The organism is Blautia sp. NSJ-140 (assembly GCF_022868965.1).
Classification (GTDB): Bacteria; Bacillota; Clostridia; order Lachnospirales; family Lachnospiraceae; genus Blautia_A.
Genome location: NZ_JALIFS010000007.1, coordinates 115,344 through 173,014, shown reverse-complemented (window position 1 = coordinate 173,014; position 57,671 = coordinate 115,344). Strand labels below are relative to the sequence as shown.

Genomic DNA, 57,671 nt, shown 5'->3' with positions numbered 1-57,671 from the left:
GAGAAATATGACCGGAAACAGCTCCGAAGCGAGGTTGGTCTGGTGTTCCAGTACCCGGAGCATCAGCTGTTTGAAAATGATGTGATCTCTGATGTATGCTTTGGCCCCATGAATCAGGGACTTTCCAGGGAAGAAGCAGAGAAAGAAGCGAAGCAGGCTCTGATTCAGGTTGGGGTAAAAGAATCCAATTTCAAGAAATCACCCTTTGAGCTTTCCGGAGGCCAGAAAAAAAGGGTAGCTATTGCAGGGGTTCTTGCAATGAATCCGAAGATCCTGATTCTGGACGAGCCCACAGCAGGGCTTGATCCGAAGGGCAGGGATGATATCCTGGATCAGATCGCAGAGCTTCATAAGGTGCGAGGGATAACCATTGTTCTGGTTTCTCACAGCATGGAGGATATTGCGAAATATGTGGAGCGTCTCATTGTTATGAACCACGGAGAAGCTGTATTTGATGATGAACCGAAGAAGGTTTTTTCACATTATAAGGAACTGGAAACCATGGGACTTGCCGCACCGCAGATCACTTATATCATGCATGCGCTGAAGGAACATGGGCTGCATGTGGATGCAAATGCCACAACGGTGGAGGAAGCCAGAGACAGCATCCTTGCCGCACTTGCGCAGGCAAACTCTCCATTACTGAACAAAGGAGGGGCGGAAAAATGATCAGAGATATTACTATCGGTCAGTATTATCCGGCCAAATCCGTTCTTCACAGACTGGACCCACGGACCAAATTTCTGGGAACTCTGGGATTTTTGATCTCTGTGTTCCTGTTCCATACATTTCTCGGATATGCGGTGGCAACAGTATTTCTGGTTGCTATGATCGCAATATCCAAGGTTCCGGTGAAATTCATGTTCAAGGGTCTGAAGGCTATCGTTATGATCCTTCTGATCACGGTTGTGTTCAATATCATCCTGACGCCTGGCGAAGTGCTGTGGCGTTTCGGGATCATCAAGGTCACAAGGGAAGGCCTTGTTCTTGCAGGAAGAATGGCGATCCGTCTTGTTTACCTTGTGATCGGTTCTTCCATCATGACATTGACTACCACGCCGAATCAGCTGACAGATGGTCTGGAGAGACTGCTCCGTCCGCTGAACAAGATCCGGGTGCCGGTACATGAGATCGCCATGATGATGTCTATTGCTCTTCGCTTTATTCCAATCCTTCTGGAGGAGACGGATAAGATCATGAAAGCCCAGATCGCCAGAGGTGCAGATTTCGAAAACGGAAACCTGATCCAGAAGGCGAAAAACATGGTTCCTCTTCTTGTTCCGTTATTTATTTCTGCTTTTCGCCGTGCCAATGATCTGGCCATGGCAATGGAAGCCAGATGTTATCATGGTGGTGACAACAGAACCCAGATGAAGCCTCTGCATTACGAAAAAAGAGATTATGCGGCCTATGGGATCCTTGTGGTATATCTTGCTGTGGGGGTTGCATTCCGCGTGGCAGGACTGTAACCGAATCCTGCAGGTACTTAGACATGGAACGGTCCGAAGCGTTGCATTTTGCATAGCGGAACTGTAACCGAATCAGGCAGGCATTTTGCAGGACGGTATGTCTGTTTTGGGATGGGAAGTACTGCAGGGATGTCTGTATCAGGAGGGAATATATTATATGAAACGAGTAGGACTTGTTGTAGCTTATGATGGAACCAAGTACTCAGGCTGGCAGACACAGCCAAATGGAATCACCATTCAGGGCGTTTTAAACGATACCTTAAGTGAGCTTCTGGGAGAAAAGATCGAGACGATCGGCGCAAGCCGCACAGACGCAGGGGTTCATGCACTTGGAAATGTGGCGGTTTTTGACACCGAATCCAGAATACCCGGAGAAAAATTTTCTTATGCATTGAACCAGAGACTTCCGGAGGATATCCGTATTCAGCTGTCTGAGGAGGTGGAGCCGGATTTTCATCCCCGTTACTGTGACAGTGAAAAAACATATGAATATCGTATCCTGAACCGGAAGTTTCCGGTGCCAACGGAGCGTTTGTACTCTTATTTTTACCATTACAAGCTGGATGTGGATAAGATGAAGGAGGCTACCTCATATCTGATCGGACGCCATGATTTTGCCAGCTTCTGCGGCTCCGGCGCACAGGTGAAGACCACCATCCGTACCGTGACCTCCATGGATGTGTGGAGAGATGGTGATATGGTGACCATCCGCATTTCAGGAACAGGTTTCCTTTACAATATGGTGCGTATTATTTCAGGAACTCTGATCGAGATCGGGAACGGACAGTATCCGCCGGAACGTATGGATAAGATTTTAAAAGCCTGTGACCGCGGGGCAGCAGGTCCCACAGCACCGGCGCAGGGGCTGACATTGATGGGAATCGAGTTTTTCTGAAAACAGGAATTTTGTTGAAAATTACAAGAAAAAACAGTTGACAGGCAAGGTGCCTTATAATATAATAACTCAATGTGACGTAGTGCGAAGATGCTTGAGCCAATAGCCCCGGCGACGGCATTTTATCAGCGGTTTCGGACATTTCCGCGATTTATTTTGCACCCGCGTTTCCATTTACTTTTTTTCGCGGAAGTACCGCGGTTTGAGAAACATTATCGTTGATAAATAACAGGAGGTAGGACCATGCAGACTTATATGGCTAATCCGGATAAAATCGAAAGAAAATGGTATGTAGTTGACGCAGAGGGTTGCACTCTGGGACGTCTGGCATCCGGTGTTGCAAGTGTTTTAAGAGGAAAGAACAAACCTCAGTTTACACCGCACGTTGACACAGGAGATTATGTAATCGTTGTAAACGCTGATAAGATCAAAGTTACAGGCAAGAAGCTTGAGCAGAAGATTTATTATAACCACTCCGACTATGTTGGTGGAATGAAAGAAACCACATTAAAAGAAATGTTAGCAAAGAAACCTGAGAAGGTTATCGAGCTCGCAGTTAAGGGAATGCTTCCGAAAGGACCTCTTGGAAGAGCTATGAACAAGAAACTTTTCGTATACGCAGGACCAGAGCACAAACATGAGGCTCAGAAGCCTGAAGTTTTAACATTTTAATAGGAGGTAGAAAACATTGGCTAGCGCAAAATTCTACGGAACAGGAAGAAGAAAGAAATCAATCGCAAGAGTTTACCTGGTACCTGGAACAGGTAAAATCACTATCAATAAAAGAGACATCGATGAGTACTTCGGACTTGAGACTCTGAAAGTTATCGTTCGTCAGCCACTGGCTTTAACAGAGACAGAGGGCAAATTCGACGTGATCGTTAACGTTCACGGCGGTGGATACACAGGACAGGCTGGAGCAATCCGTCATGGTCTTTCCAGAGCACTCCTTGAGGCAGACAAAGACTACAGACCGGCTCTTAAAGCTGCTGGATTCCTTACACGTGATCCACGTATGAAAGAGCGTAAGAAATACGGTCTCAAAGCAGCTCGTCGCGCTCCGCAGTTCAGCAAACGATAATTCCAATCGAATACGGAAATTTATTAAAACCTCGGAAAGCCTTGATTTTCCGGGGTTTTTTATATCTGAAATTTCTAAAATTTTCTAAAAAGGGGTCGATTTTGAAGTGTAGAACACACGTAGCGCACAAAACACTTTAAAAAATATATTGAGTATATTGCAAAGAAAAATTGTGTATGATATAATGCCAGTAGGCAAAAGAAATAATAAGTCCATGAGGACAAAAAGAATGAAGCCCCCAGTACCGCGAATACTGAGGGCTTCTTCTTATTTTTTATAGTGGACAAGAAACCACTAGGTCAGTGCTGTCCTTACTTGTCGCCGTCTAACCATTTGATGATGTAGTGGCAGGCTACACCAGCCATGCAGGAGACAAAGAAAGAAATAATAAATTCCATGAGGTTCACCTCCTCCCGTTGCCGGGTTTCGGTTGGACAACAATAGTATTATAGCATAGAACAATACGGACGGGAAGCAAATATATTTGCCCTTTATGGCAGTGTATTTGCAGGAACGGTGTAGCGCCGAAAAAATTGAAAGCAATGTATGAGACACTTTAATAGATATTTGATCAGACAAGGACTCTGATCGGACGAATGGGAGGTATGCTTCATGCCGTTACAGATTATCAGAAACGATATTACAAAAATGCGCGTTGACGCAATCGTCAATGCTGCCAACACTTCTCTTTTGGGCGGCGGTGGTGTGGACGGCTGCATTCATCGTGCCGCTGGACCGGAACTGCTTGCAGAATGCAGTACGCTGCATGGCTGCGAGACTGGCAGCGCAAAAATCACAAAGGGATATCGCCTGCCCTGCAAATATGTGATTCATGCAGTCGGCCCGCGCTGGCGAGATGGCAAGCATCAGGAACAACAGCTTCTGGAATCCTGTTATCGGACATCTTTGAACCTGGCAAAAGAAAATGGCTGTCAGGCGGTGGCTTTTCCGCTGATTTCCTCCGGCATCTACGGCTATCCAAAAGACCAGGCTCTGAAGGTTGCAGTCGATACCATCAGTGCATTCTTACTGGAAAATGAGATGATGGTCTACATCGTTATCTTTGATAAGAAGGCATATCAGATTAGCGGAAAACTGTTTGCTGATATCGCGGCGTACATAGATGACTGGTATGTGGATGAACATACCGACAGTCGAGTAGAACAGAGACGGCGGCTTGAAGCGTTGTCAGAGGAATCCTGCTTTGAAGCTGCATCTGCCCCGCTGCCGTCCGAAGCAATCTGTAAATCTTGCAGCAGTCAATCTCTGGAGGAGGCACTGGGGCAGATTGATGAGAGCTTTTCGGAAATGCTGCTGCGGAAGATTGACGAAAGCGGCATGACGGATGTTCAGTGCTACAAGAAGGCAAACATTGACCGGAAGCTCTTTTCCAAAATTCGCTCTGATAAATTCTATAAGCCATCCAAACCAACAGTGCTGGCATTTGCTCTCGCTTTGGAGCTGCCGCTTGCCCAGATGCAGGAGATGCTCGGCAAGGCAGGATTTACCCTTTCCCATTCGAGCAAATTCGATATCATTGTAGAATATTTTGTCGAACGGGGAAACTACAATGTGTATGAAATTAACGAGGCATTGTTTGCTTTTGACCAGAGCCTGATCGGGGCATAAGGACAAAGAAATGTCGTTTTCTATGCGACCACTTCACAAAAGAAAATCGCTATATTATGGCTGTAAGGTACGAAACCGAGTAGCCATAATCTTTTGGGAGGACAAGCATATGAGAAAAAATTTAACAGAGATCGTTTTTATCTTAGACCGCAGCGGTTCCATGAGCGGATTGGAACGGGATACCATCGGCGGATTCAATTCCATGATTGAGCAGCAGAAAAAAGCAGAGGGCGAAGCACTGATCTCAACGGTGCTGTTTGACAATGTGAGCGAAGTCCTGCACGACCGTGTAAATGTAAAGGATATCCGACCGATGACTGACCGTGACTACATAGTTCGCGGATGCACAGCACTCTTAGATGCCATCGGCGGTGCGATTCATCACATTGGAAATGTTCATAAGTACGCACGACCGGAAGATGTCCCAGAGCACACCATGTTCGTAATCACTACGGACGGAATGGAAAATGCCAGCCGCCGGTACAACAGCGAAAAAGTGAAGCAGATGATCGAGCGGCAGAAAGCGAAATACGGTTGGGAGTTTTTGTTCCTTGGTGCCAATATTGACGCAGTAGAGACTGCAAGCCAGTTCGGAATCGGTGCAGATCGTGCAGTCAACTATCAGTGCGATAGTGAAGGAACCGCGTTGAATTATGAGGTGGTCAGCGAAGCAATCAGCTCTGTCCGGTGCAGTGCCCCGCTGAGCGCAGACTGGAAAAAGCGTATAGACGAGGACTACAAAAAGCGTGGAGGCCGCAAGCACAAGTAAATGTTTTTTGAAGCCGGGGTGATGATTCACTCCGGCGTTTTCTTTGGCAGGAACTGCCGTTAAAGCATCCGGAACGGGCGCAAGACGTCCGGTGGACGTCTGCTTTGCGCGGACCGGAGTGGAACGGAGACGTGCAGCTCGATGCCACAGGCAGCGTTCTATGGGGATTGGGGGCGCACGAGGTCCGGTGGACCTCGGTTTTGCGCGGACCGGAACGGAGTGGAGACTTCCCCAACAAGCAGAAAATCGCTTTCGTGTCACGAAAGCCCTGCTTGCAGAAGAGCGAGGTGCACAAAATATTGAGCACGAGGAAGGGTCTTTGACTTGATTTTCCGCGAGGTTTGGAGTAAAATTATTGTGATTACTTGTGGAAATTGCTCGAATTAGATCGGAGAATTGCATGGGCTATTTATCAATCAGACAGACAGCGGAAAAATGGAACCTTTCGGCAAGATGGATCAGTGATCTTTGTAAAGCCGGACGAATTCCCGGAGCAACAAAAATCGGTTCATACTGGGCGATTCCAGCGGATGCGGAAAAGCCAGCTGACGCAAGAATCAAGAGTGGTCGCTACGTGAAGAAAAAAGAAAACGAAGAAAGGGGTCGTACCAATGGCTGCAATCAATGATTTAATTAGTCAGATCCAAGATGAGACTCTTCGAAATAGAATTCAGGAAGAAGTGAGTAAAATGGCCAAGCAGAAGAAATTCGGCTTGGTCTTTGAAGAACATATGCCGGAAAGCACGCCTCTCTATGATATGCCTATCAAAAGAGGCTGTAATGTTATGCTCCGGGACAGCAAGGATGACAAAGCTATCTATGTTGTGCTGAAGGTTGAAGGCGATACTGCTGTTTGCGTTAAACCGGAACAGAAAGATGAAGCGGTCACCTTTGAGCTGAAGGATATCGTTCGTGTTGCGGAATTTGGAGAATCCATCTATCCCTATCTGAAACCGTTGGATTCAGTTTGCAATGCACCGGATAGCAATCTTTGGCACACGCTGATTGAAGCGGACAACTATCATGCCCTGCAACTGTTGGAATACCTGTACGCAGGCAAGGTGGACTGCATCTACATCGATCCGCCCTACAATACCGGAGCAAAAGACTGGAAATACAACAACGACTATGTGGACGGCAATGACGCTTATCGCCACAGCAAATGGCTTTCTTTCATGGAGCGCCGCCTGAAACTCGCTAAGAAGCTGTTGAATCCGGCAGATTCTGTTTTGATTGTCACTATTGATGAAAAAGAATATCTGCACCTTGGTTGCCTGCTAGAGGAAATGTTCCCAGAGGCAGAAATTCAAATGATATCATCTGTAATCAATCCTAAAGGGTCTGCTAGAACAGGTCGATTTTCAAGAGTTGATGAATATCTATTCTTTGTATTTATTGGAACGGCTGAAGTATATCCTTGCGCATCAGATATGCTACGAGAAGTCGAATCTAATAACCGAAGTGTCAGATGGGCTGGGCTTATGAGGAACGGCGAGGGATCAACTAGAACCAGAATTCCTAGTCTTTTTTATCCGATTTTTATAGATAAGGATACTGGAAAATATCATTCCGTAGGAGAGCCACTCGCACCAGACGCCAATAGAACCGAAGTCATTTGCCCAGAAAATACTATTGCAATGTTTCCTGTTAGTGGGTCAGGGCAGGAATTGCAATGGAGATTGTATCCACCTTCTTTCAGAAAGTATCTCGAAAAAGGTTATATCAAATTTGGAAAAAGAAACGTAGATGGAAAAAGATCAGTTTCTTATTTGCAAGACGGAATGATCAAAAAGATCGAAAATGGACAGATTGCAATCACAGGCAAAACGGACGAAGGCACACTAGAACTGGAATATGCTGATTCCATCGGAACAAGAAAACCAGTAACTATATGGAATACGGTATCTCATTCGGCAAGTGAACATGGAAGCACTTTCATCAAAAATATACTCGCAGCTCGAAAATTTGCATATCCAAAATCGGTATATGCGGTTCACGATTCCATACGTTTTGTGACAAAGGATAAGCTCAATGCCCTAATCGTTGACTTTTTCGCAGGTAGCGGCACGACTATGCACGCCGTAAATCTGCTCAACGCCGAGGATGGCGGGCACAGACGCTGCATTATGGTGACCAACAATGAGGTCTCCGCAGATGAAGCGAAGATGTTGAAAGACAAAGGCTATCAGCCCGGCGATGCGGAATGGGAAAAACTCGGCATCGCCCACTATGTTACTTGGCCGCGCACGGTCTGCTCCATTAAGGGACAAGATGTAAATGGCAATCCCCTCAAGGGCGATTATCTTGGTAGCGAGCCTCCGATGCATATGGCAGACGGTTTCAAGGCAAATGCAGCATTCTTCAAACTTGGCTTCCTAGATCCGACGGCGGTTTCTCTCGGTATGCGTTTTTCGGAAATGCTGCCTACGTTGTGGTTGAAAACTGGTGCAAAAGGAAAATGCCCGGAATTAACCGGAGAGCAAGTTCCGGACATGCTGATCTTGCCGGAGAATCAATTTGCGGTCTTGATTAACGAGAATTCATTTGCCGATTTTGCAGAAAAGCTTGCAGAACATCCTGAAATCCAAACCGTATTCTTGGCAACCGATTATGAAGTGAATTATCAATCGATGGTAAAAAATCTGAATGTCACAGAGGCGTATCAGCTTTACCGGGATTACTTGGATCACTTCCGCATGAACAGAGGGAGAAACTAAGAATGATTTGTGAATTATTTCCATTTCAAAAACAGGCGGTCAATGAAATGCGCCTCCGCGTGGCGATGGCGCTGAATAACTATCGCATGCTGAAGATCCCTCAGGTGGTTTCGCTCCAGGCACCAACGGGTTCTGGCAAAACGATTATCATGTCTGCTCTGATTGAAGATATCTTTTACGGTTCAGAGCAGTTTACTGAACAGCCGGAGGCTATTTTTGTATGGCTTTCGGATTCTCCACAGCTGAATGAGCAGTCTAAACAGAAGATCGAGCTGAAGGCGGATAAGATCCGTATGGATCAGTGTGTAGTGATTTCGGATGAATCTTTCGACCGAGAGATTCTGGAGGACGGTCATATCTATTTTCTGAATACGCAGAAGCTTGGCAAGGCCGGTAATCTGAGCCGTCATTCGGATACGCGACAGTATACGATTTGGGAGACCATTGAAAATACTGCAAGAGAAAAAGCTGATCGTCTGTATTTCATTATTGATGAGGCACACCGCGGTATGCAGGGACGCCAGGCGGGAACGGCAACTACCATCATGCAGCGATTTATCAAGGGAAGTAGCGAACAGAATCTGTCGCCCATTCCGGTCGTCATCGGAATGAGCGCGACCGCCGAACGTTTTAATTCCCTTGTAGGACAGGCAACAAATTCTACATTGCATAAGGTTATTATTTCCCCGGCTCAAGTTCGCCAATCTGGATTGCTCAAAGATCGTATTGTAATCACTTATCCGGAAGATCCAATTAAACACGGTGACATGGCCGTTCTCCAGGCTGCAACAGACGAATGGCAGGATAAGTGCAAGCACTGGTATCAGTATACCTATGAGCAGCACTACACCAATGTAAATCCGGTGTTTGTTATCCAAGTCTGCGCTGGTTCCGGTACGAAAGTATCTGACACCGATCTGGACGATGTAATTGCGAAAATCGAAGAACGTATGGGCGATAGCTTCAAGGAAAATGAAGTTGTGCATACTTTCGGTTCAACAGGCACATTGTCGATTCACGGATTGACCGTGCCGCATATCGAGCCATCCGAGATCGCAGAAGATCGCCGCATTCGTGTTGTCTTATTTAAGGAAAATCTGTCCACTGGCTGGGACTGCCCTCGTGCAGAAACTATGATGTCCTTCCGGCGAGCGGAAGACGCAACCTATATTGCGCAGCTGCTCGGACGTATGGTTCGTACACCGCTTCAGTGTCATGTTCTCGTGGATGACTCCTTAAATGATGTGCGGCTATTCCTTCCGTATTTCAACCAGGATACCGTCCAAAAGGTTATTGATGAATTGCAGGCAACCGAAGGTGGAGAGATTCCGACAGTTGTCGATGGTGAATCTCTTGAGGAGCAGAACTATGATACATGGTCGGTTCACAACCAGCGAAAGAAAACGCAAAAACTGACGGTGGGGCAGTTGAGCATATTTGATTATCCGAATGGCTTCCAAGAAGAGCCTGCTGTGGCATCTTCCACAGCAGTTGGCGATATGCCAAATTCTGGAGTTGTGGCAGTGAACCAAGGTAGAGTAGATTCAGAACTTCCCGCAGAAGGACAACACCAGACGATTCCACTGGAAACAGTGCCTAGAAACGATGTGCATGCAGGTCAAGAAATTGAGAGAACCAGTGAAGGTGACCAATCTGAGAAAAAAGAGCAGCCAGTGCTAACACCGGCTGTATCGCAGATGTCGATGCTTCCAACAATAGATCGTGAAGGAATTACAAAGTTCATCAATGAACAGGGATATCTGACTTATATCGTCCGTGCGGTAAAAATCAATAGTTATTTGAAGTCTTTGATGAGCTTGGCAGGGCTGTTATCGCAGTTCAATATCTGTATTACGGCGGCTGAGGATGTGAAAAACGATGTTGCTGAACTTATCCGCAACTATGTGAACGGTTTGCATGATGCTGGAAAATATGACGAGCTTACAAAGCAAGTCATGGAGATGAAACTGTCTGTTCAGATATTCGATGTTTTCGGTGAGAAAATACAAAGCGATAACCAGATAGATATGTTTACTGCATCCGAGTCTGACCTTGATCGTCAGCTAAGAGTAGCAGACGCAAAAATGGGTGGATGTGGTTTCCACTTGGCATATGGGCGTAAATATATCGACTTCGACAATCCGAACGCCTTTAAGGTGGATTGTATTCTGTTCGCATTCGACAGCGAGTGTATTGCGGAATTAAATAAATACGCTGAGAAGAAGTTCCATGAATTGAACGACCAGTATCGTAAATATATTGTAGCTAAACCGGAGAAGTGTCAAAAGCAGTATAGCGATATTGTTGCTAACGGCGATGAAATCAGTAAGCACAACTTTACTCTTCCGGAGACAATCAGTGCCAAGGTTGAAGCAGATGGAATAAAGTACACGGATCATCTTTTTGCCAATGCAGATGGAATAGCAAAAATTAAGTTGAATGGCTGGGAACAGGCTGTTTTGGCAGAAGAGCAAAAACGAGAGGATTATGTTTGCTGGCTGCGTAATCCGTCCCGACAGTCTTGGTCACTGCGGATGCCTTATGAAATGGACGGGAAATGTAAGGAGCTTTATCCGGATTTCATCATTGTTCGCCAAGATCCAATTCTCAAGTACATCGTTGATATTTTGGAACCTCACAATCCGGATTTCAAGGATAACTTGGGCAAAGCTAAGGGACTTGCAAACTATGCTGCAAATGAACCAAGAATTGGCAGAGTGCAGCTGATACGTATTGGAAAAGACGCAGCAGGAGAAAATCGCTTTAAGCGGTTAGATCTTGCAAAAGGCAGTATCCGCAATAAGGTGCTTGCCGCAATCAGTACGGATGAGTTAGACCATATTTTTGACACAGACGGTGTGTTTGAAGACTAAATTAATTACACAGATAGGGGTTCATCATGGAACGTATCAACGCCACAACAGGCTCTTACAATTTTATAGATTTATTTGCAGGAGCTGGTGGATTGTCCGAAGGCTTCATCCAAGCGGGCTTTTCACCTGTAGCGCATGTGGAGATGAACCCATATGCTGCTCAAACATTGGAAACACGAACGGGATACTATTATCTCAAAGCACAAGGAAAACTTGATATCTACAAGGATTATATTAGCGGAAAAATCACCCGCGACGAATTTCTGCAACATATTCCCGAGGAGCAGCTACAATCCGTATTTTGTGAAACGATGTCAAATGAAACTCTTCCAAGGTTATTTGAAAATATAGATAGGATCCTTACGCAAAGAGGCATCAAGCAAGTAGATGTCATTATTGGTGGACCGCCTTGCCAGGCATATTCTTTGGTGGGAAGGGCGCAAAGCAAGCATATGGAAACACCGATGTCAGCGGATCCTAGAAATGATCTCTATAAGTTGTATGCGAGATTCCTTCAGAAATATCATCCAAAGATGTTCGTTTTTGAGAATGTTATGGGAATCAAGTCAGCAAACAGTGGTGCAACCTGGCTGAAAGTCCAGGAAGCGCTGCGTTCCGTTGGCTATGAGATTGAATGCCATGAGCAAAATTCAAAGAATTTTGGTGTGCTGCAAAACCGAAGAAGAATGATCATTGTCGGGTGGCTGAAGAATAGCGGGCTTTCTTATCCGCAGTTTGAGCAGACAATAGCGGATGCTACGGTTAACGATATTCTCAGTGATCTGCCAGCGTTGCAGCCAGGAGGGAAATCGGGTGAATACAGATCAGATGATTTCAGCGATTATTTAAGAAGCACTGGAATCCGCAAGGATTCTGACATTCTGACGCATCATTGCGCAAGACCCAATAAAGACAGGGACATTGAGATTTATCGGCGTACAATTGAACTCTGGAATGATGGGCACAAACGTCTGAACTATAATGATTTGCCGGATGAACTGAAGACACACAAAAACCGAAAATCGTTTCTGGATCGATTTAAAGTTGTAGAGGGAGACGAGGCGTACTGCCACACCATGTTGGCTCATATCTCAAAAGATGGACATTACTTTATTCATCCGGATATTGAGCAACACCGTTCGATTACTGTCCGGGAGGCCGCTCGCATCCAATCGTTTCCGGATGATTATTTCTTTGAAGGCCCGAGAACGGCTCAATTTGTACAGATAGGCAATGCCGTTCCTACGTTAATGGCTAAAGGCATCGCAGAAGGAATCGCCAATGAATTAAGTAAGGAGGGTATCGATGGAAAGCAATCTCCTACTTGAACAATATAGCTGGTATAAGAAGCAACAATTGGCCAAGGCTCCATTTGAATGTCTACTGAATGCGGATATTGAGCCAAATCCCCATCAGGTCAATGCCTTTTGTGCGGCCATTCAAGCATTAAAGACAGGTGGCATCATTCTGGCAGATGAGGTTGGTCTGGGAAAAACAATCGAGGCTGGGTTGGTGCTTAATTATATTCTGGACAACGGAGCAAAAAAAGTGCTGATTTCGCTTCCTGCTACTTTGAGAAAACAATGGGAAGTAGAGCTTTTGGAGAAGTTTGGACGCCAAGCTGTTATTCTGGATCGGTACACGGTTGAGCATGATCTTGCCAATGTGCAAACTCACCTTGGAAACGCAGATGAGGTTAGTATTGTCATTGCTTCTTATGATTATTCATCGAAACTAATTAAGCGTTTTCCCCATGTCAAATGGGACTTCCTGATTATTGATGAGGCTCATAATCTGCGGAATGTTTTTCATGGCACAAAGCGGGCAAAAAATCTATATGATTTGACACATGGGATTCCTAAAATTCTTTTGACTGCTACGCCATTACAGAATTCCCTTACAGATCTTCATGGACTGGTTTCCTTTATCGATCCACGTATTTTCGGGTCAGAAAAGGTTTTCAACCGTCGATTTGTGGATGGCTGTGATTATGAGGAATTGAAACAGGAACTTCTTCCAGTGTTATATCGCACCCTTCGACGCGATGTCGGAAAATACATGGCCTTCAGCAAGAGAACCTGTATTACGGTCGATTTCCATTTGAGTGCAGAAGAAAAAGAACTCTATGATGTGACCAATGATTTTCTGCGTCGTGATCCGCTGTATTCTATTCCGAATGCGAATCGTGGGCTGATTATTCTTGTTATTCGAAAGTTGCTTGCATCTTCTAGCTTTGCTTTGATAGAGACCTTTGAAGTATTAGAAAAACGTCTTGAAAAACTCTATGAAGGTACTAAATCTGCTTATGCCCAGGAGGGCTTCGATTTGTTCTGGGGGTTTGTAGAAGATGAAATCGATGAGGATGGTTTCAACGAATACGATGATGAAGAAACAGCAGAGAAGAAACAGGCTATTCAGGCTGAGCTCAAGATTGTAAGACATATTCTTGAAATGGCAAGGGCTATAAAGACGAATGCAAAGATCGCCGCGTTGAGGGAAGCACTGAAATCTGCATTTGACCACCAGATTTCTGAGGGATTGAATCAGAAGGCTGTTGTCTTTACAGAGTCTAAGCGAACACAGAAATATATAGCCGCAGAACTAAGAAGATCTGGCTATAGCGAGGAAGATATCCTTCTCTTTAATGGTGACTTTGATGATGCTATGACGAAGGAAATCTTTCGAACATGGCAGGTCAAGAATTTTGGTAAAACAAACTATGGCAGAAGTGTGGAATATAAGCACGCAATTGTCGATTATTTCAAGAGTCATGCCAAGATTTTGATTGTTACAGATGCTGGTTCAGAAGGTCTAAATCTACAGTTTTGTAACACAATTATCAACTATGACTTGCCTTGGAATCCGCAGAAAATTGAGCAGAGAATTGGACGTTGGTCTCATTCCCTTATATGCATGTTTGTTCCAATGTGAAATGTGGGAGAATATTTGATTTAAGAGAGAATTTTGACCTAGATCGATATCTGAAGTTTGGTGTAACTTGTCCGGAATGTCATAGACAGGCTTATCCTTCTCGTTTTATTACTATTTGTGAGAACGGCCATATGGATGATTTCCCTTGGAGCTGGTGGGTTCACGGTGGCAATACAACCTGCAAAGGTACGATGAGGATGTATTCAACTGGCAATACATCAACGCTTGCAGATATGTGGGTTGAATGTTCCTGTGGGGCACGACGGAGTATGAGCGGCGCAACGCAGCATGAGAATTTTGAAGGTATGAAATGTTCCGGACATCATCCGTTCCGGCTAAATCATAAAAATGAAAAATGCGATAAGGAAATGATTCCTTCTCAGCGTGGCGCGTCGAATGTGTATTTTCCAGTAATGAGAAGTGCCATATCCATTCCACCTTGGATCAATCCGCTTTCAGTTTGCGGTATTGAAATATATGCCTGCCTACGCGATGAAAGTGGATATCAAACCAAAAAAATCAGAGCAACAGATAAGTTGCTTTCTAGCACAAAAGATAAGGTGGCAGGTTTTATCAATTGTACCTATCTTGCAGATGATGCCGAATTTGATACATCAGAAAATATTGCAGACAATAAGAAAGAATTTTATGAGATTAGTCTGATAGAGAACTATAGACCCTTTACTTTTCTTGATGATGCTGAAAAGCGTACGGAGTACTACTCGGAAAGCGATAGAAATAAACTGTCTGGATTTCTTTTTAGAATCAATTTGAATGACAAGTACTTTTGGGTTTATCAACATATATACTCTGTATCAAGAATTGATCGAAGTAAAAATATTATAGCCCTATTTGTTGGTGATACATACGATGAAATTGATAGCGATATTGTGCAGATAGATTCACGAGCAGATGTAATTATCTTTTCTTCAAGTGTTGTTACGGCAAAAATGGATCTTATGCAGAGATTTTTTGGATTTGAGCAATACATACGAGCGGGGGCACAGAAGACGATTGAGATTATTCGCGATCTGGATATTGTAGATAGCCTTGAAAAGTTTGTTGCGTTTGAAAATAAAAGTAAGTTGACAAATGCAAAGAAGTTATTAAAGGCAAAAAATTCGCCTGTTTTGCAGATGAAAAAGAACGATTTGTTAGAGAATCTGAAAAAGCATTCTCGCTACAAAACTATGTTCAAGTTTGAAGAAGATCATATTGTGATTTCTTCACAAAAAGAGGCAGCGGCATTTATTAAAATGTTGAATGATGATATTGTTCGGTCTGAACTCACTGGAAAAGAATATGACAGCTCCAGCAAAATGCTTTTGGGCCCAGTGGGAGCAAGTCACTGACTGACCAATGATAGGAAAATATAGATGAGTGATAGAAGAAAAAAAGGATTCTATGTCACAGGTACTGTCAGATATAAAGCCCCATATGACGAAAAAGTTCATGACGGCTCATTGTATTAATGAGCAAGATATTCAGTCTATCAGTCAAATCTTCCTGCCCAGATATAAGAATGTGTAGCTCATGCAGGGATTGACCAACAACAAGCTGGATTTCAGAATTCAGGTAAAAGGTGTGTTCGGGACAGAAAGAAACTAACGAAGGCTAAGTGGAAAGAAACACAGCTCTGGATTTTTTCTTCACCGTCATGAGGCTCTTTTTCGGAGCTGTCTACGATTGCGAAGAAAATCTAAAAGGCATTCGCTTTTGGACGAGTTGGAAATGAGATGGGAAGATGAACAAAAGCTAAACGGCCTGAGTTCTGTGCATAGCATGGGATTCAGACCGTTTATTTTTTACCTAGCTCATAAAGTTGATTTCATTGTCGAGATATTCCTTTGTACAATGATTTTATTTGGAAATGTAGGTGCTCAACCTGCCGCTTCCTTTTTGCTCAAGTTTGCCAGCTTTGCAAAGTTCCTTAAGCAACCGGAAAGCCTTTGTTGTTTCTGCACCAATCAAATCTTCAACTTCTTTTCTTGTAACACTGCCGTTTTCCAGTGTATATTGAAGAATGAGTAATTTCTGTTCATTCAGTGAAATATCTTTGTCCGCTTTATCAGATATCCGGACATTCGTTTCCGGCTGCTCATTCCTGTTGGGAAGTGTTACGCGGAAAACACCTTTTGCCGTTTCAAACTCTGGCGGGGATGGTCAATTCTTATATGCACATTCAATTTTTTCGATTTCTGTGCCATAACTTTCAATCAATCTCATCCTGGAGAAGACAGCCGCAAGGTTCGGATTTCTCGATTATGAAACACCCAAGAAAATGGATTCCAGTTCCAGACCGGATACAAGACCTCCAAGAGAGACAAATTCGATTCTATCCTCATAGACATTGACCAGATTGCTTCCGCTGAAAGAGTAATCACGGTGAACAATGCTGTTCAGTAAAGATTCTCTGATTGCATCCTCTGGATAATCTCTTCTGTCAGTTCGATCCAGATTTGAAAAGGTTGCCTTTCCTTTCTTTTTCTTTCTTTCTCATTATAAACAAGAAAGAAAGGTCAAGGGGTGTAGAAACAAGCATTTTGTTGACTTGCAATAGTCACAAGCCTCGTTGGAAAATCAAAGGGGTGTTTTTTAACCAGTTTTTGGCTTATTCGTTTCGAGAGCAACTTTGAAATCACATTCTGTTGCTTCGGCAATGAGCTGTTCTATCATGGAAATCTCTCCGTTGAGGTTGCAGAAGGTCTTTTTTGTTATATCCAGCGGAGAAAGTTATTGCAATGATAGAAGCAAAGAGTTCAGTAAAAGCAGAAACACCTTAAAAAGTATACAGAGTATATTGCGAAGAAAAATCGCATATGATATAATGCTCGCAGGCAAAAAAGAATTAAAGTGTTTATAACAAAAAAAGCAAAAGCCCTCGAAGTTGCAGCTTCCAGGGCTTTCTTCATATTTCATTTTTTATTACAGTGGACAAAGAATCAGCAGGTCAGAGCTGCGCTGTTTGCAGTATAGAAGATAATTGCTGATTTTATTACGCAACAGGAATATTCAGTTAGGCTTACGCACAACAGGAAATTCCCATTCAATGCAGAAAGGGGCGGTTTTATGAAGCAGGATACATTGGAGGGCAGAGCAAAAACGAAAAACGGTGTCATTCGATTATGCTTTTCGGTGCTTTGTATTTTATTGGAAGCAGCTTTTATCATTATCATGATCACAAGGCTGAATGAGTATGCGGAGATCGTTAATCTGCTGACCAGAGTCTTTGCAGGAATTCTGGTTCTGGCACTATATGCATCCGATCAGACCTCTTCCATGAAAATGCCATGGATCATTCTGATACTTGTGTTTCCGATCATGGGTGTAGCATTATATCTGCTCATCGGATTAAATGGCGGAACCCATAAAATGCGAGAACGATATGCGGACATCGACAGAAAGCTTCTGCCGTTTCTGCCGGACAATCGGGAAAAACTGGAAAATATCAAAAACAAAATCCCCAAAGCAGGAAATATCAGTGAGTATATTTGGAAAAACGCAGGTTATCCCGTATACCAGAACACGGATATTGTTTATTATGATGAGGCGGTAAAGGGATTAGAAGCACAATTATTGGCATTGTCAAAGGCTGAAAAGTTTATTTTTATGGAATATCATGCGATAGAAGATGCAGAGGCCTGGAAAAAGATCCAGAAAGTACTGGAGGAGCGTGTGCAGGCAGGCGTGGAAGTGCGAGTATTTTATGATGATATGGGATCTATTGGATTTATTAATACGGATTTCGTAAAAAAGATGGAGCAGATCGGAATCCACTGCCGGGTATTTAATCCATTTATGCCGGGGCTGAATGTATTTCTGAACAACCGTGATCATCGAAAAATAACAGTGATCGATGGAAAAGTAGCTTTCACAGGCGGCTATAATCTGGCAAATGAATATTTTAATTACACCAATCCTTACGGACAATGGAAGGATACCGGGATCCGTCTTGAAGGCGATGCAGTTCAGTCGCTGACAGCAACATTCCTTGAAATGTGGAATGCAGCCAATGACAGGAATAATAATGAGGATTTCAGCAAATATTTTATAAGATCAGAATATAAGGCAGCTCAGACCGGATTTGTACAGCCTTATGCAGATAGTCCAATGGATGATGAACAGGTAGGAGAGGAAGTTTATATCAGCATGGTCAACAAAGCAGAAAAATACTGCTGGTTTATGACGCCATATCTGATCATTACGGATGAAATGACACATGCTCTGTGCCTTGCTGCAAAGAGGGGAGTTGATGTAAGGATCATTACACCGGGAATCCCGGATAAAAAAATGATTTACAGTGTCACACGTTCTTTTTATCATGGACTGGTTAAAAATGGAGTGCGGATCTATGAGTGGACACCTGGCTTCTGCCACGCCAAGATGAGTGTGGCAGATGACTGTATGGCAACCTGCGGAACCATAAATCTGGATTACAGAAGTCTTTATCATCATTTTGAAAACGGATGCTTTATGGCAGACAGTCCGGCTGTGTTATCCATAAGAAATGATCTGGAAGAAACAATGCAGGAATGTCGGGAAGTAACAGAACAATACCGGACAGGACGTAGTGCATATCTTCGTCTTGGACAGCTTTTCATGAGATTATTTGCAGGATTATTGTAAGAAAGAGGTGTAGATCTATGTGTACAGCAGCAACTTATCAGACAAAGGATTTTTATATGGGAAGAACTCTTGACTATGAGTTTTCCTATGGGGAAGAGGTGACCATAACTCCAAGAAATTATGAGTTCGATTTTCGATATGCAGGAAAATCAAAAACACATTATGCTCTCATAGGAATGGCATTTGTAGCAGGAGATTATCCGCTTTATTATGATGCGGCTAATGAAAAGGGACTGGGTATGGCAGGACTTAACTTTGTGGGGAATGCGGCATATGCAGATGAAGTGACAGAGGCAGATAAGGATCTTATCCAGGTGGCGCAATATGAATTTATTCCATGGATCCTTACCCAATGTGCTTCGGTGGCTGAAGCAAGGAGGATGCTTTCCAATATGAAGCTTATGGGAACACCCTTCAGTGAACAGCTTCCAACTGCACAGCTTCACTGGATGATCGCAGACAAGGAGGAATGCATCGTTGTAGAATCCATGAAAGACGGAATGCACATCTATGATGATCCTGTTGGCGTACTTACAAATAATCCTCCATTCCCCGGTCAGATGTTTGCACTTAACAATTTTGCAGGTGTATCCAGAAAGCAGCCGGAAAGTACATTTGCAGGAGTGCTGGAGCTGGATCCATACAGCAGAGGAATGGGCGGAATGGGAATTCCGGGAGATCTTTCAAGCCAGTCAAGATTTGTAAAGGTTGCATTTACAAAACTAAATGCAATATCCGGAGATGGGGAAAACGAAAGTGTCAGCCAGTTTTTCCATATTTTAGGCTCTGTTGATCAGCAGCGGGGATGCTGTGAGGTATCAGATGGCGCATATGAGATCACGATCTATACTTCATGCTGCAACACGACAAAGGGAATCTATTATTACACCACATATGATAATCATCAGATAACAGCAGTAGATATGTATGCGGAAAACCTTGATTCAGACAAGCTGATCCGTTATCCGATCATATTAAATGGTGAGATCAGATGGCATAATAAATGAGATCAGGATTTTTACAGAAGATAATGAGGTAGGAAGATGGAAAATTATTCAATAGTATTCAGCAGCTTAACCGGTAATACAAAAAAGTTGGCTGAGGCGATCTATGAAGTGCTGCCAAAAGATAAGTGTGATCACTTTGGGGAGACCGGATCACAGGTACCTGGATCCGATCTGCTGTATATCGGATTTTGGACGGACAAAGGGAATGCAGATAAGAAGACCCTGGAATTGTTATCCAAATTAAAAGGGAAGAAGATTTTTCTGTTTGGAACAGCCGGTTTTGGTGCAAGTGCGGCATATTTTGAAAAGGTTCTCGGTCAGGTCAGACAGTCTGTTGCTCCGGGTAATGTTGTTATCGGAGAGTATATGTGTCAGGGAAAGATGCCCCAGTCTGTGCGTGAACGATATATAAAAATGAAAGAAAATCCGGAACACCCTGCGAATCTTGATCTGTTGATCAAAAATTTTGACTGTGCTTTGTCTCATCCTGATACGGACGACCTGGAAAAACTGAAGAAGATCATTATGAAATAAAAACGGTGTACCAGCAACTGCCAGTCAGCCGATCGCAGTGTATACAGAGATTTGACTTTACAGCAGAGAAAAATATCAAGTATAATACTATAGCATTATTAAAAATCCCTTCCGGGAAAACACAAAAACCACAATGATAAAGGAATATAACAAATGAGTATTTTAAATGTAGAACACCTGACCCACGGGTTTGGAGACAGAGCAATTTTCGAAGATGTATCTTTCCGGCTTCTTAAGGGAGAACATATCGGACTTGTAGGCGCCAATGGCGAAGGAAAGTCCACATTTATGAGCATCGTGACCGGAAAACTGATGCCGGATGAGGGAAAGGTAGAGTGGGCAAAAAATGTCCACGCAGGCTATCTGGATCAGCATGCGGTTCTGGAAAAGGGGATGACCATCGGCCAGGTGCTGAAATCCGCTTTTGATCCTCTTCTTAAAAAAGAGGAACGGATGAACGAGATCTGCGACAGGCTGGGAACCGCAGATCCTGACGAGATGGATGGGCTGATGGAAGAGCTTGGAACGATCCAGGACGAACTGACACTTCACGATTTTTATGCGATCGATGCCAAGGTGGAGGAGGTTGCCAGAGCTCTGGGCCTTCTGGATCTGGGGCTTGACCGTGATGTTACGGATCTAAGCGGCGGACAGCGAACCAAGGTACTTCTTGCGAAGCTTCTTCTTGAGAAGCCAGATATCCTGCTTCTGGATGAGCCTACCAACTATCTGGATGAGGAGCATATTGCATGGCTGAAAAGATATCTTCTGGATTATGAGAATGCCTTTATCCTTATTTCACATGATATTCCGTTCCTGAATTCTGTAGTTAACATTATCTATCACATGGAAAATCAGGAACTGAACCGTTACGTGGGAGATTACGATCATTTCCAGGAGGTCTATGCAGTCAAGAAGGCACAGCTGGAGGCTGCTTACCGCAAACAGCAGCAGGAGATCAGTGAGCTGAAGGATTTCGTGGCAAGGAATAAGGCACGTGTTTCCACAAGAAATATGGCTATGTCCCGTCAGAAAAAGCTGGACAAGATGGATGTGATCGAGCTGGCAGCAGAGAAGCCGAAGCCGGAGTTCAAATTCCGTTATGGCCGAACACCGGGAAAGATGCTTTTTGAGACCCATGATCTTGTGATCGGTTATGATGAGCCGCTTTCCAAGCCGCTGAATTTTACTATGGAGCGAGGACAGAAGATCGCACTGGTGGGAACCAATGGAATAGGAAAAACAACACTTCTTCGGAGTCTTCTCGGACTGATCAAGCCTCTTTCCGGAAGTGTGGAGCAGGGCGAGAACCTTGAGATCGGATATTTTGAGCAGGAAGTTAAAGGTGAGAATCGAACTACCTGTATCGAAGAACTCTGGCAGGAATTTCCGGCATTTTCCCAGTATGAAGTGCGTTCCGCGCTGGCAAAATGCGGACTGACGACCAAGCATATTGAGAGCCAGGTACGGGTTTTAAGCGGTGGTGAGCAGGCAAAAGTGCGTCTTTGCAAGCTGGTGAACCGTGACACCAACATTCTTCTTCTGGACGAGCCTACCAATCATCTGGATGTAGATGCAAAAGATGAGCTGAAAAAAGCTCTCAGGGAATACCGCGGAAGTATCCTTCTCATCTGCCATGAGCCGGAATTTTACCAGGATGTGGTAAATGAAGTCTGGGATATGAGCAGGTGGACAACCAAGATATTCTGATAATGGATATAGATATATGTCAGAAAAGACAGATATAATTCAAGAAGTACAATAAATGGGACATAAAAGATGACAGCATAAGGGCAGCAGAGTCTGCCAGACAGAATACAGAGGACAAATAAATGGAAGAAACACAATTGAAAAAATTCAGTATCGTTATGGAGGGCGGCGGTATGCGAGGCTTGTATACAGCCGGTGTGATCGATGTTCTGATGGAAAATGAGATTTACGCGGACAGTGCAGTGGGCGTATCGGCTGGAGCTGTTTTTGGATGCAATTATAAGTCCAGGCAGATCGGAAGAGTTCTTCGCTATAATAAAAAGTACTGCAAGGATAAAAGACTTGCAAGCATCCGGAACTGGATCACCACAGGAGATGTATACAGCCGGGAATTCGGATATTATGAACTGCCCTGGAAACTGGATATTTTTGACCGTCAGACCTACGCGGAAAATCCCATGAAATTTACAGTGGTGTGTACGGACCTGGATACAGGAAAACCGGTGTATCATGAATGTCCCAACGGAGATGTGGAGGATATTGAATGGATGCGTGCATCTGCATCGATCCCGGTAGCCTCCCGGCCGGTGATGCTTGGGGGAAAGAGACTTCTGGACGGTGGTGTGTCTGATCCGATCCCGGTCAAATGGATGCTTTCCCGGGGATACGAAAAAAACGTAGTGGTGCTTACCAGAGATGTGAAGTACCGAAAAAAAGCAAACCCGAAGATGCAGCTTTTTCTGAAAGCAGTATTACATAAATATCCGGCTTTTCTGAAGGATCTGGAGGAACGGCATATCCATTATAATGAAACACTGGAAGAACTGGCTTCTCTGGAAAAAGAGGGGCGTATCCATATCATCCGTCCGAGCAGTCCCATCCAGGCGGCGATGATCGAGCGTGATGAGAGCAATCTGGAGCGGATCTACCAGACAGGAAGAGCAGATATGAAAAAGGATTTGGAGAAGCTGAAAGCCTACCTGGATTCCTGAATCACAGACCGAAACAAAATTCGACTTATACCCCTTTCTATGTTATGATATTGGATATCATTACAACAGAAAGGGGTATTTTCAATGGGAGAAAAACCTCAGAATATAAAACACAGACATATAAGCCTGGGCGTGCTTGCCCACGTGGATGCAGGAAAGACGACATTATCGGAAGGCCTGCTTTTTAAATGCGGAAGGATCCGGAAAATCGGAAGAGTCGATCACAAGGATGCGTATCTGGATACCTATGAGCTTGAGAGGGAGAGAGGAATCACCATTTTTTCAAAGCAGGCAGTTTTTTACATGGGGGATATGGAAGTGACACTTCTGGATACGCCGGGGCATGTGGATTTTTCTGCTGAGATGGAGCGTACCCTGCAGGTGCTGGATTATGCGATCCTGGTGATCAACGGAGCAGATGGGGTGCAAGGGCATACACAGACATTGTGGAGACTGCTGACGCAGTACAAGATTCCAACATTTCTTTTTGTAAATAAAATGGACCAGGAAGGAACGGACAGAGAAAGACTTCTTGAGGAGCTGAAGAAGAAATTAAGCGGATGCTGTGTGGATTTTAGTGGAGAACTGGAATGCTCCGGTGCAGAAGCAGCAGGGAAAAAGGAGAATCCTGTGGATAACTCCGGGAAATCTCCGTCAGCTGAAGGAATGCAGCTGAAAGACAACGCCAGTGAAGCAGAAAAAGAGAATATATCCGGAATGCAGGGTGCTTCTGATAAAATAAATGGTACGGATGATTTTCTGGAAAATATTGCCATGTGCGAGGAGAACCTTCTGGAAAGTTTCCTGGAAACAGGAACGATCGCAAAAAAGGACGTGGCAGAGCTGATCCTGGAGCGAAAGCTTTTTCCCTGCTTCTTTGGATCTGCCCTGAAGATGGAAGGAGTAGATGCTTTTATCCATGGAATGGAGACCTACATGGCAGCACCGTCCTATCCCACAGAATTCGGAGCCAGGATATTTAAGATCGCCAGAGATGATCAGGGAAACCGTCTCACTTATATGAAGATCACCGGCGGCAGACTGAAGGTCAAGGAGACGCTGACCAATGCAGGAAAAAATGGTATTTCGGCAGAGGAGATCTGGGAGGAAAAGGCAGATCAGATCCGTATCTATTCCGGTGCAAAATTTGAAATGCTCAAAGAGGCAGAGGCAGGAACCGTCTGTGCAGTCACAGGTCTTACCGAAACATATCCGGGAGAGGGACTTGGCATTGAGGCGGATTCTGCCATGCCGGTGCTGGAACCGGTACTGAATTATCAGATCATCCTTCCGGAGGGCTGTGACGCCCACAGGATGCTGAAAAGCCTGAAGGAGCTGGAGGAGGAAGAACCGCAGCTTCATATCATGTGGGATGAGCAGCTGGGAGAGATCCACGCCATGCTGATGGGCGAGGTACAGATCGAGATCCTGAAGCATCTGATCTGGGAGCGTTTTCATGTGGCAGTAGAATTTGGAACCGGCAATATCGTATACAAAGAAACCATTGCCGCACCGGTGGAAGGCGTGGGACATTTTGAACCGCTTCGTCATTATGCGGAGGTGCATCTTCTTCTGGAACCGGGAGAGAGAGGAAGCGGGCTGCAGTTTTTTACTGCGGCAAATGAAGATCAGCTGGATCGGAACTGGCAGCGGCTGATCCTGACACATCTGGAGGAAAAAGAGCATCTGGGAGTCCTTACCGGATCACCCATCACCGATATGCAGATCACACTTCTCACCGGGCGGGCACATCAGAAGCATACGGAAGGCGGAGATTTCCGGCAGGCGACCTACCGTGCTGTGCGCCAGGGCCTCAAGAAAGCAGAGACAGTTCTTCTGGAACCCTATTACAGCTTCAGGCTTGAGATTCCGGCAGAAAATGTAGGACGTGCCATGACGGATATCCAGAGGATGCAGGGAACCTTTCAGGGACCGGAAACCCAGGGAGAGCTATCGGTGATCACAGGAAGTGCGCCGGTGGCAAAAATGAGGGATTATCAGAGTCAGGTAGTTTCCTACACAAGAGGCAGAGGTCATCTGACCTGTACTCTGAAGGGCTATGAACCCTGCCAGGATCAGGAGCAGATCGCAGAGGAGATCGGATATGATTCCGAGAGAGATCTTGAGAATCCTACAGGTTCTGTATTCTGTGCCCATGGAGCAGGCTTCGTGGTTCCCTGGTATGAGGTAGAAAAATATATGCATCTGGAAGGAACTCAGCTTCCGGACAGTAATGATGCCTATGAGGATTCCGACAACAGTTCTGCAGGAGTGCGTGCAGGTCAGGGAACAGCCAAAAACAGTCCTGATCACAGAACAGCCAATGCCGGCCGTGGAAAATATACCTCCATGTATGGAAGCTACGAAGAGGAAAAAGAACTGAAGGCAATCTTTGAGAAAACCTTTGGTCCGGTGAGCTCAAAGAAATACAGCAGTAACAGCCGAAGCTTCGGAAATCCGGAAAGCGGAAGCAGCTTTTCCGGAAAGGGAGACAAAGGTGCAGCAGATTCCGGCCATACGGCAAAAACCGGTCACGGCGCCTGGAGAAATAGCAGTCCGGCCATCCACAGAGAGGACTATCTGCTGGTGGACGGCTGCAATATCATATTTGCCTGGGAGGATTTAAGAGATCTGGCACAGGCAGACTTTCATGCAGCACAGTCCAGGTTAATGGACATATTGAGCGATTATCAGGGGATCAAGGGATGCATCCTGATCCTGGTATTTGATGCCTACCGTGTGGAGGGCCATCCGGAGGAAACCTTCCAGTATCATAACATTCATGTTGTCTACACAAAAGAAGCGGAAACAGCAGACCAGTACATTGAACGTACTGTCCATAAAATCGGACGGAAGCATAATGTGACAGTTGCCACATCAGACGGACTGGAGCAGATCATCATTATGGGACAGGGAGCCGCCAGGATCTCAGCGCGCGGATTCAAAGATGAGATCGCTTCCGCAAAACAGCAGATGAGAGAAGAATGGCAGGAGCGCAGGGACAACAGCAAAACCTATCTCTTTGACAGTATGACACCGGAACTGAAATCTCATATGGAAGACATCCGTCTGGGAAGAAAGAAAAAAGAAGAATTATAACAAAAAATATATGCCCTCATTGTGGGCATATTTCACAAAAATAAAAAAGCTTTTTGAATTCTTTTGCAAATAAATGGGAAAAGTAGTAAAATAAGGATAGAATCCTCAGTGAGAAGCTCCTTGTCTGGATATATAACCTGGCAGGGAGCTTTCATTAGAGCACAATAAGCGCCAGGATAACAAAAGAAAAGTAAAAAATGAAAGGAAGTGGCAAAATGTTTGAAACAGGCGAATATGTTGTGTATGGTCGTACCGGCATCTGCCAGGTAACAGGAGTTACCACAATGAGGGTGGATGGTTCCTCCGGCGAGAAGCTTTATTATGTACTGAGACCCGGAGGAGAGACAGATGGGAAGATATTTACACCGGTGAAAGGTGGAAAGCAGGTGCTTCGCGGAATCATTACGAGGGAAGAAGCGGAGAGGCTTATCGATGAGATCCCATCTATTGAGACACTGAGTATTGAGAATGAGAAATTCCGGGAGGATAGCTACAAGAAATGCATCCGTACCTGTGAATGCAGAGATCTTCTTCGAATCATCAAGACGATCTACGTCAGAAAACAGGCCAGATTATCTCATGGCAAAAAAACAACCGCTACAGACGAACGGTATCTGAAGCTTGCAGAGGATCATCTCTATTCTGAATTGTCCATGTTACTGGATATCCCCAAAGAACGTATGGCAGATTATATTGAACAGCGAGTAAACCAGAAGAAGGAAGCCGAAGAACAGGTATGTGCTGTTTGACAAAGCAGAGCGTATCTGCTATGGTATTTCCGGTAACCTTCCAGAATTCTGTATCTGTGACAGAAGCTTCATGGGAAGTGGAGAACAGATTCAGAATCAGTCTGAATGTTATAAAGAAAAGGAGATGCCAGAGAAATGAGAGAACAGCTTACCCGCAAGGATGTTGAAAAAATAGAGCAGGAGATCGAACACCGTAAACTGGTAGTACGTAAGGAAGCCATTGAGGCGGTCAAGGAGGCACGTGCCCAGGGAGACTTAAGTGAGAACTTTGAGTATTATGCAGCCAAGAAGCATAAGAATCAGAATGAGAGCCGCATCCGTTATCTGGAGAGGATGCTGAAGACCGCTTCCATTGTATCCGATGCTTCCAGATCAGACGAAGTGGGAATGGACGATATCGTGGAAGTTCTTTTTGAAGAAGATAATGAGGTGGAGAAGTACAAGCTGGTTACTTCCATCCGTGGAAATTCCATGGAAAACCGTATCAGTATCGAATCGCCTATCGGCAAGGCACTGCGCGGTCATCGTGTAGGAGACCGGGTGGAAGTAAAGGTCAATGATGATTACAGCTATTACCTTGTAATAAAATCCATCGACAAGACCGGATCTGAGGATGAGGAGATCCGCGGATTCTGAACGATATATAGGACAGAGTGATTCTGATGGGAAATCTGTTTCCCGTATCAGGATCCTCTGTTTTATTTTTTTACACAGATTTTACATTCCGGTGGGGAAAATTTTACAATAGGCCGCTATTATGAAAATCGTTGAAATGAGAAAAAGGAAATCAAACATATCAAAAAGAGAAAGTGAAGGAGAGTATTATGGACTTTTTCAGCGTACTGGCATTGCTTGGCGGCCTTGCTATTTTCCTTTATGGAATGAACTTAATGGGAGACGGGCTTGCGAAGGTTGCAGGCGGAAAGCTTGAGCGGATCCTGGAGACACTTACCTCCAATCCCATCAGAGCCGTTCTTCTTGGACTGGGTGTGACTGCAGTGATCCAGTCATCCTCGGCAACTACCGTTATGGTCGTTGGTTTTGTAAACTCGGGAATCATGAAGCTGTCCCAGGTTGTGGGAATCATCATGGGTGCCAATATCGGTACTACCGTAACCTCATGGATCTTAAGTCTTACAGGTATCCAGAGTGATAACTTTATTATCCAGCTTTTTAAGCCGACGTCATTTTCACCGATTCTGGCACTGATCGGCGTGGTTCTGATCATGTTTACAAAAAGCCAGAAGAAAAAGGACGTGGGAGCGATCTTAGTAGGCTTTGCGATCCTGATGTATGGAATGAATGCCATGAGCGGAGCTGTGGAACCTCTTGCAGAGGTACCGGAGTTTACCGGAATGCTGGTGAAATTTTCCAACCCGATCCTGGGAGTTGTGGCTGGAGCAGTGCTGACAGCGATCATCCAGTCGTCCTCCGCATCGGTTGGTATCCTCCAGGCATTGTGTCTTACCGGAATGGTACCGTTCAGTGCAGCACTTCCTATTATCATGGGACAGAATATCGGTACCTGTATCACTGCGATCCTTTCAGCCATCGGAGCCAGCAAAAACGCAAAACGTGCGGCTATGGTCCATCTGTATTTCAATCTGATCGGAACCATGCTGTTCATGGCAGTATTTTATGCGATAAATGCAGCAGTACATTTTTCATTTATGACGCAGGCAGCGACTCCGGCCGGGATCGCGATTCTGCACAGTACCTTCAATATTACGGCAACTCTTGTCCTTCTTCCGTTCGGAAAGGCTCTGGAGAAGCTTGCCTGTCTTACTATCCGCGACAGGAAGGAAGAGCAGGAGAAGGTGGCAGCAGATCCGGATTTCATGATCCTGGAAAGCCGTTTTCTGGAGAAACCTGCATTTGCAGTTGAGCAGAGCAGGAATGCAGCGAAAAAAATGGCAGAGGATTCTCACAGAACTCTGTTTACCGCCCTGGATCTTCTGAAGAATTTCAGCGCAGAAGGAAAGGTTCTGGTGGAAGAAGCAGAGAAAAAGGTAGATCGTTATGAGGATGAGCTTGGAACCTATCTTGTAAAGCTGAACCAGAAGGATCTTTCCGTTCATGACAGTCACAGTGTTTCCATCATGCTCCACTGTATCGGTGATTTCGAGAGGATTTCCGATCACGGTGTGAACATCATGGAATCCGCACAGGAGCTTTATGAAAAAGGCCTGAAGTTTTCGGATAAGGCGCTGGAAGAGTTACGTGTCATGGAGCATGCGGTGGAAGATATTGTAGATATTGCTTACAAGGTTTACGAAAATCAGGACGTGCAGCTTGCGAGAGAGATCGAGCCACTGGAGGAAGTGATCGATGAACTCAGCAAGGAACTGAAGTACCGGCATATCCAGAGACTTCGCGCCGGGGAATGTACCATTGAAATGGGATTCATCCTGTCCGATGTGACTACCAGCCTGGAGCGTGTGGCAGATCACTGTTCCAATATCGGTGTCTGTGTGACACAGGTTCATGAAGATGCTTTTGATACACATCAGCACCTGAAGCAGATCAAACATGGGCCGGACGAAACCTTCTACCGTGAGCTGGAGGTGATCCGGAGTCAGTATCAGCTTCCGGAAATAAAGGATGAGCCGGCTGCAGCCCAGATGGCAGCGGCAGGCAGCCAATAAAAAGATATCGAAATAATGCTATGCCCTGGTTATCTGTATCAGCAGACGGCCAGGGCTTGTGCAGTAAAAAGAAAGCAGTTATACTGAAGGCATGGAACAAAAAAGACCAGACGATTATGAAGTGCCAACGGCAAAAAAACGAACAGAGAGGATATAGAATGATCTACTGTGTGGAAGATGAGAGAAATATCAGAGAGCTTCTTGTCTATACCCTGGAGACAACAGGCTTTGAGGCAGAAGGTTTTGAAACCGGGGCAGAACTTGACACAGCCATGAAAAAAAATCTACCGGAGCTGATCCTGCTGGACATCATGCTCCCGGGTGAAGACGGGTATAATATTTTGAAACGACTGAAAAGTGATACCAGGACCCGGGATATCCCGGTGATCATGGTCACAGCCAAAGAAGCGGAGTTTGACAAGGTAAAAGGTCTGGAGAGCGGCGCAGATGATTATATCACCAAGCCCTTCGGGATGATGGAATTTGTAGCCAGGGTCAAAGCGGTCCTTCGGCGCTGCGCAAGGCAGAGTGAAGAGAGGGAGCTGCACTGCAAGGGCCTTCGTGTCAATGTGTCCCGTCACGAAGTCTGCTATCAGGGTGAGGTGAAAGAGCTGACCAGAAAGGAATTTGAACTTCTGGAATATCTTATGGAGAACAAAGGACTGGTCATGTCCAGAAACCAGATCCTGTGCCATGTGTGGGGCTATGATTTTGACGGAGAAACGAGGACTGTAGATGTTCATGTACGGACTCTCCGACAGAAGCTTGGGGAAGCCGGAAATCTGATTGAGACAGTGCGTGGTGTGGGATACCGGATCGGAGATCATGTATGAAAAAGAAAATTCTGCATCATACAAGCATTATGATCATTTTTGCTGTTCTTGTCACGTTTCTGGCAGCAAGTGTGGTCACCTACAATAAATTAAACACATACATGCAGCGGGGAGTCCGTGAGGAAGCTCAGTATATCTGCCTTGCCATGGATGAGTATGGAGATTCCTTTCTCACAAAAAAGCTCCAGACAGTATCATCAAGTCGTGTGACTCTCATCCGTAAAGACGGAACCGTTCTCTACGATTCTGAGACATCTCCGAAAAAACTGGCAAATCACAGTGATCGTCCGGAATTTATACAGGCAGAAAAAAACGGAAAAAGCGAAAGTATCCGTTATTCGGAAACCTTTGCAAAAAAGACCTTTTATTATGCGGTGAAGCTGGATGACGGAAACGTGCTCCGGGTGGGAAAAACCGTAGATTCCATATATTCCACATGGACCTCAAGTCTTGCAGTGCTGGGACTTCTGATGCTCCTGGTACTGATCCTGGAGTTTGTTTTTGCACAGAGACAGACCAGAGAGCTGATCCGTCCGGTCAACGATCTGGATCTGGAGCATCCACTGAACAACGTGTGCTATGAGGAGCTGCGTCCCCTTCTTGTGCGGGTGGATGAACAGAATCGGCAGATCCGGCAGCAGGTAAAAGAACTGAAGGAGGCAGAGGAAATCCGGAAGGAATTTTCTGCAAATGTTTCCCATGAGCTGAAGACCCCGCTGATGTCCATTTCCGGTTATGCGGAGCTTATGATGAACGGCATGGTTCCGGCAGATCATATACAGGAATTTTCCGGAAGGATCTACCATGAATCAATAAGACTTTCCAATCTGGTAGCGGATATCATCCAGCTTTCCAGACTGGATGAAAGCAACAGTGAGGTTCCTTTTGAAGAGGTGGATCTTTATGAGCTTGCAGAAGACGTAAGAAATAATCTCAGACATCCTGCCGGAAAGAAAAATATTTCCCTTGAGCTTGCCGGAAGTACAGAGAAGATCCAGGGCGTCCGCCATGTACTCTATGAGATGCTTTTTAATATTGCAGACAATGCAGTTCGCTATACAGAACAGAATGGTCATGTGCGGATCATGGTAGGCAACCGGAAAGGGCATCCGTTCTACTGTGTGGCAGATGACGGGATCGGAATCCCGAAAAGTGAACAGGGAAGGATCTTTGAGCGCTTTTACCGGGTAGACAAAAGCCATTCCAGACAGACCGGCGGAACAGGTCTGGGTCTTTCCATTGTGAAGCATGGAGCAACGCTTCATCATGCACAGATCAACGTGGAAAGTGAACAGGGAGTTGGAACCAGGATGGAGATCGTTTTCCCGGAGAATACTTCTGACCGAAAATAAACTGAAAATAATCAGTAGGATTTCACGGTGAAGTGTAGTATAATAAAAAAAGGTTCAAAGGCCGGTCGGATGAGAATCTGACCGGCTTAAACTATGTATGGGAAAAAATCCCTGTATTTCTAAAAATCAGGAGGAACAAGATTATGAAAGAGCCGGTTCTGGTAGTAATGGCAGCAGGAATGGGAAGCCGCTACGGCGGACTGAAACAGATCGATCCTGTAGATCAGGAAGGTCATATCATTATGGATTTTTCCATTTATGATGCCGTACGTGCAGGCTTTAAGAAAGTGATATTCATCATAAAAAAAGAGAATGAACAGGATTTCCGCGATGCCATCGGCGACCGCTTAAGTGACAAGGTGGAGATCGTTTATGTGCATCAGGATCTCAACAACATCCCGGAAGGCTTCCAGGTTCCGGAAGGCCGTGTGAAGCCATGGGGAACCGGACATGCGGTATTAAGCTGTGCCGGAGAGATCGACGGACCGTTTGTGGTGATCAATGCAGATGATTATTATGGAACCCATGCCTTTAAGATGGCGTATGATTTCCTGATCCAGGCCCAGGAGGACACCGTACCTGCCCAGTATATGATGGTAGGCTACCGTCTTGAGAACACCCTGACAGACAACGGCTACGTTTCCAGAGGTGTCTGTGAGACAGATGAAAATGGATATCTTGCAGATATCAATGAGCGAACACACATTGAGAAACGTGACGGCGGAGCAGCCTACACAGAGGACGATGGAAAAACCTGGACAAGTCTCCCGGGAGAGACTCCGGTATCCATGAACATGTGGGGATTCACCGGTGGATTTATGAAAGAGCTGGTAAAACGCTTCCCGGTATTCCTTGAAAAGAGCATCCCGGAAAATCCTCTGAAATGCGAATATTTTCTTCCGTTTGTAGTTGACGAGCTCCTTCAGGAAAAAAAGGCAGCAGTCAAAGTCCTTACCACACAGGATAAATGGTACGGAGTGACCTATAAAGAGGACAAACCGGTAGTGGTAGCCGCGATCCAGAATCTGAAGGATCAGGGACTTTATCCGCAAGGACTCTGGGATTAAGTAGTAAACCTGGTTTTCGGCTATTGTGGAAACAAAGGAACAGTGCTAAAATAAACAGGAACAGTTAGATCCAATAGAGGAGGAGAAAAACTATGGCAATTTTAGTAACAGGCGGAGCAGGATACATTGGAAGTCATACCGTTGTAGAGCTGCAGAGCGCAGGATATGATGTTGTAGTAGTTGACAATTTATGCAATTCCAGTGAGAAGGCTCTGGACAGAGTATCCAAGATCACAGGCAAACCGGTGAAATTCTATAAAGCAGATATCCTGGACCGCGATGCATTAAATGAGGTTTTTGACAAGGAAGAGATCGATTCCTGTATTCATTTTGCAGGACTGAAGGCAGTTGGTGAATCTGTTGCCAAGCCGTGGGAGTATTATGAGAACAATATCGCAGGAACCCTTACCCTTGTAGACGTGATGAGAAAGCATAATGTTAAAAATATTATTTTCTCTTCCTCAGCAACCGTATACGGAGATCCGGCAATGATCCCGATCACCGAGGAGTGCCCGAAGGGACAGTGTACCAACCCATATGGCTGGACCAAATCCATGCTGGAGCAGATCCTTACAGACATCCAGAAGGCAGACCCGGAGTGGAATGTAGTTCTTCTTCGTTACTTCAACCCGATCGGTGCTCATAAGAGTGGAACCATCGGTGAGAATCCAAATGGTATCCCGAACAACCTGATGCCATATATCACACAGGTAGCAGTAGGCAAGCTGAAAGAGCTTGGCGTATTCGGAAACGATTACGATACACCGGATGGAACAGGTGTCCGTGACTACATCCACGTAGTAGATCTTGCCAAGGGCCATGTAAAAGCCCTTAAGAAGCTGGAAGACAATTCCGGATTAAGCATCTACAACCTTGGAACCGGAAAAGGCTATAGTGTTCTTGATATCGTTAAGAACTTTGAGGCAGCTACCGGCGTCAAGATCCCATATGTGATCAAACCACGCCGCCCAGGCGACATCGCAACCTGCTACTCCGATGCAACCAAAGCAGAGAAAGAGCTTGGCTGGAAGGCAGAGAACGGAATCCGCGAGATGTGTGCAGACTCCTGGAGATGGCAGAGCCAGAACCCTAATGGATATGAGGCTTAAGGAACAGAAAGCCTAATTACATAAAATTGATATAAAATACGGCAGACAGCCCCGGAGGGACGTCTGCCGTGTTGTTTTTTTTGAGGGAAAAAAAGTCGCTTATCATTTCCATAAGCGACAGGTGATTTTCTCTCAAATTGCATAGTTTTTGAATCTTAATCAATGATAGCATTGCACCCTGTCACTGTCAAGATGCGAAAAATGCACCACTTTCGACCAAAAATGCAGTTTTTTTCGGTTAAATATTTTTATATACGACAAATTTTTCTTTTTTTCGCTTATTAGTGGTCACAAAAATGGTCAGACTTTTGCTATAATAGTGCGAAAAGGAGACTACGATTATGCCTAGAAAAGGGGAAAATATCAGAAAAAGGAAAGACGGAAGATGGGAGGCGCGCTATGAAAAATGCCGTGACCAGAATGGACGGATCCAGTACGGATATCTGTATGGTCGTACATATGAAGCTGTAAAACAGAAAAAACTGGACATCCTGTGTCAGAACGATCCTCGGAAATTTTGCGGAAAACGCTACGTATTTCGAAATCTCAGTGAAGAATGGATGCTTTCCATGCGTTATGCAGTGAAACTTAGCACCTATGCATGCTATGAGACACTGCTCGATACACATATCCTTCCGGAATTTGGAGATACACCTCTGAAATATATCTCTTCTGCTTCTGTATACGCTTTCTCCGAAAAGCTGAAACGTCAAGGGCTTTCACCACGTACGATCAAAAATCTTCTGATCCTGTTCCACAGTATTTTACGCTATGGTGAGAAGCAGGGTTATCTGAATCTTTCACAACTGGATTTTCGGTATCCAAAAATAAATACCAGTCCTTTCGAGCTTATTTCTTCTGAAAATCTTACAAAACTGATCACGACTCTCTCCGCTGAGGATTCTGAGTTTTCCATCGGCATCCTGTTATGCATTTACACAGGGATCCGTGTTGGAGAGCTCAGCGGCATTCGCTGGGAAGATATTGATTTTGATGAAAAACTGCTACATATAAGACGAACGATCTCACGAATAAAAAATCTTGATTATTCTGGTGCATCTGATGACGAACCCAAAACCGTTTTAATGATAGGTCCTCCTAAATCAGTCTCATCCATCAGGGATATTCCAATCCCTGATTTTTTATTGAAAAAAATGGAACGGATTGCTGCTGAACCTGATTCATACCTGCTGACGAGTACGAATCGTAAATGCATGGAACCCAGAAATATCCAGCGAAAATTCCAGCGGGTTCTTCAGCAATGCGAAATCCCCAGCATCAACATCCATTCTCTCAGGCATGCATTTGCCACCAGATGTACAGAGATGGGATTTGACAGCAAGACACTTTCTGAAATTCTCGGGCATTCGTCCGTCAAGATTACCATGGATATTTATGTGCACAGCAGTATAAAACAAAAGCAGAAGTGCATGGAGAAGCTGAGCTATTAGCAGTCAGAATTATGGTCAAAGCAGGCCGGAAGTCCGCTTTTATACGGGTTTCCGGCCTGTTTGTCGCTTATGGAAATGATAAGCGACAGGAAATAATAATTTAGATAAGTTATATTATAATGATTTTTCTTTACAAAAAACGGAGAACCAAAATGAAAGAACCGGAAACCGGCAAAAAAGAAAACACCGGAAAAAGCGGCTACAGCATCACAACCTGGCGACTGCATCTCTGGTGCAGACATCCGGAATGGCTGCGGACCACGCAGGAATTTTATAACCGGATCGCTGAATTTTATTACAACCTGCTTCTGGATCATACGGAACTCTGGGAACTGGGAAGCCAGCAGACTTTACGCGAGCTGGAGATCATGAGTATTCCGGGACGAGGCGGACGCATACCATCAGATCCCCTCCCCTGGCAAAAGGTTCCGCTGTATTTTCGAAGAGCAGCAGCCAATGAGGGAATTGCTTCAGCCAAAAGCTATCTCAGCCGTTTTACCCAGGATGAGAAGATCGGCAGAGCAGAGAAACTAAATGCAGCAGTTACCTATTACAAAGGAATGTATCAGGATTTTTCCGCTAAAGAGATCACACTGCGTGTTTGGACAGGAGACACATGGACCTGGATGCATTGCCGGCTGTCAGGCAGAGACTTTCCGGAAAACGCCAGACTCATGTCACCATCCGTAGTTTTTGAATACAAATATGATATGCTGCATGAAGAAGGCTTTGAATATCCACAGATTGATGAAAGTAAGTGTGTTCGATGCTACCAGTGTTTGAAAGTCTGTCCATTCAAGGTAGCGAAAGCAAGTGAAATGTGATATACTGGGAGCGGTAGCTCCCTACGCTGCTCTATAAATAACCACACACCTCTCCGTGGTGAGCAGCAGGCAACGATCTTATGATCGGCGAAGATGTGAGAGAAACAATTGAAAATGTAAGGAGGTGTGATGTATGGCACGAAAAGAATTCTTACAACATTATTGGCGTTATTATCTTGTGTTAGAAGAAAAATTTAAAAACACATTGAATTACATTGAGTTGGATTGGCAGAATGCAGGAACCTTTTCTAATGAATATGCTCTTTTGCTGCAATCAATTGGAGCAGAATTGGATAATTTCTTTAAGGTGTATTGTGGGTTTGCCGCTGAAGATCGAAAAAACATGAATGATTATTGCACCTTTGTGTTAAATGATTATTCTGATATTGTAAATCAAAAAGTTCTAATTCCAGAGCGAGATATGGAATTTCAGCCATATCAGGGGTGGAATACAGCAAATCCGGCGCAGTCACTGACATTTTGGGATGGATTTTGTAAGATTAAACATAGTCGCTATGCGAATATACAGATGGCCAATCAAAAGAATGTTCTTTATGCATTAGGCGCTTTATATTTGCTTGAGATGAAATACTTAAGCAAGATTGCAACCTCTAATGAGCCAGATGTGCCGAACAAAAAATCGGAATTGTTTGAGCTTGACAACTGGACGTATCACTTTACTCCAATGGGAGAAATGTTTGCTTGCATAGATGGTGAAGTATGCCAAATAATCGATGATGAAAACTAATATTCCCCACTACCCCAAACACAGTGATATACTTAAACAACTATAAAAGAAAAGAGGTTATCACCTATGCCCAGAACGAAAGGCAGCAAAAACCGTCCCAAAATCAATATTACTAAAGACTACGCATCTCAGATCGCAGAGAAGCAGGAATCTATCACTTCCCTAACTGCTGAGATCGCATCCATCACCGCCAACATTGACACTTTGAAGGCTGATCTGAAAGAGAAGAAGACTGCTTTGAAGAAGGCCGAAAAAGAAGTGGCAACGCTGGAAGCGAAGAAGGCAAAGGCGGAGGCTAAAGCCGCTGAAGAAGCAAAAAAATCGGAAGCCGAGAATGTACTGAAGAAGCTGCTGGCAAGCGGCATGAGCGCGGATGAGATCCTCGAAAAACTGAAATAAACAAGAACCCAAGAAAAAATAAATGCCGTGTGGACAAACTGAACTCCAGGAGTTCACACGGTATTATTTGAAGGTTGTTATATAGCTTGGAACGAAAATAAAAATGAGATAGAAGAAATGGAGTGTGAAACAAAATGAACTTATCAAAAATACACCACATTGCAATCATAGTATCTGACTACGAAGCCGCAAAGGATTTCTATGCAAACAAGCTGGGATTCTCTGTCATCAGAGAAAACTACCGCCCAGAGCGTAAAGACTGGAAGCTGGATCTGCGTGTCAATGAAAACACAGAGCTGGAGATTTTCGCTGAGGAAAACCCACCGAAGCGTGTGAACCGACCGGAGGCCTGTGGCCTACGACATCTAGCGTTCTGCGTTGATAGCGTGGAACAGACAGTGAATGAGCTGGCAGAGGTAGGCATTGAGTGTGAGCCGATCCGTGTGGATGATTATACCGGCAAGAAAATGACTTTCTTCCAGGACCCGGACGGACTGCCGCTGGAACTGCATGAGTAAAATGAAGAAAACGAGAAAACCCGGTGGAGGCCGGAAGAAGTTGAAGCCGGAGTACGATGCCGGGAAGAATCTGAAAGAGCAGATGGATGCTGCTGCGACACTTTATGGGGAGGACTGCTCCCTCCAATCCATCGGCGATGCTCTGAACCTAAACCCTATCAAAGTAAGAAAGTTGCTCATCACAGCTGGTGTGTATGAATCGGAAGTGGCGGAAAAAGTAAAAAAAACTTTTGAAGAATACCGTGAAATACAAGACTACAAAACATCCATACTTTCAACCGCAAATACTCTTCAACTCTCCAAAGCCTCCGTCACCTCGTACCTGCCATATAAAAAAGGTGTGTACTTCCCAAGCACAGCAGAAAAAGAAAAAATCAGTGTTGGGGCAGAGCGGCAGCGGAGATACAGAGTAATGAAACGGTGGAAGGCTGATCCGACAGAGGAAAACTTATGGGGTGTGGTTGTGGCTTATGCTGGTGTGAAATTCAAAACCTACTCTGGGTTGCCATTCTCTTACGAAATTAAAAAAGGCAGGAATGGCGAGTACACGAAGGAGCTGTGGATCGACCGCCGGGAGAAGAGCAAAAGTCTGGCATGGAGTTCTATAGTTTTGGCACTGGGAAATATAAAAGATGAAGTAGTAGAGAGACCCAAAGCTTTGGGGGATATCCGGGGAGTGGCTTACATATATGGAATGTTCTACCGGTTTGGGTTGATCGATGTGCCGGATGAAGTGAAGGAAAAGATGGGGCATCCAAAAGACCGCAAAAAATAGGTTGCTATGTGCAAAAGTCTACGGTAATATGTACCGTAACTGAGGAAATGAATCTCAGTTTGGAAGGACGGTAGCATTATAGAAAAATTGAAGGAAATGCTGGAGGAGTATTTGAAGAAAACAGAGCCGGAGTATTATCCACCGGTGGAGAACCTGCTGGGTCTGATCTGCGAGCATTACACAGAGAACACCCCAGTAGAGAAAAACACAGTTGCAGGGAAGGCAGCAAAGGCCAAGGAAAAGGAACTGGAAGAGTGGCTGCGTGGGCTAGATGGTATGGATAGGTTGGTAGATGATTATGTCGGAGATAAGATTCCACTTTGGGAAAAGATCATGGACCGGCAGGGGACGGTGTGCTGTGCATGGGAGAAGACCGCTTTTGAGGAAGGCCTGAAAGTCGGGATACGGCTTATGATGGAAATTTATAGTGTGTGATATATAGTTTGTGACTAAAATAAAATGAACTTCTGGAGTTAAAAAAACCTCGCTGTGTGTGATCTCTATTAACTGGACAGCTAGTCAGGGCTAAACAAAACGGAGTAAACAATAATTTGCTGGTTATTGTTCACTCCGTTTTGTTTAGCCCTGACTCTGGGGCCACGGGGAGACTGTGGCTCTCAGTTTATCTTCTCTTCATCCTCATCCAGTCCTTGGACTTGCTCCACTCTATGTATGTCTTTTGGGCATACTCAAATTTACTCCAATCCAACCGTTGGCTGCATAATAATTGGTGTTCGTACTCGATGATTCCTTTACGACGTGGACGCTGTGCGCTTGCGATATTATTCCGGTAAATGTGCACCTCGGTTACTCGCATAAGATAACGGCAGGCAGGGGAATAGAAGTAAGTCGCGGAGAGTTGGTTGTCCAGAATGAATAAAAGGAAACTATCAAATTGTGACTTGGATTCAAGAAGAAGTGTTCTGTGATATAAAGTAATATTGGTATTATAAAATAGCAAAATGCTCAGATTCCCCACAAAGGATCTGAGCATTTCCAATACGAACTATTTTTTCTGTAATTTCAGCACTTCCTCAAGAGAAAGGCCAGAAAATCTGGATATGTCTTCAGGGGAGAATCTTGGATCCTGAAGCATACGCTGTGCTGTCAGTATAGCTTGTTCCTGAAGGCCCTCTGCGAGCCCAGCAGTACGCCCTTCTGCCAATCCGGCCTGACGGCCTTCGGCACGTGCATCATCGCACATTTCCTGAACAGCCTGACACATATTAACACTCCCTTCTGTTTCTGTGAAACGTAAGTTGATACCTGTTATGGAGTCGATGACCCGGGCTGCTTTGAGCTCGAGTGAGCGGAAACCGGGGCTCTGTGTGGTGAGCTCCTGGAGCTTCCGTTTATCTTTGGAATATTTGATGAAGAGCATGACTTCTTTGAGATTGCTCTGGAGTTTATCAAGTTCTTCATCCTTTATCTCGGCAGGTGAGAAGAGATTGATCCGGTAATCCGGGACCAGAGAAAGGATCTCAGGGTCCTGGACAGAGAGCATTTCGTGGAGGCTTCTGGGAGCGTTCCAGGTGTCGGAACCGAAGTACACGACTGTGGTTATGACCGGGATCAGCCGGTCATCCTTGTAGAAGCCGGTGAGATATTCTCCGGATGTGGAAGGCCATTGCTTTGCTTCTCTGTGGGATCTGGCGGAATTTTCTACCTGCCCTGCGTATTCTAATGCATCATAGACCATGTTCTTGACCGGCAAAAAAGCGGACGTTCGCATTCCGCTTTGCTACATGCTCATGAACGCAATTGCTTTGCACTTGCGTTACATAGTGTGCTTCCGACTGGTTCTCAATCCCCAGGAGAAGGTAGATCCTGGAATCATCATGCATAACATTAAGAGATTTGAATTCGTCCCGGAATTTCTGGACGGGCACTTCTGAAGTGCCAGATCCGTAGGGGACAGCGAGAGCTGTGGTATCCAGTGGATGAAGAGTGTCAGGGTCTATGACGTTTTTTCCTTTGTACAGCATATGGTTGAACACGTCCGCAAAAACGCGGTTGTCAGCCATGTAATCTTTGGTGATGGTATCCTTTGTACCCATAGGTTTCACCACCTTCGATCTGTTTATGTGATCAGAATAGTTTTATCATCTGATCCAGTTATAGGGTATCATACATCAGGGCGTTTGAGAAGCGGATCTCTGATATTTTATAAAAAGATCATAAATGACAGATATGCTGATCGCATAAATTCGCGCGGTATGTCTCGGGTTTTCTGTGACCTTCGCTCACAAAAAACACCTCGCGGGACATTACCAGTGAATAGTAATAATTGCTGGTCCGGGACTGTGGATTTATGTGGTTGTAAACTTTACGGAAAAACGGTTTCATGGTATCATTGTTCCATCAACAGAAAAGTGGGGAAATGACAAAAATGGATCAGAAGATAGCAAATCTGGAGGGGAAGCTGATCGTATCCTGTCAGGCGCTGCCGGAGGAGCCGCTGCATTCTTCATTTATTATGGGAAGAATGGCTTTGGCAGCAAAAATCGGCGGAGCATGCGGGATACGGGCAAATACCAAAGAGGATATCAGGGAGATACAGTCGCAGGTGGATCTTCCGGTCATCGGGATCGTGAAGAGGGATTATGCGGACAGTGAGGTTTACATTACGCCAACTATGAAAGAGATCGAGGAACTGATGGAGGTAAGGCCGGAGATCATAGCAATGGATGCAACGATCTCAAAAAGACCCGGAAATAAAACCCTGGAGGAGTTTTTCCATGAGGTAAAAGAAAGATACCCGGATCAGCTATGGATGGCGGACTGTTCTACAGTAGAAGAGGCACTTCATGCAGATGAGCTGGGATTTGATTTTATAGGAACGACGATGGTTGGTTATACGGAGCAGAGCAAGGGCGCTAAGATCGAAGAGGATGATTTCGCAATTTTAAGAGAAATCGTGGCGAAAGCAAAACATAAGGTGATCGCAGAGGGGAATATCAATACACCGGAAAAAGCGAAGCATGTGATCGAGCTGGGAGCTTACAGCGTTGTGGTGGGCTCGATCATCACAAGGCCACAGCTGATCACGAAATCATTTGTTGAAGTAATGGAACGAAAATGACGGATGAGAGTGTAAATGAGGATCACAGGATGAAAATGTATGTCAGTCTTGATATTGGCGGTACAGCCATCAAGTATGGCCTGATCAGTGACAGCGCTGAGATTATTTTTAAGGGATCGACAAAAACGGAAGCAGAAAAGGGTGGCCCGGAAATTCTTAAAAAGGTTATTGGAATAGTGGAAGATCTGCTCACACGGACACAGGATACAGTTTCCGGCATCTGTATTTCAACAGCCGGTATGGTGGATACAAAAGAGGGATCTATTTTTTATGCGTCTCCGTTGATACCAAACTATGCAGGGATCCAGTACAAAAAAATTCTGGAAGAAAGGTTTCACATTCCGTGTGAGGTAGAAAATGATGTAAACTGTGCGGGTCTTGCGGAATACAGCTCCGGTGCGGCAAAGGGAAGCCGCATTGCCCTGATCCTTACGGTGGGAACAGGAATCGGCGGCTGTATTGTGATCGACGGAAAGGTTTTTCGCGGGTTTGGGAACAGTGCATGTGAGGTTGGCTATATGCATATGGGAGACAGTGATTTCCAGACCCGGGGAGCGGCCAGTACGCTGACCAAAAAGGTCGCACAGTGGAAGGGTGAGCCGCAGGAAAAATGGGATGGCCGCCATGTTTTTGAGGAGGCCGGAAGAGGAGATTGGCTCTGTATTCAGGCAATTGATGAGATGACGGATGTTCTGGGCAAGGGGATCGCAAATATTTGCTATGTGATCGATCCTGAGGTCGTTGTGCTTGGCGGCGGGATCATGGCACAGGAGGATTTTCTGAAGGAAAAAATAGAAAATGCCCTGAAAAAATATCTTGTTCCCAGTATGGCGGAGCATACAAGGATCGCATTTGCACGACATCGGAATGATGCGGGTATGCTTGGCGCCTTTTATCATTTCTGCAGCTTGGGGTAATCTGTTTGGCAACATTCTTACATAAGATTTACCGGGATTTTACAGTGGCTTCTTGCCAGCTGCCCTTTTTCGGTGTTAAAATAACAGCATCAATGAAAGAACAGGGAGAATGAAATCAATGTACGATTATCTTATCGTAGGTGCAGGTCTTTACGGTGCGGTTTTTGCACAGGAGGCGAAGCGTGCCGGGAAGTCAGTGCTTGTGATCGACAAGCGTCCGCATATTGCGGGAAATGTATATACAGAGAAGGTGGAAGGGATCAACGTGCATAAATACGGTGCACATATTTTCCATACTAATAATAAGAAGGTCTGGGATTATATCACCCGGTTTGCCACCTTCAATCGTTTTACCAACAGTCCGGTTGCCAATTATCACGGGGAGCTGTACAGTCTTCCGTTTAATATGTATACCTTTAACAGGATGTGGGGCGTGGTGACTCCGGAGGAGGCTGCGGCAAAGATTGAGGAGCAGCGTCAGGCAGCAGGTATCACGGAACCCTCAAATTTGGAGGAACAGGCTATCAGCCTTGTAGGTACGGATATTTATGAGAAGCTGATCAAGGGCTACACGGAGAAGCAGTGGGGACGTCCATGTACGGAGCTTCCTGCTTTTATCATCAAGAGGCTTCCGGTGCGTCTGACCTTTGACAACAACTATTTCAATGCGCTGTATCAGGGAATACCAGTGGGTGGTTATACGAAGATGGTTGCCAATCTGCTGGACGGTATCGAGGTACGGCTGAATGAGGATTATCTGAAGAAAAAAGAGAAGTACGATGCAATGGCGGAGAAAGTGATCTACACAGGTGCCATTGATGCGTATTTTGACTATAAGCTGGGAACTCTGGAGTATCGTTCCGTGCGTTTTGAGAACGAGACACTGAATAAACCTAATTTCCAGGGAAATGCAGCAGTGAATTATACGGATGTGGAGACTCCTTGGACACGTATCATTGAGCATAAATGGTTTGAGTTCGGAAAAGATGAGGCGGGCAATGATCTTCCGAAAACGGTGATCAGCCGGGAATACAGTTCCGAGTGGAAACCGGGGGATGAGCCCTATTATCCGGTCAATGATGAGAAGAACGGAGCGCTTTACGCACAGTATAAGGCGCTTGCAGAGAAGGAACCGAAGGTGATCTTCGGCGGCCGTCTTGGCGAATATAAATATTATGACATGGATGCGGTGATCGCTTCTGCGCTGGATATGTGTGAGCGGGAGCTTGCATAAAAAAGATACTGGATATAACAAATGATAAGATCCTCTTATATTTCGGAGCCAAGGCAAAAGAGAAATATAGGGGGATTTTATGCATATAGAATGGCAGTAAGATTTTTTGAAGGAGGAAAGAGCAATGAGAAGGTGCAAAGGTGTGCTTCTGGCAGGAATGCTGGTGCTGAGTATGAGTGTTCCGGTGTATGCGGACAAGTCGGTTGTAGTGAAGGTGGAGGCTCCGGCAGATACCACAGATTATTATATGACTGTGGATTCCGGCGGAGTTGGTGTGGATATCTATCCTTCCACCGATGAAAAAGGTGAAAAGCTCAATGATAAGACGGTAAAGGATGGTACTGTCCTGCATATCGAAGGGGAGACAGAGAAGAATGGTGAAACCTGGGGATATACAGAGTATAATGGCAGATACGGTTATGTGCCGCTGGAGGAGCTGCGGCCCTCAAGGGATGCGGAGCTGGTGAAGGCCGGAATCGCAGGGAGCACGGAGAAAGAGACTTCCGGAGTGAAGCAGGGAGGAACATCCGATACACAGAACTTTTCAGCCGGCGAGACTCAGGGGGAAGCAGCAGGGACGGACAGCACAGGCAGCGCTCAGGCTCAGAATGGCGAAAGACCGGGAACGTCTGCAGGGACGGACAGCACAGGCAGCTCACAGGCTCAGAATGGCGAAGGACAGGGAGCGTCTGCAGGGACGGACAGCACGGGGAGTTTGCAGTCTCAGAATGGCGAAGGACAGGGAACGTCTGCAGGGACGGACAGCACAGACAGCTCGCAGGCTCAGAGAGGCGAGGTCCAGGGACCACCTGCGGCGTCGGACAGAACAGGCAGCTCACAGGCTCAGAGCGGTGAGGTCCAGGGACCGCCTGCAGCGGAGGGAACAACAGAAGATGGAGATTATGCGGAAGAAGCTGTCACCAAGCCGGTCAATGGCACGGCTGCTACATCCTTTAAAGAAGAAAATTCCTGGTATAAAAGTCCGTTTATCTGGATCGGGATCGCAACAGTACTTGCAGTAATCGGAATTCTGGGTTATCATTTGAAGAAACGTTAACAGATAGACCAGATCAATATAAGAAAAATGGAGAGTTTTGTGAAGAGATTACAGCTTGTCAGGAAGAAATTATTGCCGCTTCTTCTGTGCATGGCAGTTGCGGGCAGCCAGGTTCCGGTCATGGCAGCCGATGTGGGAGGCTTCAGTAATTCTGCGGAAGGCTTCGATGAAGAATGGGCAGAAGATACACAGACGCAGTCAGCGGAAGCAGAGGATACGACGGAGATCGCAGAAGAAAATACCACAGAGAATACCGGTATCCCGGATGAACAGACAGAGGATATTGCAGAGGCAGCCGATGGGGATACCGAGGATATAGCCTTGCAGAGCTCCGTGGAGGATACAGGGGATCCCGAAATATCAGAAGGATCGTCTTCTGATTCCCAGGAGGATATCTTTGGTGACGGCGAGGAGAGCTTTGGGGATGACTCAGACAGTGATGAGTCCGGCATCGAATATATCAAGGGCCGCCCGCTTACGGAGGAAGAGGAGCAGGAACAGCTGGCACCCTTTGATAATCTGACCTCTTATTCCACCGCCGTGGAGATCGGAAATGATGTGGATGAGGTACCTATGGGAAGAGCTGCGGCCTATCCGTCCTATTATAATGCAGCGGATCAGGGATATGTTACTTCCGTAAAGAATCAGGAGCCCTACGGTATGTGCTGGGCATTTGGAATGGCCTCTCTTCTGGAAACTTCGTTTCTGACCCAGGGCCTTGGAACTTATGATCTGTCGGAAGAGCATCTGACGTATTTTTTTGCAAACAGAAAGAATGACCCGCTTGGAAATACCTACGGGGATGTCAATAAGCATATGGGGACAGATGATAAAGGAAACGTAGATTATCATGAGGGCGGAAATGATCTTCTGGCTTCCATGTTTCTGAGCACCTGGTCCGGAATGACAACAGAAACGGATGTGCCTCTGGCTACAGATTCCACACATACACAGAAAACCGGTGTGACTCCGGCGGCATCCAAGGCGTACAATGCAGCTGCTTATCTGAAAAATGCCTATTTTTCCGATTATTCCGTAAATGCCATGAAGAAGCTTCTGGTTGCAAATAATTCAGTTACTGTGATGTATAATGCACAGAATGCCTATTACAATGCAAGTACAGCGGCCTATTCCTATCCTACCAGCACCAAGAACGTGAATCATGTAGTTACAGTGGTGGGTTGGGATGACAATTATTCTGCGAAGAATTTCCGGGCATCTTCCAAGGTAAAGGGAGACGGAGCCTGGATCGTTAAGAACAGCTGGGGTACAGGCTGGGGAAAATCCGGATATTTTTATATGTCCTATGAGGATAAGTCTGTCAGTGAGCTGGTTGCGGCTACGGCTGTCAATACACCGAAATATAGCAACAATTATTTTTATGACGGAACGTCAGGGCTTGGCTCCATCCGCATGTATGCGGGAGAACAGCTGTCCACGGTTTTTCGTGCCAGTGCAGGAAACGGAAAAGCGGAATCGCTTGGTGAGGTGACTCTTAGCTCCATGTCTGCCAATAATTCCTATACTGTGCAGGTATACACAAATCTGAAGGATGCCAGTGAGCCTACCAGTGGAACACCGGCATATTCCACACCGATTTCCTGCAGTCAGCCGATGGCTGGGGTTATGACTTTTCAGATCCCGGAGGTTCTGCTCAGCCAGAACAGTCTGTATTCTATTGTGGTGACAAATGCAGGAAGCACATATATAAAATACTGTGTGGAGGCAGAGGTCAGTTATGGCTGGTGCAGCTTTTCTCCGTCTATCGTATCCGGTCAGAGCTTTCTGCGATATAACGCGGAGGATACCTGGATGGATGCGGTTGAATTTAATCCATCGGTAACGCCGAGGATCAAGGCGCATACCAGGACTCTGAGCAGTGCGGCCAGGATGCAGCTTTCTTCCTCTGAGATAAGTCTGTATTCCAGAGATCAGAAAACACTGAATGCTTCAGCTACCAGATCCGAGATGGATGCTTCCGGCATTGTCTGGGAAAGCTCAGATACCAGTGTGGCTGCTGTAAATGGAAGCGGCGTTGTTACTGCAAAAAATCCGGGAACAGCAACCATAACCTGCTACGGAAAAAATGCCAGGGGAATCCGGGCTGCCTGTAAGGTTACGGTGAAGCTTCGTCAGACCACAGGTGTAAAGCTGGTTTCCGGCGCATTTAACAGGATTCGGATTTCCTGGAAAGTAGTTCCCGGCTGCAATCGTTATGATATCTATCGCAGGGATGAAAGCGGAAATTCAAAAAAAATGGCAACCGTGGCAGCAGATGTAGTGACCTGGCAGGATACTGCAGTGAAAACAGGAAGCACTTATACGTACAGGATCAGGGCTTCTTATGTACGTTCCGGAAAGAATACTGTTTATGGAGCTGCATCTTCACCGTTAGCAGCAAAAGCGGAGCTGGGGAAGGCCCGTGCAGTGGCTGAGGCTGTCAGCGGACCATGTAACAGGGTATCCTGGAAGAAGGTTTCCGGAGCCAGTGGCTATCATATCTACCGGAAGCTCCAGGGGAAAAGCTGGGTTCGGATCGGAACCGTTAACAACAAAGTATTGTCCTGGAAGGATACGGAGATTGCGGGAATCACCTCCTACGCTTATGCTGTGAGGCCATATAAGAAGGTAGACGGGAAAAAAGTTTTAGGAGGATATCAGGCAAGCAGCTATATCCTGTCCTATCCGGAACTCCAGAAGATATCCTGTGTCAGGAAGACCTCCAGGGGGCTGAAAATCTGCTGGAAAGCGCAGAAAAAAGCAGATTGCTATCAGATCTACCGTAAGACTGGAAAGGGGTCATGGAAAAAGATCAGTACAGTTTCCGGAGGCAGCAGTTCTTCCTTTGAGGATAAGACCGCAAAAAAGGGAACAACGTATTACTATGCGGTGCGTGCAGGGATAAAAACCTCCGGTGGAAAAGTACTCTGCGGAGGATATGCCGCAAAAGCAGCAAAGAGATAAAAGTGTCAAAATATAAAACGCCCGGATCTGGAATGTTTCAAGCCAGATCCGGGCGTTTTATGTTTTGGTTGAATAAGTGTATTATATATGATTATATCAGGCAGTTCAAAAGAAAGATCAGTCGTTGTTGATCACAACGCCTTTCTGAAGCATGATGTTGGCATAAAGTGCTTTCTCACTTGTGGAGATGATGCAGTATGCAGTTTTTGCTTCGTCATAGAATGCGAAACGCTCGATGTTTCCGACAGCTTTTTCGCCACGCTCGTCATGCTTGGAAACGATTTCTTTATATGTATCCCAGATCGGTGTCTCTACAGTATCACCAGGCATTACTTCCATCAGGTTTACCGGATGCTCTACATAGGTATCCAGCGGGAAGAGCTTCAGGATGGCATCCAGGATCTCCGGAACACCATGTCCGTCACAGCGGATGGTGATGGCATTTTTTCCCATGGATTCTACAGGGAAGTTTCCGTCAGCGATAACAAGACGGTCACTGTGTCCCATCTCACATAAAACCTTCAGTAATTCTGGTGATAAGATTTCTGGAATTCCTTTTAACATAGTTCATATCCTCCTAAGATCATTGTGTACTTACAGCATTTCGGAAATTACAGCATCAGGCTCAGGTGATCAGAACAGGATACATGGATTTCCGAAACTGTTATGACGCCGGTAGTATCAGACAGACCTGCCCGGCCACAGGCTTTAGAACTCATACTAATTAATCTAACGGTATTTGGTCTTCTTTTCAAGGGAATATTTTCCTGTAAATGATGAAAATTTTATGGTTGACAGAAAACGTATGGAGCGCTATGATGAACTCAAACGGAAACGTTTCGGTTTCTGGACCAAATGAGGAAATAATACAAAACAAACACAATGATTCCAAGGAGGAGAAGATTATGCCACTGGTTACATCGAAGGAAATGCTGTTAAAGGCACAGAAGGGCGGATATGCAGTAGGAGCATTCAACGCAGAGAATATGGAGATGGTGAAGGCGATCATCCAGGCAGCTGAGGAACTGAAAGCACCGGTTATGATCCAGACAACACCTTCTACTGTTAAATATGGTACGGTTGAGACTTACGCTGCGATCGTAGCAGCAGAGGCAGCCAAGGCTTCCGTTCCGGTATGCCTTCATCTTGACCACGGCAGCAGTTTTGCGCTTGCGATGCAGGCAATGCATGCAGGTTATACCTCTGTGATGATCGATGGTTCCAAGCTGGATTTTGAGGATAATATCAGAGAGACCAGGAGAGTTGCGGATGTGGCAGCAGCCCTGGATATCCCATGTGAGGCTGAGCTCGGTAAGGTCGGTGGTAAAGAGGATGATCTTGAGGCTGAGGCAGACACTAACACCGACCCGCAGGAGGCGAAGGAATTCGTGGAGCGTACAGGTGTTACTTCCCTGGCAGTTGCCATCGGAACCGCACATGGTTTTTACGTGGGAACACCGGTTCTTGACAAGGAACGCTTAAGCGAGATCCGCAAAGTCGTAGATATCCCCCTTGTTCTTCACGGGGCATCCGGACTCAGTGATGAGGATGTCAGAGACTGTGTAAAACGTGGTATCTGCAAGGTTAACTTTGCAACAGAGCTTCGTGCCGCATATTCCAGGGCGGTGAAGGAGACCTTTGCAGAGAATGAGAATACCATCGATCCGAAGGCATACGGAAAGAAAGCGATCCAGGCAGTGAAGGAGCTGGTTGAGGCGCGTATGAAGGTTTGCGGCTGTGATGGAAAGGCAGAATGATCTTCTGTAAAAAAACAGAAACGGAGTGATCAGTATGGCAGCAACCATGAAAGATATTGCCAGGCGGACGGGACTTGGGCTCGCAACGATTTCTTCTTATTTCAATGGCGGAAACGTAAGAGAAAAAAACAGAATAAAGATCGAGGAGGCCATTCGGGAGCTGCATTATGAGGTCAATGAGGTGGCCAGAGGGCTTAAGACCAATGCTACCAAAACCATCGGTGTGGTGATTCCGGAGCTTAACAATACCTTTTGTGCGGAGATCATCACAGGGATGGAGGATGTCTTAAGAAGTCACGGATATGCGACCATTGTCTGTGACTGCCGTACCGATAAGAGGCTGGAGCGGGATGCAGTGGAGTTTTTAAGCCGTAAGCGTGTGGACGGGATCATCAGCATGCCGGTGGATGCTGAAGGCAATCATCTGAAAAAATTCCAGAAAACCGGAAAGCCCATCGTACTCATTGACCGCAGGATCAGGGAGCTTTCCTGTGACAGTGTTCTTGTAGACAACGAGAAGGCGGCTGAGGACGCAATGAGAGTTTTTTTTCAGGCAGGACACCGTAAGATCGGGATCATTGGCGGACCGGAGGAAATTTCCACAGCCCAGGAACGTCTCCAGGGGTACCGTAATGCATACGAAAAAGAAAATATACCGGTACGGGAATCTCTGATCTATCACGGTGATTATACCATTCAGGGTGGTGTGCAGGGAATCGAGAAGCTTGTTGCGGACAATCCGGATATGACGGCTGTGTTTGTTACCAACTATGAGATGACTATGGGGGCGGTGATCGGGATGAATGAGCTGGGTCTTAAGATCCCGGAACAGCTGTCTGTGATCGGCTTTGACAATCTGCAGTTTGCCAGAGCATGTAATCCCAAGCTTACCATTGTGGCACAGCCTACACAGGGGATTGCCGGAGAAGTGGCGGGAATCATGCTGAAACGACTGGAAGGGGTTGTAAGTGAAGAAACAGAACCGATCACGGAGAAGCTTGGCGCAGAGATCATCATGGGAAAATCCGTCCGTGTGCCGGACGAGAAGGAGAATCTATAATGAAACCATATTTATTAGGTATTGATATCGGCACCAGTGCCTGTAAGGTTGCGGTTTTTGAAAAATCGGGAACGGTTGTGGCTGCGGCCAACGGCGATTATCCGGTTTACTATCCGAAGGAGGGCTGGGCAGAACAGGATCCGGAAGAATGGTGGAGTGCTGTCTGTCAGGCGGTAAAGAAGGCCATCCAAAAAGCGGGGATAGCACCTGAGGAGATCGCAGGTATCGGTATTGATGGACAGAGCTGGTCAGCCATTGCCATGGATAAGGACGGAAATGTACTGACAAACACTCCGATCTGGATGGATACCAGAGCACAGTCTATCTGTGACAGACTGAATGAAGAGATCGGGGCAGAGCAGATTTTTGAAGTATCTGGTAATTCCCTTCAGCCGTCCTACACAACTGCAAAGATCCTCTGGTATAAAGAAAATCTCCCGGAGGTGTACCAAAAGATCCACAAGATCCTGCAGTCCAACAGCTACATTGCATATAAGCTGACAGGTGTGATGAGCCAGGATGTTTCCCAGGGCTATGGCCTGCATTGCTTTGACATGAGAAAGGCAGCCTGGGATGAGGATATGTGCAGAAAGCTTGGGATTCCCATGGAATTTCTTCCTGAGATCTGTGCCTGTGATCATGTTGTGGGAACTGTTACAGAGAAGGCGGCGGAGGAATCCGGCCTTGCTGTGGGAATACCGGTTGTTGCCGGTGGTCTGGATGCGGCATGCGGAACACTGGGGGCCGGAGTGATCCATCCGGGTGAGACACAGGAGCAAGGCGGACAGGCCGGCGGAATGAGCATCTGCATGGATGAGTACAAGGCAGATCCCAGACTGATCCTTGGCTATCACGTGGTTCCGGGACAGTGGCTCCTTCAGGGAGGAACCACCGGAGGTGGTGGTGTCATGCGCTGGTTTGAACGTGAGTTTGCAGAGTATGAGCGTTCTGTAGCAGGGGAAAAAGGCTCTTCTCTGAACCAGCTCAATGAGATAGCGGAAAGAATCGCGCCAGGCAGTGACGGAGTGGTATTTCTTCCATATATGTCCGGTGAGCGTTCTCCAATCTGGAATCCCAATGCAAAGGGCGTATTCTACGGACTGGACTTTTCCAAGACCAAGGGCCATATGGTACGTGCCTGTATGGAAGGCGTAGCACTTTCTCTGAAACACAACCTTGAGGTGGCAAAGGAAGCAGGAGCAGATGTGGAAGTTCTCCGTGCAATGGGAGGCTCTGCAAATTCTCTTCTCTGGACACAGATCAAATCCGATATCACAGGAAAACCTATCGTAGTGCCGTCCTCTGATACGGCAACAACACTTGGTGCAGCCATTCTGGCAGGTGTTGGCGTTGGAATGTATCAGGACTATGATGAGGCTATCCGTCTTACGGTAAAGGAAACAAGAAGACATGAACCGAACCCGGAAAACCGGGATGTTTATGAGAAAACCTATAAAACCTATTTAAATCTCTATAAATCTCTTGAACCTATGATGAGAAATGAGGAGGAAAAGTGATCATGAAAGCAGCAGTAGTAGTAGCAAATGAGGATGTTCAGTATCAGGAAGTGGAAGAACCCCAGGTAACACCGGGCCATGTGAAGATCAAGGTAAGATATTCCGGAATCTGCGGATCTGATATCCCGCGTGTATTAAATCACGGCGTACATTTTTATCCCATCGTGCTGGGACATGAATTTTCCGGTGATGTAGTGGAAGTGGGAGAAGGCGTTACCAAGGTGAAGGTCGGTGACCGTGTATCCGGTGCGCCACTTCTTCCCTGTATGAAATGTGACGACTGCCAGAAGGGTAATTTTTCTCTCTGCAAGCATTACAGCTTCATCGGTTCCAGAGAACAGGGAGCAAACGCAGATTATGTAGTGGTTCCTGAGCAGAATGCAGTACCATTCGCAGACAATGTACCATATGAGCAGGGAGCCATGTTTGAGCCTGCAACCGTAGCTATCCACGGTGTATTCCAGAATGATTACCACGGCGGTGAGTATGTGGCGATCCTTGGTGGCGGTACGGTTGGTATGTTCACCATGCAGTGGACAAAGATCTTCGGCTCCAAGAAGGTAGTGGTCTTTGATATCAGCGATGAGAGACTTGCGCTTGCAAAGCGTCTCGGCGCAGATGAGATCATCAACACAAAGGAAGATGGATATATGGAAAAAGCCATGGCCATTACAGGTGGAAAGGGCTACGGCTTCGTATTTGAGACAGCCGGACAGGTTCCCACCATGCATATGGCATTTGAGCTTGCAGCAAACAAGGCACATGTATGCTTCATCGGTACGCCGCATGAAAACCTTACCTTCACACCGAAGGAGTGGGAGAACATGAACCGTAAGGAGTTCAAGCTTACCGGTTCCTGGATGTCCTACAGTGCACCATATCCGGGACGTGAGTGGGATCTGACTGCTCATTATTTTGCAACCGGTCAGCTGAAGTTTGACCCGGGCTTCATTTATAAGAAAATCCCGATGAGCCAGGCACAGGAGGCCTTCCAGCTGTTCAAGACACCGGGCCTTGTAAAAGGAAAGATCCTTCTTTCCAATGAGGAAGACTGATATGATCCTGACAGTAACCTTAAACGCTGCCATTGACAAGCGTTATGTAGTGGATGATTTTAAGGTGGGCGAAGTGAACCGGGTGCGTGAATGTACTTATGTTCCCGGCGGAAAGGGACTGAATGTTTCCAAGCCGGCGTCCATTTACGGTGCCGAAGTGGTTGCCACCGGCTTTGTAGGCGGCCACGCAGGCAATTATATAGAAGCTGCCCTGAAACCCTTTGGTATTAAGAGTGCTTTTTACCATGTAGATGCGGAGAGCCGCTCCTGTATCAACATCTGGGATGAGGTGAATCATGTACAGACCGAATTCCTGGAGCCGGGATTCACATTGACAGAGGCAGATTTTGAGGGCTTTGAGAAAAAATTCCGCCAGCTTGTAAAAGATGCTTCTGTTGTGGCGATGTCCGGCAGCGTGCCGAAGGGACTTGACGGAAGTGCCTACCAGCGCCTCGTGAAGATTGTGAAAGACGCCGGAAAACCGGTGATCCTGGATACCAGCGGCAAGCTTCTGGAAGAGGGAATCAAGGCAGCACCGACACTGATCAAGCCTAACATTGATGAGATCCGTATGCTGACAGGCAAGCATTGTGACGATATCAACGATATCATTGAAGCAGCGAAAGCCATCCACGCCGGTGGTGTGGAGATTGTGGCGGTCTCGCTTGGAGCAGATGGTTCCCTGGCAGTCGGAAAGGAAGGGATTTTCCGTGCGGTGGTTCCGAAGATCGATGCGGTAAATACCGTAGGCTGCGGAGATTCCATGATCGCAGGCTTTGCCCTTGGATTAAGTGAGGGACTTTCTCTGGAAGAGACTCTGCGAAGAGCCAGTGCGATCTCAGCAGCGGCAGCCATGCGCGAGGAAACGGGCTTCTTTGTGATGGAGGATATGGAGGCTCTTCTTCCGAAGATCGAGATCAGGCGTTTATAAGATAAGCTTATAATAAGAAAATTTTTATAAAAAAGGAGATGTAAAGATGGCAGAAGTTATCAATCCGGCAATTGTGCCGAAAGTGACACTTCCTTCCGGCGAGCAGGTTCCGTGTGTCGGAATGGGAACCTTCGGTTCCGACCGTGTATCCGCAGAGGATGTATCTGCAGCTGTTGCAGGCGCGATCCGCAGTGGCTACCGTATGTTTGACTGTGCCGCATGCTACGGAAACGAGCATGAGATCGGCCAGGTATTTAAGGACGCTTTTGACGAAGGTGTTGTAAAGCGTAAAGAACTATTTATCATGACAAAGGTATGGAACGACATGCACAGAAGAGTAGAGGAAGCCTGTGATAAGAGCATTAAGGATCTTCAGTGCGATTATGTGGATATGTATTTCATCCACTGGCCATTCCCGAACTATCATGCACCGGGATGTGATGTGGATTCCAGAAATCCGGATTCCAAACCCTTCAGTGTGGAGGAGTTTATGGATACATACCGCCAGTGTGAGGCGTTGGTAGAAAAAGGAAAGATCCGTTATATCGGTATTTCCAATATGACCATTCCGAAGCTTGAGGCAGTTCTTCCGCTCATGAAGATCAAACCTGCAACCTGTGAGCTTGAGCTTCATGTATGCTTCCAGCAGCAGGAGCTTTATGATTATCTGGTAGAGCATAACATCCAGCCGGTAGGCTATATGCCGATCGGTTCTCCACGCAGACCGGAGAGAGATATCTGCCCGGAGGATGTTGCGGATCTGGAGGTTCCGGAGATGCAGGCAATCGCAAAGGCACATGGTGTTCATCCGGCTCTGATCGCTCTGAAGTGGGCACATCAGAGAGGAGAAATCTCCATTCCGTTCTCTGTGCACAACTATGCAAGCAACCTGAAATGTGTCACAGAGGATCCACTTACAGAGGAGGAAATGGCAACCATCGCAACTCTGGAAAAAGGCAACCGTCTTGTAAAAGGGCAGGTATTTCTGTGGCATGGTGCCAAGGACTGGCATGACCTCTGGGATGAGGATGGCGTTATCGTAAAATAATAAAAGTGCTGCAGTAAAATCCCGTGTCCGATATGGCGGACGCGGGATTTGTTTGTATCTACAGCAATCCTCTAAAATAATGCATTTAAGAGGATTGCTATAATTTATACTAAGAAACTCCGTTGTAAATTTTAACCAAACATGTTACCATATAGAAAGAATTAACAGTTATTGTTCACAGAAAGAACAGTAATATTTACCAATGAAAGTGACAGAGACCGGAGAAGAAATCTGTCAGGGGGATGTGCAATAAAAATAACAGAAACTGATCAGAGGGGGACAACAGAAATTATGTATCGTATTTTACTGGTAGATGATGAGATACTTGTTCGAGATGCGATCCGGGAGAATATTGACTGGAAAGCAATGGACTGTGAACTGGTAGGAGACTGTGATAACGGGAAAGCAGCAGCGGAATTTGTGCAGAACCATCCGGTGGATATCGTGCTGACAGATATCCTTATGCCATATATGGATGGTATGGAACTGAGCCGTTTTCTCCATGATAATTATCCGGACATCGTGATCGTAATCTTCAGCGGATTCGGAGAATTCGAGTATGCCAAGAAGGCAATCCAGTATGGTGTCAGTGAATATATGCTGAAGCCGGTGACAGCCATGGAGCTCAGAAATGTTATCGGAAAAATGAAAGAGAAGGTGGACCAGCAAAGAAAAGAAAAAGAGAAGCTGGAACGTCTGACACAGACTTCCGAGAATTATCAGAAAAACGCTATTGTGATCCGTTCCAGAGCGCTGCAGGGCTTTGTGGATAATATCAAGACACGGCAGGAAAGTCTGGAAGAGCTTGCAGCACTGGGAATCGATCTTGAGGCAGCCTGCTATCGTGTGGCTGTTTTTGAGCTGGATCTGTATTCGGACGGTAGTCAGCTTACTGCAGAGAAACGCCAGGAGAGTGCACTGATGTCTTTTGTTCTTTTTAATATCAGTGATGAGATCATCAGCAAGGAAAAAGCAGGAGTGGCATATCAGGACGGAGACAACAAGGTTGGTGCTCTTTTCATGGGAAACCGTACCAGAGAGTTTGAACAGAAGATCATGGAGATCTGCAGGACGATTCAGGATAAGCTGAAGGAACTGATGTCGCTGGATATTTCTATCGGTGTGGGAAGCTGGGCCAGAACTCAGCAGGAGCTTCGTGTATCCCATGAACTTGCTGAGAAAGCTATTGAATATCGTTATCTTCTTGGCGGAAGCCTTCTCATTGATATGGAAGAACAGCCGGCGGAAAAAAATCTTTCCATTAAAGATTATGTAGAGAAGCTGGTAGCTGCTCTGAAAGCGGGTAAAAAGGAAAACGCAGAGCATATTCTGGAACAGATCTCTTCTGAGATCAAGGAAGCGCGTGTGGATAAGAGTCGTGCCTGCGTGTATCTTCAGCAGATCATCCGTGCAGCAGATGAGACCTGTGAGGATATGGTTCCGGACAACAGGCTTTTTTCCAAAAGAGAAGCACTTCTGCAGCAGGTTACGGAGCAGAATTCTTTTGACAGTGCTGTTGAACTGGTCAGGAATCATATCGGAGAAATTTTCCAGACACTTTCCGATGCAAACAGCTCCAGCGGACAGCGTCAGGCTAGACTTGCCCTGGATTATATCCAGAAGAATTATATGGATCCGGATTTAAGCCTGAACAGTATCTGTTCTTATCTGAATATCAGCACAAGCTATTTCAGTACGATCTTTAAGGAGCTTACGGGAGAGACTTTTACAGAGGTTCTGATCCGTACCCGCATGGAGAAGGCGAAGGAACTTCTGGAGAATACAACTATGAAGAATTATGAAATTGCCGAGAAAGTCGGATTTGCAGATCCTCATTATTTTGGGATCTCCTTCAAAAAAATGACAGGCTGCACACCGACAGAATATGCAAGGGAGAAACGTAAATGAGAGATATCCGGTTTGCGGCAAAGATCATAGGAAAATTTAAGAGTATCCAGAGTGCGATCTTTGCGGTGGTGACGGTGCTGCTTTTAAGCGCGGTGCTGGTCATAACAGGTGTTTCCATGAGATATACCCGCAATTCTATTTTTGAAAATTCTGCTGTCTACACCCAGAATATCGTGCAGCAGATGAATCAGAATATTGATTCCTATATTGATTACATGGAAAATATAGCTTATATGATCTCCAGTAACGAGGATGTACAGCAATATCTTTTTGGCGACAATGTGGACGATGGAACAAGAGAGCGCCTGCTCAATCAGTTCAAGACTATTCTGGACGGAC

General features: G+C 45.7%; 49 protein-coding genes (2 of these 49 cut by a window edge). 46 read left to right on the top strand and 3 right to left on the bottom strand.

Features of this window, described 5'->3' with window-relative positions:
• The 33 genes from MUB50_RS10200 to MUB50_RS10040 all read left to right on the top strand — a co-directional run.
• Window positions 1–669, top strand: the 3' portion of a protein-coding gene (locus MUB50_RS10200; protein ID WP_118512915.1) for an energy-coupling factor transporter ATPase. It extends 219 nt beyond the left edge of the window; only the last 669 of its 888 coding nucleotides appear in the window; its start codon lies off the left edge, out of view; the stop codon is at window positions 667–669.
• Entirely contained in the window at window positions 666–1,469 is an 804-nt protein-coding gene (locus MUB50_RS10195; protein ID WP_118625063.1) for an energy-coupling factor transporter transmembrane component T family protein, read from the top strand. The genes MUB50_RS10200 and MUB50_RS10195 overlap by 4 nt, the downstream gene beginning before the upstream one ends.
• A 157-nt stretch (window positions 1,470–1,626) precedes the next feature.
• Complete coding sequence (gene truA, locus MUB50_RS10190) at window positions 1,627–2,364, top strand: tRNA pseudouridine(38-40) synthase TruA (RefSeq protein WP_015527358.1); 738 nt, start codon at window positions 1,627–1,629, stop codon at window positions 2,362–2,364.
• A gap of 243 nt (window positions 2,365–2,607) precedes the next feature.
• On the top strand, window positions 2,608–3,036 hold the full coding sequence (rplM, locus tag MUB50_RS10185; protein WP_021650595.1) for a 50S ribosomal protein L13: 429 nt from the start codon (window positions 2,608–2,610) through the stop codon (window positions 3,034–3,036).
• Window positions 3,037–3,052: 16 nt separating this feature from the next.
• Entirely contained in the window at window positions 3,053–3,445 is a 393-nt protein-coding gene (gene rpsI, locus MUB50_RS10180; RefSeq protein ID WP_059086106.1) for a 30S ribosomal protein S9, read from the top strand.
• Between the two features lie 612 nt (window positions 3,446–4,057).
• The gene (locus tag MUB50_RS10175; RefSeq protein WP_110104171.1) at window positions 4,058–5,074 is read left to right on the top strand and encodes an O-acetyl-ADP-ribose deacetylase; all 1,017 of its coding nucleotides are present in this window, start codon (window positions 4,058–4,060) and stop codon (window positions 5,072–5,074) included.
• Window positions 5,075–5,183: 109 nt separating this feature from the next.
• Window positions 5,184–5,843, top strand: a complete 660-nt coding sequence (locus MUB50_RS10170) for a vWA domain-containing protein (RefSeq protein WP_118625061.1) — start codon at window positions 5,184–5,186, stop codon at window positions 5,841–5,843.
• 400 nt (window positions 5,844–6,243) lie between these two features.
• The gene (locus tag MUB50_RS10165) at window positions 6,244–6,471 is read left to right on the top strand and encodes a helix-turn-helix domain-containing protein (RefSeq protein WP_118625059.1); all 228 of its coding nucleotides are present in this window, start codon (window positions 6,244–6,246) and stop codon (window positions 6,469–6,471) included.
• Window positions 6,455–8,560 carry a site-specific DNA-methyltransferase gene (locus MUB50_RS10160; protein WP_118625057.1) on the top strand — a complete coding sequence of 702 codons (2,106 nt, stop codon included), beginning with the start codon at window positions 6,455–6,457 and terminating at the stop codon, window positions 8,558–8,560. The genes MUB50_RS10165 and MUB50_RS10160 overlap by 17 nt, the downstream gene beginning before the upstream one ends.
• A gap of 2 nt (window positions 8,561–8,562) precedes the next feature.
• Window positions 8,563–11,433, top strand: a complete 2,871-nt coding sequence (locus MUB50_RS10155) for a DEAD/DEAH box helicase (RefSeq protein ID WP_118625055.1) — start codon at window positions 8,563–8,565, stop codon at window positions 11,431–11,433.
• Between the two features lie 26 nt (window positions 11,434–11,459).
• Window positions 11,460–12,761, top strand: coding sequence for a DNA cytosine methyltransferase (locus MUB50_RS10150; protein ID WP_118625053.1), 1,302 nt, complete (start codon window positions 11,460–11,462; stop codon window positions 12,759–12,761).
• Entirely contained in the window at window positions 12,739–14,364 is a 1,626-nt protein-coding gene (drmD, locus tag MUB50_RS10145; protein ID WP_244802540.1) for a DISARM system SNF2-like helicase DrmD, read from the top strand. Before MUB50_RS10150 ends, drmD begins: the two co-directional genes overlap by 23 nt.
• Before the next feature lie 131 nt (window positions 14,365–14,495).
• Complete coding sequence (locus tag MUB50_RS10140; protein ID WP_244802539.1) at window positions 14,496–15,716, top strand: DUF4868 domain-containing protein; 1,221 nt, start codon at window positions 14,496–14,498, stop codon at window positions 15,714–15,716.
• A gap of 1,717 nt (window positions 15,717–17,433) precedes the next feature.
• A complete protein-coding gene (cls, locus tag MUB50_RS10135; RefSeq protein ID WP_118625041.1) occupies window positions 17,434–18,990 on the top strand; it encodes a cardiolipin synthase in 1,557 nt (518 codons plus the stop codon).
• Between the two features lie 17 nt (window positions 18,991–19,007).
• Window positions 19,008–19,997 carry a choloylglycine hydrolase gene (gene bsh / locus MUB50_RS10130; protein ID WP_118625039.1) on the top strand — a complete coding sequence of 330 codons (990 nt, stop codon included), beginning with the start codon at window positions 19,008–19,010 and terminating at the stop codon, window positions 19,995–19,997.
• 36 nt (window positions 19,998–20,033) lie between these two features.
• Entirely contained in the window at window positions 20,034–20,531 is a 498-nt protein-coding gene (gene bilS, locus MUB50_RS10125) for a flavodoxin family protein BilS (RefSeq protein WP_022427068.1), read from the top strand.
• A 153-nt stretch (window positions 20,532–20,684) separates the two neighbouring features.
• A complete protein-coding gene (locus tag MUB50_RS10120) occupies window positions 20,685–22,241 on the top strand; it encodes an ABC-F family ATP-binding cassette domain-containing protein (protein WP_118625037.1) in 1,557 nt (518 codons plus the stop codon).
• Between the two features lie 122 nt (window positions 22,242–22,363).
• Complete coding sequence (locus tag MUB50_RS10115) at window positions 22,364–23,233, top strand: patatin-like phospholipase family protein (protein ID WP_118512892.1); 870 nt, start codon at window positions 22,364–22,366, stop codon at window positions 23,231–23,233.
• A gap of 84 nt (window positions 23,234–23,317) precedes the next feature.
• Window positions 23,318–26,332 carry a translation factor GTPase family protein gene (locus MUB50_RS10110; protein ID WP_118625035.1) on the top strand — a complete coding sequence of 1,005 codons (3,015 nt, stop codon included), beginning with the start codon at window positions 23,318–23,320 and terminating at the stop codon, window positions 26,330–26,332.
• A gap of 215 nt (window positions 26,333–26,547) precedes the next feature.
• A complete protein-coding gene (locus tag MUB50_RS10105) occupies window positions 26,548–27,081 on the top strand; it encodes a CarD family transcriptional regulator (protein WP_243101053.1) in 534 nt (177 codons plus the stop codon).
• Window positions 27,082–27,216: 135 nt separating this feature from the next.
• Complete coding sequence (gene greA, locus MUB50_RS10100) at window positions 27,217–27,717, top strand: transcription elongation factor GreA (protein ID WP_015527340.1); 501 nt, start codon at window positions 27,217–27,219, stop codon at window positions 27,715–27,717.
• A gap of 188 nt (window positions 27,718–27,905) precedes the next feature.
• Window positions 27,906–29,726: a Na/Pi cotransporter family protein gene (locus MUB50_RS10095; RefSeq protein ID WP_118625033.1), complete on the top strand. Its 1,821-nt coding sequence runs from the start codon at window positions 27,906–27,908 to the stop codon at window positions 29,724–29,726.
• Between the two features lie 158 nt (window positions 29,727–29,884).
• A complete protein-coding gene (locus MUB50_RS10090) occupies window positions 29,885–30,559 on the top strand; it encodes a winged helix-turn-helix domain-containing protein (RefSeq protein ID WP_118512888.1) in 675 nt (224 codons plus the stop codon).
• Complete coding sequence (locus MUB50_RS10085; RefSeq protein ID WP_118512887.1) at window positions 30,556–31,911, top strand: sensor histidine kinase; 1,356 nt, start codon at window positions 30,556–30,558, stop codon at window positions 31,909–31,911. The genes MUB50_RS10090 and MUB50_RS10085 overlap by 4 nt, the downstream gene beginning before the upstream one ends.
• A 143-nt stretch (window positions 31,912–32,054) precedes the next feature.
• A complete protein-coding gene (locus tag MUB50_RS10080; protein ID WP_118625031.1) occupies window positions 32,055–32,978 on the top strand; it encodes a sugar phosphate nucleotidyltransferase in 924 nt (307 codons plus the stop codon).
• Between the two features lie 92 nt (window positions 32,979–33,070).
• Window positions 33,071–34,087, top strand: a complete 1,017-nt coding sequence (gene galE / locus MUB50_RS10075) for a UDP-glucose 4-epimerase GalE (protein WP_118512885.1) — start codon at window positions 33,071–33,073, stop codon at window positions 34,085–34,087.
• 341 nt (window positions 34,088–34,428) lie between these two features.
• A complete protein-coding gene (locus tag MUB50_RS10070) occupies window positions 34,429–35,538 on the top strand; it encodes a tyrosine-type recombinase/integrase (RefSeq protein ID WP_118625029.1) in 1,110 nt (369 codons plus the stop codon).
• Between the two features lie 152 nt (window positions 35,539–35,690).
• A complete protein-coding gene (locus tag MUB50_RS10065) occupies window positions 35,691–36,362 on the top strand; it encodes a 4Fe-4S binding protein (RefSeq protein ID WP_244790507.1) in 672 nt (223 codons plus the stop codon).
• A 133-nt stretch (window positions 36,363–36,495) separates the two neighbouring features.
• Window positions 36,496–37,110 (top strand): hypothetical protein, encoded by a 615-nt coding sequence (locus tag MUB50_RS10060; RefSeq protein WP_118625027.1) that lies wholly within the window; start codon window positions 36,496–36,498, stop codon window positions 37,108–37,110.
• Between the two features lie 66 nt (window positions 37,111–37,176).
• On the top strand, window positions 37,177–37,509 hold the full coding sequence (locus MUB50_RS10055; protein WP_118625025.1) for a hypothetical protein: 333 nt from the start codon (window positions 37,177–37,179) through the stop codon (window positions 37,507–37,509).
• Window positions 37,510–37,643: 134 nt separating this feature from the next.
• The gene (gloA2, locus tag MUB50_RS10050) at window positions 37,644–38,027 is read left to right on the top strand and encodes an SMU1112c/YaeR family gloxylase I-like metalloprotein (RefSeq protein ID WP_118625023.1); all 384 of its coding nucleotides are present in this window, start codon (window positions 37,644–37,646) and stop codon (window positions 38,025–38,027) included.
• Window positions 38,020–38,802: a hypothetical protein gene (locus MUB50_RS10045; protein ID WP_244790505.1), complete on the top strand. Its 783-nt coding sequence runs from the start codon at window positions 38,020–38,022 to the stop codon at window positions 38,800–38,802. Before gloA2 ends, MUB50_RS10045 begins: the two co-directional genes overlap by 8 nt.
• Window positions 38,803–38,913: 111 nt before the next feature.
• Window positions 38,914–39,237, top strand: coding sequence for a hypothetical protein (locus MUB50_RS10040; RefSeq protein ID WP_147419620.1), 324 nt, complete (start codon window positions 38,914–38,916; stop codon window positions 39,235–39,237).
• A gap of 571 nt (window positions 39,238–39,808) precedes the next feature.
• Here the strand turns inward: MUB50_RS10040 and MUB50_RS10035 are convergent.
• Window positions 39,809–40,516, bottom strand: coding sequence for an Rpn family recombination-promoting nuclease/putative transposase (locus tag MUB50_RS10035; protein ID WP_244790503.1), 708 nt, complete (start codon window positions 40,514–40,516; stop codon window positions 39,809–39,811).
• Window positions 40,491–40,859 (bottom strand): hypothetical protein, encoded by a 369-nt coding sequence (locus tag MUB50_RS10030; protein ID WP_244790501.1) that lies wholly within the window; start codon window positions 40,857–40,859, stop codon window positions 40,491–40,493. Before MUB50_RS10030 ends, MUB50_RS10035 begins: the two co-directional genes overlap by 26 nt.
• Window positions 40,860–41,191: 332 nt before the next feature.
• On the opposite strand from MUB50_RS10030, the gene MUB50_RS10025 reads away from it, so the two are divergent.
• From MUB50_RS10025 to MUB50_RS10005, 5 genes are all read left to right on the top strand, one after another.
• A complete protein-coding gene (locus tag MUB50_RS10025) occupies window positions 41,192–41,884 on the top strand; it encodes an N-acetylmannosamine-6-phosphate 2-epimerase (RefSeq protein WP_118512866.1) in 693 nt (230 codons plus the stop codon).
• Between the two features lie 29 nt (window positions 41,885–41,913).
• A complete protein-coding gene (locus MUB50_RS10020; RefSeq protein WP_118512975.1) occupies window positions 41,914–42,801 on the top strand; it encodes an ROK family protein in 888 nt (295 codons plus the stop codon).
• A 118-nt stretch (window positions 42,802–42,919) separates the two neighbouring features.
• Complete coding sequence (glf, locus tag MUB50_RS10015; protein WP_118512865.1) at window positions 42,920–44,035, top strand: UDP-galactopyranose mutase; 1,116 nt, start codon at window positions 42,920–42,922, stop codon at window positions 44,033–44,035.
• 124 nt (window positions 44,036–44,159) lie between these two features.
• Window positions 44,160–45,092: a hypothetical protein gene (locus tag MUB50_RS10010; RefSeq protein WP_118512864.1), complete on the top strand. Its 933-nt coding sequence runs from the start codon at window positions 44,160–44,162 to the stop codon at window positions 45,090–45,092.
• Between the two features lie 39 nt (window positions 45,093–45,131).
• Window positions 45,132–48,056, top strand: coding sequence for a C1 family peptidase (locus tag MUB50_RS10005; protein WP_182433977.1), 2,925 nt, complete (start codon window positions 45,132–45,134; stop codon window positions 48,054–48,056).
• 117 nt (window positions 48,057–48,173) lie between these two features.
• Here MUB50_RS10005 and MUB50_RS10000 read toward each other — a convergent pair whose 3' ends face one another.
• Complete coding sequence (locus MUB50_RS10000) at window positions 48,174–48,620, bottom strand: RbsD/FucU family protein (RefSeq protein ID WP_118512862.1); 447 nt, start codon at window positions 48,618–48,620, stop codon at window positions 48,174–48,176.
• 341 nt (window positions 48,621–48,961) lie between these two features.
• Here MUB50_RS10000 and MUB50_RS09995 point away from each other — a divergent pair, with 341 nt between their 5' ends.
• The 8 genes from MUB50_RS09995 to MUB50_RS09960 form a co-directional block, all read left to right on the top strand.
• Entirely contained in the window at window positions 48,962–49,813 is an 852-nt protein-coding gene (locus tag MUB50_RS09995) for a class II fructose-bisphosphate aldolase (RefSeq protein ID WP_118625017.1), read from the top strand.
• A 34-nt stretch (window positions 49,814–49,847) separates the two neighbouring features.
• Entirely contained in the window at window positions 49,848–50,873 is a 1,026-nt protein-coding gene (locus MUB50_RS09990) for a LacI family DNA-binding transcriptional regulator (RefSeq protein WP_118625015.1), read from the top strand.
• Window positions 50,873–52,390 carry a xylulokinase gene (xylB, locus tag MUB50_RS09985; RefSeq protein ID WP_118625013.1) on the top strand — a complete coding sequence of 506 codons (1,518 nt, stop codon included), beginning with the start codon at window positions 50,873–50,875 and terminating at the stop codon, window positions 52,388–52,390. The genes MUB50_RS09990 and xylB overlap by 1 nt, the downstream gene beginning before the upstream one ends.
• Before the next feature lie 2 nt (window positions 52,391–52,392).
• Window positions 52,393–53,445: a galactitol-1-phosphate 5-dehydrogenase gene (locus MUB50_RS09980; protein WP_118625011.1), complete on the top strand. Its 1,053-nt coding sequence runs from the start codon at window positions 52,393–52,395 to the stop codon at window positions 53,443–53,445.
• 1 nt (window position 53,446) lies between these two features.
• A complete protein-coding gene (pfkB, locus tag MUB50_RS09975; RefSeq protein WP_110102883.1) occupies window positions 53,447–54,376 on the top strand; it encodes a 1-phosphofructokinase in 930 nt (309 codons plus the stop codon).
• 46 nt (window positions 54,377–54,422) lie between these two features.
• Window positions 54,423–55,424, top strand: coding sequence for an aldo/keto reductase (locus MUB50_RS09970; protein WP_118625009.1), 1,002 nt, complete (start codon window positions 54,423–54,425; stop codon window positions 55,422–55,424).
• A 291-nt stretch (window positions 55,425–55,715) separates the two neighbouring features.
• Window positions 55,716–57,332, top strand: a complete 1,617-nt coding sequence (locus tag MUB50_RS09965) for a response regulator (protein ID WP_118625007.1) — start codon at window positions 55,716–55,718, stop codon at window positions 57,330–57,332.
• Window positions 57,329–57,671, top strand: partial view of a cache domain-containing sensor histidine kinase gene (locus MUB50_RS09960; RefSeq protein WP_110102886.1) — the beginning only. 1,445 nt of this gene lie beyond the right edge of the window; 343 of the gene's 1,788 nt are visible here — the first part of the coding sequence; the start codon lies at window positions 57,329–57,331; the stop codon falls past the right edge of the window. Before MUB50_RS09965 ends, MUB50_RS09960 begins: the two co-directional genes overlap by 4 nt.

Bases quoted from the DNA above. Each gene is read 5' to 3' on its own strand.
- MUB50_RS10105 (WP_243101053.1), top strand. From the start codon at position 26,548: ATGTTTGAAACAGGCGAATATGTTGTGTATGGTCGTACCGGCATCTGC.
- MUB50_RS10140 (WP_244802539.1), top strand. From the start codon at position 14,496: ATGGATGATTTCCCTTGGAGCTGGTGGGTTCACGGTGGCAATACAACC.
- MUB50_RS10055 (WP_118625025.1), top strand. From the start codon at position 37,177: ATGCCCAGAACGAAAGGCAGCAAAAACCGTCCCAAAATCAATATTACT.
- MUB50_RS10070 (WP_118625029.1), top strand. From the start codon at position 34,429: ATGCCTAGAAAAGGGGAAAATATCAGAAAAAGGAAAGACGGAAGATGG.
- MUB50_RS10000 (WP_118512862.1), bottom strand. From the start codon at position 48,620: ATGTTAAAAGGAATTCCAGAAATCTTATCACCAGAATTACTGAAGGTT.
- MUB50_RS10045 (WP_244790505.1), top strand. From the start codon at position 38,020: ATGAGTAAAATGAAGAAAACGAGAAAACCCGGTGGAGGCCGGAAGAAG.
- MUB50_RS10175 (WP_110104171.1), top strand. From the start codon at position 4,058: ATGCCGTTACAGATTATCAGAAACGATATTACAAAAATGCGCGTTGAC.
- MUB50_RS10080 (WP_118625031.1), top strand. From the start codon at position 32,055: ATGAAAGAGCCGGTTCTGGTAGTAATGGCAGCAGGAATGGGAAGCCGC.
- MUB50_RS09980 (WP_118625011.1), top strand. From the start codon at position 52,393: ATGAAAGCAGCAGTAGTAGTAGCAAATGAGGATGTTCAGTATCAGGAA.
- MUB50_RS10010 (WP_118512864.1), top strand. From the start codon at position 44,160: ATGAGAAGGTGCAAAGGTGTGCTTCTGGCAGGAATGCTGGTGCTGAGT.
- drmD (WP_244802540.1), top strand. From the start codon at position 12,739: ATGGAAAGCAATCTCCTACTTGAACAATATAGCTGGTATAAGAAGCAA.
- galE (WP_118512885.1), top strand. From the start codon at position 33,071: ATGGCAATTTTAGTAACAGGCGGAGCAGGATACATTGGAAGTCATACC.
- MUB50_RS10160 (WP_118625057.1), top strand. From the start codon at position 6,455: ATGGCTGCAATCAATGATTTAATTAGTCAGATCCAAGATGAGACTCTT.
- MUB50_RS09990 (WP_118625015.1), top strand. From the start codon at position 49,848: ATGGCAGCAACCATGAAAGATATTGCCAGGCGGACGGGACTTGGGCTC.
- MUB50_RS10165 (WP_118625059.1), top strand. From the start codon at position 6,244: ATGGGCTATTTATCAATCAGACAGACAGCGGAAAAATGGAACCTTTCG.
- MUB50_RS10030 (WP_244790501.1), bottom strand. From the start codon at position 40,859: ATGGGTACAAAGGATACCATCACCAAAGATTACATGGCTGACAACCGC.
- MUB50_RS10085 (WP_118512887.1), top strand. From the start codon at position 30,556: ATGAAAAAGAAAATTCTGCATCATACAAGCATTATGATCATTTTTGCT.
- MUB50_RS10195 (WP_118625063.1), top strand. From the start codon at position 666: ATGATCAGAGATATTACTATCGGTCAGTATTATCCGGCCAAATCCGTT.
- truA (WP_015527358.1), top strand. From the start codon at position 1,627: ATGAAACGAGTAGGACTTGTTGTAGCTTATGATGGAACCAAGTACTCA.
- MUB50_RS10095 (WP_118625033.1), top strand. From the start codon at position 27,906: ATGGACTTTTTCAGCGTACTGGCATTGCTTGGCGGCCTTGCTATTTTC.
- xylB (WP_118625013.1), top strand. From the start codon at position 50,873: ATGAAACCATATTTATTAGGTATTGATATCGGCACCAGTGCCTGTAAG.
- MUB50_RS10120 (WP_118625037.1), top strand. From the start codon at position 20,685: ATGAGTATTTTAAATGTAGAACACCTGACCCACGGGTTTGGAGACAGA.
- MUB50_RS10090 (WP_118512888.1), top strand. From the start codon at position 29,885: ATGATCTACTGTGTGGAAGATGAGAGAAATATCAGAGAGCTTCTTGTC.
- MUB50_RS09965 (WP_118625007.1), top strand. From the start codon at position 55,716: ATGTATCGTATTTTACTGGTAGATGATGAGATACTTGTTCGAGATGCG.
- MUB50_RS10025 (WP_118512866.1), top strand. From the start codon at position 41,192: ATGGATCAGAAGATAGCAAATCTGGAGGGGAAGCTGATCGTATCCTGT.
- MUB50_RS10020 (WP_118512975.1), top strand. From the start codon at position 41,914: ATGAAAATGTATGTCAGTCTTGATATTGGCGGTACAGCCATCAAGTAT.
- rplM (WP_021650595.1), top strand. From the start codon at position 2,608: ATGCAGACTTATATGGCTAATCCGGATAAAATCGAAAGAAAATGGTAT.
- glf (WP_118512865.1), top strand. From the start codon at position 42,920: ATGTACGATTATCTTATCGTAGGTGCAGGTCTTTACGGTGCGGTTTTT.
- greA (WP_015527340.1), top strand. From the start codon at position 27,217: ATGAGAGAACAGCTTACCCGCAAGGATGTTGAAAAAATAGAGCAGGAG.
- MUB50_RS09970 (WP_118625009.1), top strand. From the start codon at position 54,423: ATGGCAGAAGTTATCAATCCGGCAATTGTGCCGAAAGTGACACTTCCT.
- pfkB (WP_110102883.1), top strand. From the start codon at position 53,447: ATGATCCTGACAGTAACCTTAAACGCTGCCATTGACAAGCGTTATGTA.
- MUB50_RS10155 (WP_118625055.1), top strand. From the start codon at position 8,563: ATGATTTGTGAATTATTTCCATTTCAAAAACAGGCGGTCAATGAAATG.
- MUB50_RS10065 (WP_244790507.1), top strand. From the start codon at position 35,691: ATGAAAGAACCGGAAACCGGCAAAAAAGAAAACACCGGAAAAAGCGGC.
- gloA2 (WP_118625023.1), top strand. From the start codon at position 37,644: ATGAACTTATCAAAAATACACCACATTGCAATCATAGTATCTGACTAC.
- bilS (WP_022427068.1), top strand. From the start codon at position 20,034: ATGGAAAATTATTCAATAGTATTCAGCAGCTTAACCGGTAATACAAAA.
- MUB50_RS10060 (WP_118625027.1), top strand. From the start codon at position 36,496: ATGGCACGAAAAGAATTCTTACAACATTATTGGCGTTATTATCTTGTG.
- MUB50_RS10115 (WP_118512892.1), top strand. From the start codon at position 22,364: ATGGAAGAAACACAATTGAAAAAATTCAGTATCGTTATGGAGGGCGGC.
- cls (WP_118625041.1), top strand. From the start codon at position 17,434: ATGAAGCAGGATACATTGGAGGGCAGAGCAAAAACGAAAAACGGTGTC.
- bsh (WP_118625039.1), top strand. From the start codon at position 19,008: ATGTGTACAGCAGCAACTTATCAGACAAAGGATTTTTATATGGGAAGA.
- MUB50_RS10170 (WP_118625061.1), top strand. From the start codon at position 5,184: ATGAGAAAAAATTTAACAGAGATCGTTTTTATCTTAGACCGCAGCGGT.
- MUB50_RS10150 (WP_118625053.1), top strand. From the start codon at position 11,460: ATGGAACGTATCAACGCCACAACAGGCTCTTACAATTTTATAGATTTA.
- MUB50_RS10110 (WP_118625035.1), top strand. From the start codon at position 23,318: ATGGGAGAAAAACCTCAGAATATAAAACACAGACATATAAGCCTGGGC.
- MUB50_RS09995 (WP_118625017.1), top strand. From the start codon at position 48,962: ATGCCACTGGTTACATCGAAGGAAATGCTGTTAAAGGCACAGAAGGGC.